This is a genomic window from Agromyces sp. Y575 (assembly GCF_059445445.1).
In genome coordinates this window covers 569952-624682 of the sequence record NZ_JCAIUI010000002.1, presented here as the reverse complement: position 1 = coordinate 624682, position 54731 = coordinate 569952, and the positions used below count along the sequence as shown (strand labels likewise).

General features: G+C 69.2%; 56 protein-coding genes (2 of these 56 cut by a window edge). 29 read left to right on the top strand and 27 right to left on the bottom strand.

Annotation, left to right across the window (positions count from 1 at the left end; all coding sequences use genetic code 11):
* The 5 genes from AC1C2U_RS08985 to AC1C2U_RS08965 all read left to right on the top strand — a co-directional run.
* Nucleotides 1-477, top strand: partial view of an MmgE/PrpD family protein gene (locus tag AC1C2U_RS08985; RefSeq protein ID WP_495361397.1) — the final stretch only. It extends 1062 nt beyond the left edge of the window; only the last 477 of its 1539 coding nucleotides appear in the window; the start codon falls outside the window, past its left edge; the stop codon is at nt 475-477.
* Nucleotides 477-1376 (top strand): methylisocitrate lyase, encoded by a 900-nt coding sequence (gene prpB / locus AC1C2U_RS08980; RefSeq protein ID WP_495361396.1) that lies wholly within the window; start codon nt 477-479, stop codon nt 1374-1376. Before AC1C2U_RS08985 ends, prpB begins: the two co-directional genes overlap by 1 nt.
* An 82-nt stretch (nt 1377-1458) precedes the next feature.
* Nucleotides 1459-2580, top strand: coding sequence for a bifunctional 2-methylcitrate synthase/citrate synthase (locus AC1C2U_RS08975; RefSeq protein WP_495361395.1), 1122 nt, complete (start codon nt 1459-1461; stop codon nt 2578-2580).
* A 4-nt stretch (nt 2581-2584) separates the two neighbouring features.
* A complete protein-coding gene (locus AC1C2U_RS08970) occupies nt 2585-3235 on the top strand; it encodes a dihydrofolate reductase family protein (protein WP_495361394.1) in 651 nt (216 codons plus the stop codon).
* Nucleotides 3236-3409: 174 nt separating this feature from the next.
* On the top strand, nt 3410-3982 hold the full coding sequence (locus AC1C2U_RS08965) for an acyl-CoA thioesterase (protein ID WP_495361393.1): 573 nt from the start codon (nt 3410-3412) through the stop codon (nt 3980-3982).
* A 7-nt stretch (nt 3983-3989) separates the two neighbouring features.
* On the opposite strand, the gene AC1C2U_RS08960 is transcribed toward AC1C2U_RS08965, so the two are convergent.
* Complete coding sequence (locus tag AC1C2U_RS08960) at nt 3990-5099, bottom strand: AI-2E family transporter (RefSeq protein WP_495361392.1); 1110 nt, start codon at nt 5097-5099, stop codon at nt 3990-3992.
* 53 nt (nt 5100-5152) lie between these two features.
* Nucleotides 5153-5665, bottom strand: coding sequence for an SRPBCC domain-containing protein (locus AC1C2U_RS08955; protein ID WP_495361391.1), 513 nt, complete (start codon nt 5663-5665; stop codon nt 5153-5155).
* A gap of 87 nt (nt 5666-5752) precedes the next feature.
* Here AC1C2U_RS08955 and AC1C2U_RS08950 point away from each other — a divergent pair, with 87 nt between their 5' ends.
* Together AC1C2U_RS08950 and AC1C2U_RS08945 are read left to right on the top strand one after the other, a co-directional pair.
* Nucleotides 5753-6184 carry a hypothetical protein gene (locus tag AC1C2U_RS08950; protein WP_495361390.1) on the top strand — a complete coding sequence of 144 codons (432 nt, stop codon included), beginning with the start codon at nt 5753-5755 and terminating at the stop codon, nt 6182-6184.
* A gap of 202 nt (nt 6185-6386) precedes the next feature.
* Nucleotides 6387-6746, top strand: coding sequence for a DoxX family protein (locus AC1C2U_RS08945; protein WP_495361389.1), 360 nt, complete (start codon nt 6387-6389; stop codon nt 6744-6746).
* Nucleotides 6747-6765: 19 nt separating this feature from the next.
* Here AC1C2U_RS08945 and AC1C2U_RS08940 read toward each other — a convergent pair whose 3' ends face one another.
* Together AC1C2U_RS08940 and AC1C2U_RS08935 are read right to left on the bottom strand one after the other, a co-directional pair.
* Entirely contained in the window at nt 6766-7329 is a 564-nt protein-coding gene (locus tag AC1C2U_RS08940; RefSeq protein ID WP_495361388.1) for a TetR family transcriptional regulator, read from the bottom strand.
* A gap of 57 nt (nt 7330-7386) precedes the next feature.
* Nucleotides 7387-9120, bottom strand: coding sequence for a phytoene desaturase family protein (locus AC1C2U_RS08935; protein ID WP_495361387.1), 1734 nt, complete (start codon nt 9118-9120; stop codon nt 7387-7389).
* Nucleotides 9121-9212: 92 nt separating this feature from the next.
* Here AC1C2U_RS08935 and AC1C2U_RS08930 point away from each other — a divergent pair, with 92 nt between their 5' ends.
* Nucleotides 9213-9404, top strand: coding sequence for a hypothetical protein (locus AC1C2U_RS08930; RefSeq protein WP_495361386.1), 192 nt, complete (start codon nt 9213-9215; stop codon nt 9402-9404).
* A 67-nt stretch (nt 9405-9471) separates the two neighbouring features.
* On the opposite strand, the gene AC1C2U_RS08925 is transcribed toward AC1C2U_RS08930, so the two are convergent.
* Nucleotides 9472-10254 carry an ABC transporter permease gene (locus tag AC1C2U_RS08925; protein WP_495361385.1) on the bottom strand — a complete coding sequence of 261 codons (783 nt, stop codon included), beginning with the start codon at nt 10252-10254 and terminating at the stop codon, nt 9472-9474.
* Between the two features lie 183 nt (nt 10255-10437).
* Nucleotides 10438-11415: an ATP-binding cassette domain-containing protein gene (locus tag AC1C2U_RS08920; RefSeq protein WP_495361384.1), complete on the bottom strand. Its 978-nt coding sequence runs from the start codon at nt 11413-11415 to the stop codon at nt 10438-10440.
* Between the two features lie 60 nt (nt 11416-11475).
* On the opposite strand from AC1C2U_RS08920, the gene AC1C2U_RS08915 reads away from it, so the two are divergent.
* Nucleotides 11476-12468, top strand: a complete 993-nt coding sequence (locus AC1C2U_RS08915; RefSeq protein WP_495361383.1) for a helix-turn-helix transcriptional regulator — start codon at nt 11476-11478, stop codon at nt 12466-12468.
* A 108-nt stretch (nt 12469-12576) separates the two neighbouring features.
* Here AC1C2U_RS08915 and AC1C2U_RS08910 read toward each other — a convergent pair whose 3' ends face one another.
* A complete protein-coding gene (locus AC1C2U_RS08910) occupies nt 12577-13311 on the bottom strand; it encodes an META domain-containing protein (protein ID WP_495361382.1) in 735 nt (244 codons plus the stop codon).
* 25 nt (nt 13312-13336) lie between these two features.
* Nucleotides 13337-14401 (bottom strand): LysR family transcriptional regulator, encoded by a 1065-nt coding sequence (locus AC1C2U_RS08905; RefSeq protein ID WP_495361381.1) that lies wholly within the window; start codon nt 14399-14401, stop codon nt 13337-13339.
* Nucleotides 14402-14680: 279 nt separating this feature from the next.
* Between AC1C2U_RS08905 and AC1C2U_RS08900 the strand changes: the two genes are divergently transcribed.
* Entirely contained in the window at nt 14681-18430 is a 3750-nt protein-coding gene (locus AC1C2U_RS08900; protein ID WP_495361967.1) for a proline dehydrogenase family protein, read from the top strand.
* A 260-nt stretch (nt 18431-18690) separates the two neighbouring features.
* Nucleotides 18691-19086: a hypothetical protein gene (locus AC1C2U_RS08895; protein ID WP_495361380.1), complete on the top strand. Its 396-nt coding sequence runs from the start codon at nt 18691-18693 to the stop codon at nt 19084-19086.
* 16 nt (nt 19087-19102) lie between these two features.
* Here the strand turns inward: AC1C2U_RS08895 and AC1C2U_RS08890 are convergent, their stop codons facing one another.
* Nucleotides 19103-19603 (bottom strand): ATP-dependent zinc protease family protein, encoded by a 501-nt coding sequence (locus AC1C2U_RS08890; protein WP_495361379.1) that lies wholly within the window; start codon nt 19601-19603, stop codon nt 19103-19105.
* A 25-nt stretch (nt 19604-19628) separates the two neighbouring features.
* Between AC1C2U_RS08890 and AC1C2U_RS08885 the strand changes: the two genes are divergently transcribed.
* Nucleotides 19629-20819, top strand: coding sequence for a RimK family alpha-L-glutamate ligase (locus AC1C2U_RS08885; RefSeq protein ID WP_495361378.1), 1191 nt, complete (start codon nt 19629-19631; stop codon nt 20817-20819).
* A 96-nt stretch (nt 20820-20915) separates the two neighbouring features.
* Here the strand turns inward: AC1C2U_RS08885 and AC1C2U_RS08880 are convergent, their stop codons facing one another.
* The 3 genes from AC1C2U_RS08880 to AC1C2U_RS08870 are packed head-to-tail and all read right to left on the bottom strand — an operon-like array spanning nt 20916 to nt 22722.
* Nucleotides 20916-21272, bottom strand: coding sequence for a GntR family transcriptional regulator (locus tag AC1C2U_RS08880; protein ID WP_495361377.1), 357 nt, complete (start codon nt 21270-21272; stop codon nt 20916-20918).
* Nucleotides 21272-22225, bottom strand: coding sequence for a hypothetical protein (locus AC1C2U_RS08875; RefSeq protein ID WP_495361376.1), 954 nt, complete (start codon nt 22223-22225; stop codon nt 21272-21274). Before AC1C2U_RS08875 ends, AC1C2U_RS08880 begins: the two co-directional genes overlap by 1 nt.
* Nucleotides 22226-22284: 59 nt before the next feature.
* Entirely contained in the window at nt 22285-22722 is a 438-nt protein-coding gene (locus tag AC1C2U_RS08870; RefSeq protein WP_495361375.1) for an Lrp/AsnC family transcriptional regulator, read from the bottom strand.
* A gap of 154 nt (nt 22723-22876) precedes the next feature.
* On the opposite strand from AC1C2U_RS08870, the gene AC1C2U_RS08865 reads away from it, so the two are divergent.
* The 3 genes from AC1C2U_RS08865 (at nt 22877) to AC1C2U_RS08855 (ending at nt 24603) form a co-directional block, all read left to right on the top strand.
* A complete protein-coding gene (locus tag AC1C2U_RS08865) occupies nt 22877-23317 on the top strand; it encodes a helix-turn-helix transcriptional regulator (RefSeq protein WP_495361374.1) in 441 nt (146 codons plus the stop codon).
* A 10-nt stretch (nt 23318-23327) separates the two neighbouring features.
* Nucleotides 23328-23738 carry a VOC family protein gene (locus AC1C2U_RS08860; RefSeq protein ID WP_495361373.1) on the top strand — a complete coding sequence of 137 codons (411 nt, stop codon included), beginning with the start codon at nt 23328-23330 and terminating at the stop codon, nt 23736-23738.
* A gap of 64 nt (nt 23739-23802) precedes the next feature.
* Nucleotides 23803-24603 (top strand): LLM class F420-dependent oxidoreductase, encoded by an 801-nt coding sequence (locus AC1C2U_RS08855; RefSeq protein WP_495361372.1) that lies wholly within the window; start codon nt 23803-23805, stop codon nt 24601-24603.
* Nucleotides 24604-24610: 7 nt separating this feature from the next.
* Here AC1C2U_RS08855 and AC1C2U_RS08850 read toward each other — a convergent pair whose 3' ends face one another.
* The 3 genes from AC1C2U_RS08850 to AC1C2U_RS08840 all read right to left on the bottom strand — a co-directional run bounded on the left by AC1C2U_RS08850 (nt 24611) and on the right by AC1C2U_RS08840 (nt 26966).
* Complete coding sequence (locus tag AC1C2U_RS08850; RefSeq protein ID WP_495361371.1) at nt 24611-25366, bottom strand: hypothetical protein; 756 nt, start codon at nt 25364-25366, stop codon at nt 24611-24613.
* The gene (locus AC1C2U_RS08845) at nt 25363-26220 is read right to left on the bottom strand and encodes a hypothetical protein (protein ID WP_495361370.1); all 858 of its coding nucleotides are present in this window, start codon (nt 26218-26220) and stop codon (nt 25363-25365) included. Before AC1C2U_RS08845 ends, AC1C2U_RS08850 begins: the two co-directional genes overlap by 4 nt.
* Before the next feature lie 188 nt (nt 26221-26408).
* Nucleotides 26409-26966, bottom strand: a complete 558-nt coding sequence (locus AC1C2U_RS08840) for a TetR/AcrR family transcriptional regulator (protein WP_495361369.1) — start codon at nt 26964-26966, stop codon at nt 26409-26411.
* A gap of 37 nt (nt 26967-27003) precedes the next feature.
* Here AC1C2U_RS08840 and AC1C2U_RS08835 point away from each other — a divergent pair, with 37 nt between their 5' ends.
* The 3 genes from AC1C2U_RS08835 (at nt 27004) to rocD (ending at nt 30787) form a co-directional block, all read left to right on the top strand.
* Complete coding sequence (locus AC1C2U_RS08835; protein ID WP_495361368.1) at nt 27004-28284, top strand: FAD-dependent oxidoreductase; 1281 nt, start codon at nt 27004-27006, stop codon at nt 28282-28284.
* Nucleotides 28285-28535: 251 nt separating this feature from the next.
* The gene (gene ddaH, locus AC1C2U_RS08830) at nt 28536-29408 is read left to right on the top strand and encodes a dimethylargininase (RefSeq protein WP_495361367.1); all 873 of its coding nucleotides are present in this window, start codon (nt 28536-28538) and stop codon (nt 29406-29408) included.
* A gap of 104 nt (nt 29409-29512) precedes the next feature.
* Complete coding sequence (gene rocD / locus AC1C2U_RS08825; RefSeq protein ID WP_495361366.1) at nt 29513-30787, top strand: ornithine--oxo-acid transaminase; 1275 nt, start codon at nt 29513-29515, stop codon at nt 30785-30787.
* A gap of 29 nt (nt 30788-30816) precedes the next feature.
* Here the strand turns inward: rocD and AC1C2U_RS08820 are convergent, their stop codons facing one another.
* Entirely contained in the window at nt 30817-31563 is a 747-nt protein-coding gene (locus AC1C2U_RS08820; protein WP_495361365.1) for a DUF4097 family beta strand repeat-containing protein, read from the bottom strand.
* Nucleotides 31564-31770: 207 nt separating this feature from the next.
* Between AC1C2U_RS08820 and AC1C2U_RS08815 the strand changes: the two genes are divergently transcribed.
* Entirely contained in the window at nt 31771-32379 is a 609-nt protein-coding gene (locus AC1C2U_RS08815) for a Rho termination factor N-terminal domain-containing protein (protein WP_495361364.1), read from the top strand.
* A 67-nt stretch (nt 32380-32446) separates the two neighbouring features.
* Here AC1C2U_RS08815 and AC1C2U_RS08810 read toward each other — a convergent pair whose 3' ends face one another.
* Nucleotides 32447-33109 (bottom strand): TetR/AcrR family transcriptional regulator, encoded by a 663-nt coding sequence (locus tag AC1C2U_RS08810; protein WP_495361363.1) that lies wholly within the window; start codon nt 33107-33109, stop codon nt 32447-32449.
* Nucleotides 33110-33484: 375 nt separating this feature from the next.
* Here AC1C2U_RS08810 and AC1C2U_RS08805 point away from each other — a divergent pair, with 375 nt between their 5' ends.
* Together AC1C2U_RS08805 and AC1C2U_RS08800 are read left to right on the top strand one after the other, a co-directional pair.
* Nucleotides 33485-35008: a peptide MFS transporter gene (locus AC1C2U_RS08805; RefSeq protein ID WP_495361362.1), complete on the top strand. Its 1524-nt coding sequence runs from the start codon at nt 33485-33487 to the stop codon at nt 35006-35008.
* Nucleotides 35009-35058: 50 nt separating this feature from the next.
* Nucleotides 35059-35874 (top strand): polyprenol monophosphomannose synthase, encoded by an 816-nt coding sequence (locus AC1C2U_RS08800; protein WP_495361361.1) that lies wholly within the window; start codon nt 35059-35061, stop codon nt 35872-35874.
* Here AC1C2U_RS08800 and AC1C2U_RS08795 read toward each other — a convergent pair.
* Nucleotides 35826-37097, bottom strand: a complete 1272-nt coding sequence (locus AC1C2U_RS08795; RefSeq protein ID WP_495361360.1) for an ROK family protein — start codon at nt 37095-37097, stop codon at nt 35826-35828. The two genes, AC1C2U_RS08800 and AC1C2U_RS08795, sit on opposite strands and share 49 nt — an antisense overlap.
* 168 nt (nt 37098-37265) lie before the next feature.
* Here AC1C2U_RS08795 and AC1C2U_RS08790 point away from each other — a divergent pair, with 168 nt between their 5' ends.
* A complete protein-coding gene (locus tag AC1C2U_RS08790; RefSeq protein ID WP_495361359.1) occupies nt 37266-38495 on the top strand; it encodes an MFS transporter in 1230 nt (409 codons plus the stop codon).
* Between the two features lie 2 nt (nt 38496-38497).
* On the opposite strand, the gene AC1C2U_RS08785 is transcribed toward AC1C2U_RS08790, so the two are convergent.
* From AC1C2U_RS08785 to AC1C2U_RS08775, 3 genes are all read right to left on the bottom strand, one after another.
* Nucleotides 38498-39406 (bottom strand): helix-turn-helix domain-containing protein, encoded by a 909-nt coding sequence (locus tag AC1C2U_RS08785; RefSeq protein ID WP_495361358.1) that lies wholly within the window; start codon nt 39404-39406, stop codon nt 38498-38500.
* A gap of 212 nt (nt 39407-39618) precedes the next feature.
* Nucleotides 39619-41124 carry a carboxylesterase/lipase family protein gene (locus tag AC1C2U_RS08780; protein ID WP_495361357.1) on the bottom strand — a complete coding sequence of 502 codons (1506 nt, stop codon included), beginning with the start codon at nt 41122-41124 and terminating at the stop codon, nt 39619-39621.
* Between the two features lie 118 nt (nt 41125-41242).
* Nucleotides 41243-41857, bottom strand: a complete 615-nt coding sequence (locus AC1C2U_RS08775; RefSeq protein ID WP_495361356.1) for a TetR/AcrR family transcriptional regulator — start codon at nt 41855-41857, stop codon at nt 41243-41245.
* Nucleotides 41858-41956: 99 nt separating this feature from the next.
* Here AC1C2U_RS08775 and AC1C2U_RS08770 point away from each other — a divergent pair, with 99 nt between their 5' ends.
* Together AC1C2U_RS08770 and AC1C2U_RS08765 are read left to right on the top strand one after the other, a co-directional pair.
* Nucleotides 41957-43231 (top strand): MFS transporter, encoded by a 1275-nt coding sequence (locus AC1C2U_RS08770; protein ID WP_495361355.1) that lies wholly within the window; start codon nt 41957-41959, stop codon nt 43229-43231.
* A gap of 195 nt (nt 43232-43426) precedes the next feature.
* Nucleotides 43427-45769: a glycoside hydrolase family 3 C-terminal domain-containing protein gene (locus tag AC1C2U_RS08765; protein WP_495361354.1), complete on the top strand. Its 2343-nt coding sequence runs from the start codon at nt 43427-43429 to the stop codon at nt 45767-45769.
* An 88-nt stretch (nt 45770-45857) separates the two neighbouring features.
* Here the strand turns inward: AC1C2U_RS08765 and AC1C2U_RS08760 are convergent, their stop codons facing one another.
* The gene (locus AC1C2U_RS08760; protein WP_495361353.1) at nt 45858-46529 is read right to left on the bottom strand and encodes a TetR/AcrR family transcriptional regulator; all 672 of its coding nucleotides are present in this window, start codon (nt 46527-46529) and stop codon (nt 45858-45860) included.
* 71 nt (nt 46530-46600) lie between these two features.
* Between AC1C2U_RS08760 and AC1C2U_RS08755 the strand changes: the two genes are divergently transcribed.
* From AC1C2U_RS08755 to AC1C2U_RS08735, 5 genes are read left to right on the top strand one after another with little or no spacing between them, the layout of a single operon-like run.
* On the top strand, nt 46601-46948 hold the full coding sequence (locus AC1C2U_RS08755) for a hypothetical protein (protein WP_495361352.1): 348 nt from the start codon (nt 46601-46603) through the stop codon (nt 46946-46948).
* Between the two features lie 3 nt (nt 46949-46951).
* Nucleotides 46952-47425 (top strand): hypothetical protein, encoded by a 474-nt coding sequence (locus tag AC1C2U_RS08750; protein WP_495361351.1) that lies wholly within the window; start codon nt 46952-46954, stop codon nt 47423-47425.
* A gap of 10 nt (nt 47426-47435) precedes the next feature.
* Nucleotides 47436-47585 carry a hypothetical protein gene (locus AC1C2U_RS08745; RefSeq protein ID WP_495361350.1) on the top strand — a complete coding sequence of 50 codons (150 nt, stop codon included), beginning with the start codon at nt 47436-47438 and terminating at the stop codon, nt 47583-47585.
* Nucleotides 47586-47603: 18 nt separating this feature from the next.
* A complete protein-coding gene (locus AC1C2U_RS08740) occupies nt 47604-47987 on the top strand; it encodes a methyltransferase family protein (protein ID WP_495361966.1) in 384 nt (127 codons plus the stop codon).
* 33 nt (nt 47988-48020) lie between these two features.
* Entirely contained in the window at nt 48021-48950 is a 930-nt protein-coding gene (locus tag AC1C2U_RS08735; protein ID WP_495361349.1) for a transglutaminase-like domain-containing protein, read from the top strand.
* Nucleotides 48951-48957: 7 nt separating this feature from the next.
* On the opposite strand, the gene AC1C2U_RS08730 is transcribed toward AC1C2U_RS08735, so the two are convergent.
* The 5 genes from AC1C2U_RS08730 to AC1C2U_RS08710 form a co-directional block, all read right to left on the bottom strand.
* Nucleotides 48958-50127 carry a calcium:cation antiporter gene (locus AC1C2U_RS08730; protein ID WP_495361348.1) on the bottom strand — a complete coding sequence of 390 codons (1170 nt, stop codon included), beginning with the start codon at nt 50125-50127 and terminating at the stop codon, nt 48958-48960.
* A 232-nt stretch (nt 50128-50359) separates the two neighbouring features.
* Nucleotides 50360-51721: an alpha-hydroxy acid oxidase gene (locus AC1C2U_RS08725; protein ID WP_495361347.1), complete on the bottom strand. Its 1362-nt coding sequence runs from the start codon at nt 51719-51721 to the stop codon at nt 50360-50362.
* Nucleotides 51722-51771: 50 nt separating this feature from the next.
* Nucleotides 51772-52608 (bottom strand): FadR/GntR family transcriptional regulator, encoded by an 837-nt coding sequence (locus tag AC1C2U_RS08720; RefSeq protein WP_495361346.1) that lies wholly within the window; start codon nt 52606-52608, stop codon nt 51772-51774.
* 97 nt (nt 52609-52705) lie between these two features.
* Entirely contained in the window at nt 52706-53740 is a 1035-nt protein-coding gene (locus AC1C2U_RS08715) for an NAD(P)-dependent alcohol dehydrogenase (protein WP_495361345.1), read from the bottom strand.
* Between the two features lie 98 nt (nt 53741-53838).
* Nucleotides 53839-54731, bottom strand: partial view of an NYN domain-containing protein gene (locus AC1C2U_RS08710; protein ID WP_495361344.1) — the 3' portion only. 241 nt of this gene lie beyond the right edge of the window; 893 of the gene's 1134 nt are visible here — the last part of the coding sequence; its start codon lies off the right edge, out of view — the gene reads right to left on this strand; it ends in the stop codon at nt 53839-53841.

The following is a 54731-nucleotide window of genomic DNA, read 5'->3' as shown; positions in this document are numbered from 1 at the left end:
GAGACGCTCGACCACTCGATCCCGTACATCTTCGCCGTCGCGCTGCAAGACGGCACGTGGGATCACGCGGAGTCATACTCGCCCGAGCGTGCGCACCGCGCCGACACCGTCGCACTCTGGAAGAAGGTCTCGACCGTCGAAGACGAGGAGTGGACGCGGCGCTACCACTCGAACGACATCGACGAGAAGGCGTTCGGCGGCCGAGTGGTCATCAAGCTCGCCGATGGCGGCGAGATCGTCGACGAGATCGCCGTGGCCGACGCGCATCCGCTCGGCGCCCGGCCGTTCGCCCGAGAGCAGTACGTGCAGAAGTTCCGCACGCTCGCCGAGTGGGCGCTCACGCCCGATGAGATCGAGCGGTTCCTCGACGTCGCGCAGCGTCTGCCCGAGCTCGGTCCCGACGAACTCGGCGGCCTCACCTTCACCGTCGCGCCGGGGGCGCTCGTGGGCGTCGACATCCCCGAGGGGCTGTTCTGATGCTGTACGCCACGACGACCCCGGCCGAGAAGCGCCGGCTCTTCCGCGAGCGGCTCGCAACCGGCGAGCTGCTGCGCTTCCCGGGCGCATTCAACCCGCTCTCGGCGCGGCTCATCGAGCAGAAGGGCTTCGACGGGGTCTACATCTCGGGCGCCGTGCTGTCGGCCGACCTCGGCCTGCCCGACATCGGCCTCACCACCCTCACCGAAGTCGCCGGCCGTGGCAAACAGATCACACGCATGACCGAGCTGCCCGCGATCATCGACGCAGACACCGGGTTCGGCGAACCGATGAACGTCGCGCGCACCGTGCAGGAGATGGAAGACGCTGGGCTCGCCGGCCTCCACATCGAAGACCAGGTGAACCCGAAGCGCTGCGGTCACCTCGACGGCAAGCAGGTGGTCGACGAGGCCACCGCGCTGCAGCGCATCCGTGCCGCCGTCGATGCCCGGCGCGATGCGAACTTCCTCATCATGGCGCGCACCGACATCGCCGCGGTCGACGGCCTCGACGCCGCGGTCGACCGCGCGAAGGCGCTCGTCGACGCGGGCGCCGACGCGATCTTCCCCGAGGCGATGCGCTCGCTCGCGGAGTTCGAGGCGGTCCGCAAGGCCGTCGACGTCCCGCTCCTCGCGAACATGACCGAGTTCGGCAAGAGCGAGCTCTTCACCGCGGCGCAGCTCGAAGGCGTCGGCATGAACATCGTCATCTGGCCCGTTTCACTGTTGCGCCTCGCGATGGGCGCCGCGGCGCGCGGCCTCGACGAATTGACGGATGCCGGTGCGCTCACCGGCAAGCTCGACGAGATGCAGCACCGCGCCGACCTCTACGAGCTCATCGACTACGAGGGCTACAACCACTTCGACACGAGTATCTTCAACTTCACCGTCACCAGCTGAGAACCGTTCCCCGAGCTCGTCGAAGGGACTCGCCCTTTGCTCGCTTCGACAGGCTCAGAGAGCGAAACCGAAAGGACATCACATGGCAGAGCAGGAGATCTACAAGGGCTTGGCCGGAGTGCCGGTCGACTATACGGCGGTTTCGAAGGTGAGCCCCGAGTCGAACTCGCTGCTGTACCGCGGTTATCCGGTGCAGGAGCTCGCGGCATCCGTCACGTTCGAAGAGGTCGCCTACCTGCTCTGGTACGGCGAGCTGCCGGACGATGCGCAGCTGGCCGCGTTCGAAGAACGCGAGCGTTCCCTTCGCGGTCTCGATCACGACGTCAAGCGCGTCATCGACGAGCTGCCGCTGACCGCCCACCCGATGGACGTCGTGCGCACGGCCGTCTCGGTCATCGGCGCGAGCGACCCGGCGACGCCCGACGACAGCGTCGAGGCGAACCTCGACAAGTCGATCCGGCTGTTCGCGAAGCTGCCCTCGATCGTCGCCTACGACCAGCGCCGCCGGCACGAGCTCGAGTTCGTCGAGCCCCGCGACGACCTCGGCTTCTCGGCGAACTTCCTCTGGCAGACCTTCGGCGAGGCGCCAGAGCTCGCGGTCGTCAACGCCTTCGATGTGTCGATGATCCTCTACGCCGAGCACTCGTTCAACGCCTCGACATTCACGGCCCGGGTGATCACGAGCACCCTCTCGGACCTCTACTCGGCGGTCACCGGCGCGATCGGCGCCTTGAAGGGCCCCTTGCACGGCGGCGCCAACGAGGCCGTCATGCACGCCTTCGACGAGATCAAGACGGCGGATGCCGCGGCCGCCTGGCTCGACGACGCGCTCGCCGAGAAGCGCAAGATCATGGGCTTCGGTCACCGCGTCTACAAGAACGGCGACTCGCGGGTGCCGACGATGCGCGACGCGCTCGAGCGCATGGTCGAGCACTACGACCGGCCCGACCTGTTCGAGCTCTACCTCGCCCTCGAGACCGCAATGGGCGAGCGCAAGGGCATCAAGCCGAACCTCGACTACCCGGCCGGTCCCGTCTACCACCTCATGGGGTTCGACACCCTCACGTTCACGCCGCTGTTCGTCGCGAGTCGCATCACCGGCTGGACCGCCCACATCATGGAGCAGGCCGCGTCGAACGCTCTCATCCGTCCGCTGTCGGTCTACAACGGCGTCGACGAACGGCACGTTCCCGCGAAGGGATGATCCCGTGACCCACGTCTTCCTCGAGATGACGATGACGCTCGACGGCTTCACTGCCGCGCCGGGCGTGAGTCTGGAGCATCCGCTCGGCCTCGACGGCGAGCGTGTGCACGAGTGGAGGCGCGTCCCGATCTTCGATGGTGCTGTTCCGGTCGACGACAGCAACGGCCTCACGAGTGTCGCGCCAGACCAGATCGACCGCAATGCCGCATCGCGCATGTTCGAGACGACGGGCGCGTTCGTGCTCGGGCGTCGCACGTTCGACGTGGGCGAGTGGCCGTGGGGCGATGAGCCGGTGTTCGGGCGGCGCCCCTGCTTCGTCGTCACGAGCCGCGAGCGCGAGCCGTTCGAACGCGGCGGCTCGCGCTTCGAGTTCGTCACCGGCGGGGTCACCGAGGCGGTCGCACGGGCGAGCGAGGTCGCGAGCGCTGCATCCGTCTGCATCGTGGGAGGCGCGGAGGTCGCGAGGCAGGCGCTCGCCGCAGGGCTCGTCGACGAGGCGCGGCTCCACCTCGTGCCGGTGCTGCTCGGCGGCGGCAGCCGGCTCTTTCCCGACGCCGCTTCGCACCGGGTGGAGCTCGAGCCGATCAGTGTCGAGCAGGGCGTGCGGGCCACGCACCTGCGGTATCGGCTCTTGCGGCCCCCGCTGGTCGAGTAGCGCCCGACGAAGGAGGACGTGTATCGAGACCACGCACCAGGTCTCGATACGCTCGATACGCTCGCTTCGGTTGCTACTCGACCAGCGGGAGCGGGAGATCGTGCTTCTCATTGTGGCTTCCACCAACGATGGATGATCGACCACGATTCGGGCATACAGTCGTGGATTATGCACATGTTCTTCCGCACCCTGCTCCACGTGCTGTTCCTCTCGCGGCGCAAGCCCGATCTCGGGCACTTCGAGGTCGCCCGCACGAAATTCATCACGCTGCCGACCGACCTCGACATCAATCGGCACATGAACAACGGCGTGTACTTCTCGATCATGGACGTCGCCCGCTTCGACATGCTCGTGCGAAGCGGCGTCTGGGACATGATGCGCGAGAAGGGCTGGTACCCGGTCGTCGCGAGCGAGACGATCACGTTCCGCAAGTCTTTGCAGCTCTGGGATCGGTTCACGATCGAGTCGCGACTCGTCGGGCACGACGACAAGGCCGTCTACGTGGAGCAGCGCTACGTGCGCCCTTCGAAGGGCGCAGGGGGCAAGCCTGGCGAGCCCGAGGTGTACGCGCAGGGCTTCATCCGCGCGCGGTTCCTCAAGAAGGCCGGCGGCACGGTGCCGATGTCCGAGATCGTCGAGGCGCTCGGCGTCTCGGGCGCCGATGAGATTCCCGACTGGATCGAGCGGTGGGGTGCGGATGTCGCGCTGCCGTCCACTCGCGCTGCTGCGCCGTCGGTCTGGCGCTGACGAAGCCCTAGCTCAGCGCCTTTCTGGGCACCACGACCTCCTTGATGATGAGCAGGATGCCCGCGGCGACGGGAATCGCGACGAGCGCGCCGGGCAGCCCGGCGAGCGTCCCGCCGGCGAGCGCTGCAATCAGCACGATCGAGCCGGGCACCTGCACGGCCTTGCTCATCACCCGAGGCGTCAGGATGTACGCCTCGACCTGCATGTAGACGAGCATCGCGATGAGCACGATGAGGGCAGCGACCGGCGACACGAAGAGCGTGAGCACCGTCATCACGGCCGTGGTCAGCACGGTTCCGATCAGTGGGATGAGCGTGATGAAGAACGCCGCGACCGAGATGACGAGCGCGAACGGCTGACCGACGAGGAGCAGCAGGATGAAGCTGTACACGGCGTTGAAGAATGCGAGCACAACCATGCCGCTGAGGTAGCGGCCGACGTTCTGCATGATGCGCTCGGCGTAGTCGACGACGCGCTCCCGGTGCGACGCGGAGATGAGCGTGTAGATCGCCCGCTTCGACGGATCGAGGGTCGCGGTGAAGTAGATGGTGAGGATGAAGATGAAGAACGCGCTTGAGATGCCGCCGAGGACCGCGATGCCCACGTTCAGCGCTCCGCCGCCGATGGTCGCCCAGAACGTCGGGTCGCTGATGGTGTCGACGACCCATTTGTAGGCCGACCCGAGCAGTCCGTCGGAGCCGGCCTGCACGTCTTTGAACCAGTCTTCGGTCTGCAGCTGCTGGTACATCGCAGGGAGACCCTTGACGAAGGCCGAGGCCTGGGTGATGACGATCGGCAGTACCAGCCACAGCATCCCGGCGATCACGAGGATGAACAGGACGATGACGGTGACGATCGCGACTCCGCGCTTCATGCCGTGACGTTCGAACCACCGCACGAGCGGATCGAGGCCGAGCGTGATGAACGCCGCCGCGAGCACCGAGAAGACGACGCTCGAGATGCTGGCGAAGGCGGCGGCGATGGCGAGGGCGACGAGCACGCCGAGGGTCGCGACGAACGCCCACTGGAACGGCTTGTTCGCCATGAGGTTCGACTGGCGCTCGCGCCAGCTCGGTGCGGCCGTGGTCTCTCGCGCTCGACGCTCGATGCTCTTCACGGCGTCAGTCTAGGGCTGGGTCCGCCTATCGCCTCGGAGCGCGCCGCGCAAGATCAATGCCGCGCCGCGCTGGGGACGGCGAGTTCACGGTAATGCGGCGAGAACGACGGGTAGTACGTCTCCCATGCGGGCAGCGGTGCCCTGGCACGCGTCGCGGCGAGCCGGTCGAGGTAGTAGTCCCAGCTGGGGCCGATGCTCGGGGCATCCGCTGCACTGTGCAGTCGCTGGCCGAGTGTGAGGGTCGTCATGCCGCCGCCCTCGACGAGGTGGCAGAAGACCCGGAAGCCGGTCGGGCCGGGGCCGGAGTCGGCCAGGAACCGATGGGGGGCAGCGCATTCGAGAATGCTGACGTTCTGCCACTCGGCCTCTTCGCCCTCGGCGCCCATGCGGAAGCGCACCCCGCCGGTCGCGGGGCTGCCTGTGTACGTGCCGATCCAGGCGCGCATGGCGGTCGGATTCGTGAGACTGAACCAGACGTCTTCGATTGGGGCGTAGAAGAGACGGTCGAACTGCAGGTACAGGCCGTCGTCTTTCAGCACGTAGTGCCCGGTCGGTTTCGCGGTCATCTTCGGCCCCCGTTCGCTCGTTCCCTCAGGCTAATGCCGTCGGTGTCGATCTACCAGTGCGCGCACGCCCGACACTAGAGTGTGGCCATGGGATCGAGCGGCGGACGCAAGCGGGCGTCGAATGGGCATGCATCAGCGGGCGCGAAGACGTCATCGTACGGGCAATCGGCGAGCAGTGAACGAACGCTCGACATCGACCCGGAGAACAACAAGTCGGGGCTCTGGGGTTCGCTCGCGGGCCTCATCGTGTTCGCGTTCATCGCCATTCCGCTGTCGGCTGCGTTCTCGTTCGCGACGAACCCGGGCGCGCAGCAGCTCTTCGCTGGGCGACTCTCCGAGGCGACGACGGGCGGTTACCAGGCGTTCTGGTGGATCGTGACGATCTTCCTCCTCGCATTGCCCTTCCTCGTGGGCTACGGCGTCGCGAAGCTCTCGGTGAAGTCGCTGACGATCGTGGGCGCGGTCATCGCGCTCTTCATCATCGCGATCATGGTGCTCGGGCAGCTCTTCGTCTTCTAGCGGTCTGCTCGTTGAGCCTGTCGAAACCAGCACAGCGACACGTGTTGGTTGAGCCCGTCGAAACCAGTCCGTCGACACGTGTTGGTTGAGCCCGTCGAAACCAGTCCGTCGACACGTGTTGGTTGAGCCCGTCGAAACCAGTCCGTCGAAACTTCGCCGGCCGGCCGGCCGTACGTACCGTACCATGCGGTATGGTATGGGCATGAGCATCGTTCCCGACCCGGTGTGGCCCGTCGTCGTGCTGGCGCTGATCCAGCTTGCCGACGGAGTGATGAGCGCGAAGCCGCTGCCGTTCATCGCGAAGTGCTTCGATGACGTCGGCTTTCCGCGGCGATGGTGGTGGGTGCTCGCGCCGATCAAGTTCGCCGCCGCGGCCGGCCTCATCGCCGGCATCTGGATCCCGTATCTCGGCGTCGTCACGAGTGTCGCGCTCGTCGCCTACTTCTTGGTCGCGATCGGCATGCACATCGCCGCGCGGGACTTCGGACGCAACCTGTTCCTGAACGCAACGGGAATGCTCGTCATCTGCGTCGCCACGTTGCTGTACAGCTTCGTGCTCTGAGACTCGTGCTGAGGCCCGGTCAGTCGGAGCGAGCCCCGGGCACCGCGTCGAGCAGCAACTCGTACACCGCGCGCAGTTCGGTCGCCGAGATCGGCGGCACAGTGGCCGCGGCCCCGAGTGACACGAGGTACGGCACGAGCGCAGCGGTACGCGCCGCGGCATCGGTCTCCGCGGCCGGTCGCCAGGCCGCCTGCAACGCGTCGATCACCCGAGCGTCGATACGCGCCTGCGTCGCTCGGGCCTCGGGGTCGGTCGAGGCCCACGCCCGCACCGCCCGATCGAGCTCGGCGCGGCGGATCGAGGTGTCGTCGGAAGTGGCGAGGTCGGTGAGCCAGGCGAGGGTCGCGCGGGTGCCATCGCCGCGCCGCGCGTCGATCGCCGCGTCGAGCGCGGCCAGGGTCGACTGCTCGTAGTGCTCGAGCAGCGCGGTGCGGTAGCCGGGCGCACCCGCGAAGTGGTGGTGGAACGACCCCTTGGTGACCCCGAGTCGTGCAGCGAGCCTGTCGATGCGTAAGCCGTCGGCGCCCTCGTGCGCGAGCACGTCGAGGCCCTCGTCGAGCCAGTCGGTGCGTGAAGTCGCCATGCGGTCACCATACCGGAGAGTATGGTGCGGCTCTGGCGGAAGGCGCGGTCACGACGGTCAGGCGACGGCGTTCCCTGAGCCTGCCGAAGGGGTCTCGAGCACCGCCATCGCCGCATTGTGGCCGCCGATGCCGCTGACCGCGCCGCCGCGCACCGCTCCCGAACCGCACAGCAGGATCTGCGGATACGCCGTGGCGACGCCCCAACGCTCGGCAGCGCTGGTGAGCGCGGCGCCCGGCTCCGCCCATGGCCACGACAGCGGCCCGTGGAAGATGTTGCCACCGGGCATCGCGAGCGCCTCCTCGATGTCGCGCGTCGTCTTCGTCTCGATGCACGGGCGGCCCGCGGCATCCGTGGCGATGACGCCCTCGATGGGCTCTGCGAGCACTGAGTTCAGGGAGGCGAGCACCCCGTGTTGCAGCCGCTCACGCAACTCGTCGGTGCCGAAACGTTCGAGCAGTCGGTGCGGCACATGCAGGCCGAAGATGGTCAGGGTGTGGGCGCCGGATGCCGCGAGCTCGGGGGAGAGGATCGACGGATCGCTGAGCGTGTGGCAGTAGACCTCGCAGGGCAGTAGCGCGGGGATGCGGCCGCGGGCGGCCTCGCCGTACGCCGTCGCGAGCTGTGACTCGAGCTCGTTGATGTGGAAGGTGCCCGCGAAGGCCGTCTCGGGCGAGACCTCGGTGTCGCGCAGTCGCGGCAGTCGCGTGAGCAACAGGTTCACCTTGACCTGTGCGCCCTCGGGGGCGGTGAGGTGGCGCAGGCGCTCCCGCACGACCGGGGGCACGTCGAGCCGCTCCTGCGGCGAAAACGGGCGTTGGTCGCGCGGTGCGACCGGCGCACCCGGTGCAGCCGCCGCGGCATCCCGTCGGGTGCGGGCGATCGCGGACCCGGTCGCGATGAGGCGATCGAGCACCGCCGGCGCGACATTGGCGAGCATCGTGGGTGCGGAGACCTCGTGCTCCGCGCCGTCGAGCCGGTACCGCACGCTGCCGCTCGGATCGACCGCGAGCACTTCGGCACCCGTGGCGAGTTCGGCGCCCGCCTCACGCGCAGCGCGCGCGAGCTCGTCTGTGATGGCGCCCATGCCGCCGACGGGCACATCCCAGTCGCCCGTGCCGCCACCGATCACGTGGTACAGGAAGCACCGGTTCGCATCGAGAGCGGGGTCGTCGAGGTCGGTGAAGGTGCCGATGAGGCCGTCGGTCGCGACGACCCCGCGCACGAGGTCGCTCGTGAAGCGGGCATCGATCGTGCCGCCGAGGGGCTGCTCGATGAACTCGTGCCAGACGCGGTCGTCACCGACGAGCGCTCGCGCCTCGTCACGGGTGGGCAGTGGCTCGGTGAGGCTCCGGAAGAGGGCCTGCGCGAGGCGGCCGGTATCGGCGGAGAAGGCGTTCCATGCGTCGGCGTCGGCCGCGGCGTCGACTCGCGCGAAGGCGGCGGCAGCGCTCCCTGAGCCCGTCGAAGGGGTGCCGAGCCCGGCCTCATTGTCGATGAGCAAGCCGCGCTCGGGGTTGCCGGGGTCGGGCGTGTACGACGAGTAGCGCCGCCGCACGAGGCGCACATCGAGGCCGAGTTCGTCGATGATGCGCTGGGGCAGCAGGCTCACGAGGTACGAGTAGCGCGAGAGGCGCGCGTCGACGCCGTCGAACACTTGGGCCGAGACCGCCGCTCCGCCGAGGTGGTCGTCGCGTTCGAGGAGCAGCACCCGCTTGCCGGCGCGCGCGAGGTAGGCGGCTGCGGTGAGGCCGTTGTGGCCACCGCCGAGAATCACGACGTCGTGGGGCATCCCTCGAGCGTAGGCGACGTGAACCTGAGTGGAGGGGGCATCCGCTCGTCACCGTCACCGTCGACGCCGGCACCGTCGAATCGGAGGTGCTCGTGAAGATCGGGCCCGACGCGGCCATGGACGGCGACCGGCTCGGCTGCGCCTCCTACCGGGTCGCCGATGACGTCACCGAGCACCTCGCGCAAGGACTGGGCGTGTACTCGTTCTTCGATCCGACGATGAACGGCAGGCGAGTACTCCACCACAAGGTGCCGTACACCGGAACGAGCTGCGGCAAGAAGTAGCGGTCCGGCGACACGACGAGGGGCGAGCGGATGTCGCATCCGCTCGCCCCTCGTCTGGTGCCCGTGATCAGTGAGCGCGACGCATCGCACGCACGCCGACCACGATGCCGATCGCGCACGTCACGACCGCGGCGATGATGCCGCCGACGACCGCCGGCGCACCGAAGTCGCCCGAGAGCAGCGCGCGCTCGGCACCGACGAGGTAGCTCAGCGGGTTGATCGCGGCGGCGACCTGCATCCACGCGGGGCCGTCGTCGAGCGGCAGCAGCATGCCCGAGAGGATCATGAGGGGGAACAGCAGTGTCTGGTGCACCATCCAGAACATCCAGTCCCGGTTGCGGCAGGCGAGGGCGAGCGAGTAGCTCAGGGCGCCGAACCCGATGCCGAAGACGGCGAGCACCGCGAGGCCCGCGATGAGCCCCGGCACGTCGAGCGTGAACCCGAACGGCACCGCGACGAGCACGACGATCGTGCCCTGGATGACGAGCGGCACGACCTCCTTGAGCGCGCGACCGACGAGCAGTGCGCTGCGCGAGAGCGGCGCCACGAGCGTGCGCTCGTGCGAGCCGGTCTGCATCTCGAAGAGCAGGTTCGCGCCCGTCGAGGCGGTGCCGAAGAGCGCGACCATCACGAGGATGCCGGGCACGAACCACTGCAGCGTGCCCGCGACGTCACCGCCGGCGGCGCCGACGAGCAGCGGGCCGAACAGGCCCAGGAAGACGAGTGGCTGCACGAGCGAGAACATGACGCTGAACGGGTCGCGTACGAGGGGCCGGGATTCGCGGACGAAGACCGCGGCGGTGTCGTGGAAGAAGCCGGTGGGGCGGGCGGTGGTGTCGATGGTGGTCATGGGGTTCTCCTTCAGTTGGTGGTCTGTGGGTTGAGGAGGCCCGCCAGGGCCGTCTCGAAACCGGGGTCGATCGGTGGGGGGTTTCGAGACGCTCGCTTCGCTCGCTCCTCAACCCGCGGGGTTCGCTCGCTCCTCAACCCGCGGGGTTCGCTCGCTCCTCAACCCGCGGGGTTCGCTTGCTCCTCAACCCGCGAGCGCGGGCTCGGCCTCGGGGCGCGCCGCCTCCTCGCGGAGCGTGCGGCCAGTGAGGGCGAGGAACACGTCGTCGAGGGTCGGCTGGCGGTGCGTCGCCGCGACGACGTCGAGGCCGGCGTCACCGAGCGAGCGGATGTAGTGGGGGAGCGCTCGATCGCCCCCGGGAGCGGTGACCGTGACGACCGGCCCCGAGACCTCGCCGCCGATGCGGGCTGCGGCTGCCGCAGCATCCGTCGCCGAATCGAAGGTGAGGCTCACGCGGTCGCCCGCGAGCGATTCCTTGAGCGCCCATGCCGTGTCATCGGCGATGACCTGGCCGTGATCCATCACCATGACGCGCTCGGCGAGCTGGTCGGCCTCGTCGAGATAGTGCGTCGTGAGGAAGATCGTCGTGCCCGTCTCGCGGCGGAGCTCGACGATGTGCTCCCACAGGTTCGCCCGGCTGTGCGGGTCGAGGCCCGTCGACGGCTCGTCGAGGAAGAGCAGCTCGGGCCGGTGGATGAGCCCGAGCGCGATGTCGAGCCGGCGCTTCTGGCCGCCCGAGAGCGACTGCACCTGGCGACCGGCGACCTGCCCGAGTTCGAGCGACTCGATGAGTTCGGCGGCCCGGGCACGGGTCTCGCGGCGGCCCATGCCGTAGAAGGCGCCCTGGGCGTGCAGCTCGTCGCGTACACGCTGGGTGTGCCCGCCCGAATTGCCCTGCCCGACGTAGCCGATGCGGCGGCGCACGCCTGCGGGGTCGCGGCGGATGTCGCTGCCGGCGACGATCGCGTCGCCGCTCGTCGGCGGGAGCAGGGTGGTGAGCATGCGAAGCGTCGTCGACTTGCCGGCGCCGTTCGGGCCGAGGAAGGCGACGAGCTCGCCGGCGTCGACCGCGAGGTCGACGGAACGGACGGCCTCGACGGTCTTTCCCTTGACTGGGAACGTCTTCGTGAGGCCCTGAGCGGAGATCATCTGGTTCGTCATATCCACAGTATTTCGAGGCATCCGGACAGTTTCTGTCCTGATGGGTGAGAAACTTGGAACATGGCCGCAACGACCACGAGAACCCTCGAACTCCTCTCCCTGCTGCAGAGTCACCGGCACTGGTCGGCGCACGAACTCGTCGACCGGCTCGGCGTCTCCGACCGTACGCTGCGCCGCGACGTCGATCGGCTGCGCGAGCTCGGCTACGGCATCGAGTCGGCGCGCGGCAGCACCGGGGGCTATCGGCTCGAGGCCGGCACCGGGCTGCCGCCGCTGCTCCTCACCGACGACGAGGGTGTCGCGATCGCCGTCGGCCTGCGCTCCCAGGCCACCGCCGGGTTGCGCGGCGCCGAGCACACGACGATCAGCGCGCTCGCGAAGATCGAGCAGGTGCTGCCGCCCGCGCTGCGTCGGCGCATCGAAGCCCTGCAGTCGCACGCCGCCGTCGGCACGGGCGGGCCCGGTTCGACCGGCTCAGGCCGACCGGCCCCCGAGATCGACGCCGAACTGCTGGGCCTCCTCGCGCTCGGATGCCGCGACTCCGAACGACTGCGATTCACGTACACGGATGCCGCGGGCACGGCGTCCGCCCGCGTCATCGAGCCGTACCGGCTCGTGCCAGTCGCCCGCCGCTGGTACCTCCTTGCCTGGGACCGCCAGCGTGAGGACTGGCGCACCTTCCGCCTCGACCGCATCAGCGAAGTCTTCCCGACGCGGGTGCATTTCGAACCGCGGCCCATGACCGATGAGGCCGCGCGTGCGCGAGTCGAGGCCGCGGTGCGCTGGCGCGACCGCACGGTGAAGGCCAGGGTCGTCGTCGAGTTGCCGCAGCGCGTGCTCGCAGAGCACCTCGGCTGGTACGGGCGCGATGTCGTCGCGATCGACGCCGATCACTGCGAATGGCCACTCGAGGCCGACGCCGTGCAGAACCTGCTGATGGCGCTCATGTGGATCCCGAGCGGTGTGGGCTACCGCGTCGATGGGCCGCCCGAGGTGATGGAGTTCCTCGCCGCCCAGGCCGACCGGTTCGCCGCGGCATCCGCTCGACAGTGAGGTGCGTGCGTGCGTGCGTGCACGCGCTGCAGGCTGCAGGCTGCGATCATCGGCGAATGTCGGTCGCACTTCGAACGTCGCGCGCGGCTTGCGCATTGGCACTGGGGCCTACGCCGTACGCGGCAGGGTTCCGATCTCGACGCCCGACTCGTCGAAGAAGGTCATCGTGTCGCCGTCCACCGTCGCGGTCGCGTTCGTGTTCAGCCACTGATCGACCCCCTCGCAGGCCATGAGCGTCTGCGCACCGCCGGTGAACTCGATCGTGTCTCCGGTCATGACCCAGGTGGCACCGGCGAACGAGTTGCAGCCGTCGTTGCCGCTCGCCGAGCCGTCGGCGGCGATGATGATGAACGGCTGGCCGAGCGCGCCATCAGCGGACTCCGTGCCCCAGGTGCCCACGAACGCAGCCTGGTCGACGCCGGCAGGGTCGACCGAGGCTTCAGGGGTCGGCTCGTCGTGGCTCGATCGTTCGAGGGTGCCGATCTCGGCGCCGTCTGCATCGAGAACGGTGAGCGTCTCGCCCGAGATCGTGCCGGTCGCGAGAGCTGAGAGCCAGGTGTCGACGCCTTCGCACAGCATGCGCGTCGAGGCGACGTCGGTGAAGGTGATCGTGTCGTCGTCGGCGCTCCAGCTGCCGATGAGGCGGTTGCAACCGTCGGTGCCGGTCAGCTTGCCGTCGCCGGCGAGGACGAGCGACGGTTCCGTGGTCGAGGTGGCGTCGCCCCACGTGCCTTCGGGATCGGTGGGTGACCCCGTGCCGGCATTGCCGGCGCAGGCGGTCAGTGCCGCTGCCGCGAGCAGGATCGTTCCGGACAGTGCCCAACGCTGCATCGTTCGTGACATGGCCACAGCGTATCGAGGGTGCTCTTCAGCGTGCTGCAGGCGTCGCCGTTGCGCGCGCAGCGCGCGCGAGCGCATCGCGGCAGGCAACGACCGCGGGCCGGGCGGCGGCGGCGTGCCGGGTCGAGGTGAAGACCTCGCGTTCGGGATGCCCCGGCAGGTCGATGAGCGTCACGCTCGGCGTCTCCCCGGCCCACACGAGGTCGGGGAGCAGGCCCACCGCAATGCCCGAGCGGATCAGCCGGATGTGCGCCATCAGGTCGGCCGTCTCGAAGCGCACGTCGGGTTCGAACCCGGCCTCGCGGCAGAGCTGCTCGGCCCAGTCGCGCGACGCCGTGCCCACGGGTTCGAGCACCCAGGGCATGTCGGATGCCGCGGCGAGCGCCGATGGCGCCCCCATCTCCCGTCCCTCCCGTTCCCCTCGCCCTCCACGGCGCCGAGAGTGCGCGTCGTGTCCCTTCGGCCCGTCGTTTCCAACGTTTCGCGCCCTCTCGATGATCGTGGTCGCCGCAGCGGTGGCGGCGGCCGCAGTGGTGGGGCGGGCACGTCGCGACGACGGTTGCGGCGGCAACGCCAAGCGGATCGTGTCGGCGACGAGGTGCACGCGGTCGAGCTCCTCGCGGTGCACGCGGGTGTGCCCTGGGTACTGCTCGGCGATGACGAGGTCGAAATCGCGGGCCGACACTTCGAAGAGGCCGACGTCGGGCTCGCGTTCGGTGACCTCGACCCGAAGCGCGGGATGTTCGGCGCGCAGGAGGGTGAGGGCTTGCGGCACCACGGCGTGCGCGGCCGACTGGAACACGGCGATCCGCACCGTGCCGCCGACGGCGGTGAGCGAGCGGGCGACATCCGATTCGGCCTCTTCGAGTCGGTCGAGCACGGCGCGCGCGTGGCCGACGAGCACTTCGGCCTGAGGGGTCAGCTGCACGCGTCGACCGACCTGCACGAGCAACTGCACGCCCGCCTCGCGTTCGAGCTGACTGAGTTGTTGCGACACGGAAGACGGGCTGTACGAGAGGGCGTCGGCGACCGCCGAGAGGGTGCCGCGGTCGGCGAGCTCCACGAGTAGTCGTAGGCGCCGCACGTCGAGCATGGGTTCTTCCCTCCCGCTCCCCGAGCTTTCCGTTGCCTGAGCTCTTCGTTCCCTGAGTTTTTCGTTCCCTGAGCTCGTCGAAGGGAACTCATCGATGGTGCGTCGGTTCGCTTCGACAGGCGCACCGAACCTATCGGTTCTACTGAACAGTATCGTTCAGATTCATTCGCTTTACCGAACGGATGCCTCGGCGCATACTGAACCCGACAGGCGCGCGACCCCGGCGCGCCCGCCCTTCGACCCGCTCAGGATCCAGAAAAGGACACTACCCTCGTGACCATGTCGAACGCCGCAACAGACGCACGGCCGAGCACCGATCACGTCGTCGCAGTCGTGCGCCGCTGGCTCGCCGAGAGCGCCGAGCACCCCGTCGATCCTGCCGCCGAGCGCCTCGCCGGCGTGCTGAAGGATCCCCGCGGCCTCGACTTCACCGTCGGCTTCGTCGACGGCGTCATGCGGCCCGAAGATCTCGGCGTCGCCGGCCGCAACCTCGAGCAGGTCGCGAAGCTCACGCCGAAGTTCCTGCCGTGGTACCTCAAGGCCGCGATCCGTGTCGGCGGCATCGTCGCCCCCGTGCTGCCCTGGATCGTCATCCCGATCGCGCGCCGGGTGCTGCGTGCCATGGTCGGCCACCTCGTGCTCGACGCGACTCCCGACAAGCTCGGCCCGGCCATCGCGACGCTGCGCGAGTCGGGCAACGGCCTGAACCTCAACCTCCTCGGCGAGGCCGTGCTCGGTGAAGAGGAGGCCGATCGGCGCCTCGCCGGCACCTTCGAGTTCCTCGCGCGCGACGATGTCGACTACGTGTCGATCAAGGTCTCGAGTGTCGTCAGCCAGCTCTCGATGTGGTCGTTCGACGAGGCCGTCGCGAAGGTCGTCGCGAAGCTCACCCCCCTCTACGAGCTCGCCGCGAAAGCTTCGACCGGCTCGGTTTCGGCGGGCTCAACAGGCAGAAGGAAGTTCATCAACCTCGACATGGAGGAGTACCGCGACCTCGACCTGACGATCGCGGTCTTCACGACCCTGCTCGACCAGCCGCAGCTGCGAGGCCTCGAGGCCGGCATCGTGCTGCAGACCTACCTGCCCGACGCGCTCGGCGCGATGCAGGAACTGACCGCGTGGGCGAAGCACCGCCGCGCTGCGGGCGGCGCTCCCATCAAGGTGCGCGTCGTGAAGGGCGCGAATCTCGCGATGGAGCACGTCGACGCCGCCGTGCACGGCTGGCCTGTCGCCACCTACAGCACGAAGCAGGACTCCGACACCAACTACAAGCGCGTGCTCGACTGGTCGATGACGCCCGAGCGCACCGACGCCGTGAAGCTCGGCGTCGCCGGCCACAACCTCTTCGACGTCGCCCACGCCTGGCTCACCGCCCGCGAGCGCGGCGTCGACTCGCGCGTCGACTTCGAGATGCTCCTCGGCATGGCGACCGGACAGGCCGAGGCCGTTCGACGCGACGTCGGCAACCTGCTGCTCTACACACCCGTCGTGAACCCGAGCGAGTTCGACGTCGCGATCGCCTACCTGATCCGCCGGCTCGATGAGAATGCGAGCCAGGACAACTTCATGTCGGCCGTCTTCGAACTCGCCGGCGACCACCGGCTCTTCGAACGAGAGCAGGCGCGCTACCTCGCCTCGCTTGCGGCGCTCGAGACCGCGGTCGCCACCGCACCCGCCCCGAACCGCATCCAGAATCGGCGCACTGAGTGGACCGACGAGACCCTCGCCGCAGCGATGACCGTTCCCGATGCCCCGGCTCCGGGCACCGAGCACGAGCACGACCTGTCGCTCACGAGTGTCGTGCTCGGCATCACGCGCGGGTCCGACGGGGTGTTCCCTGAGCTTGTCGAAGGGAGCGACGGGCTCAGCGGGTTCGCTTCGACAAGCTCAGCGAACGGGTTCGCTTCGACAAGCTCAGCGAACGGGTTCGCTTCGACAGGCTCAGCGAGCGGGTTCGGGTCAGCGACCGGTCTGCCCGCCGGCCCCGGGGCCACGCCGGGCTTCCGCAACGAACCCGACACCGATCCGGCCCTCGCGCCGAACCGCGCGTGGGGCCGCCGCATCCTCGATCGGGTGCCCGTCTCCACGCTCGGAGTGAAGACGATCGCCGCAGGCCGTGTCGATGACGCCGCAACCCTCGAGCGGGTCATCCAGACCGTCGCCGCCCGCGGCCGCGCCTGGGGCGAGCTGCCCGGCGTCGAGCGCGCAGCGGTGCTGCACCGTGCAGGCTACGCGCTCGCCGCGAACCGCGACCGCCTCATCGAGATCATGGCCGCCGAGACGGGCAAGACCATCGCCGAGTCCGACCCCGAGATCAGCGAGGCGATCGACTTCGCGCACTACTACGCCGAGCGCGCCCGCGAGCTCGACCACGTGCAGGGCGCGATCTTCGTGCCGTCGCGCCTGACGGTCATCACGCCACCGTGGAACTTCCCGGTCGCGATCCCCGCGGGCGGCGTGCTCGCCGCGCTCGCCGCGGGCTCCGGCGTCATCATCAAACCTGCGAAGCTCGCGCAGCGCTCTGGTGCGGTCATGGTCGAGGCGCTGTGGGAGGCCGGCATCCCGCGGGAGCTGCTCACCCTCGTCGACATCGGCGAGCGGGAGCTCGGCAAGGCGCTCATCTCCCACGCGGCCGTCGACCGGGTCATCCTCACGGGAGCGTACGAGACGGCGCAGTTGTTCCGGTCGTTCCGCGCCGATCTGCCGCTGCTCGCCGAGACGAGCGGCAAGAACGCGATCATCGTGACGCCGTCGGCCGACCTCGACCTCGCGGCATCCGATGTCGTGAAGAGCGCCTTCGGACATGCGGGCCAGAAGTGCTCGGCCGCCTCGCTCGTGATCCTCGTCGGCTCGGTCGCGAAGTCCGAACGATTCCGCCGTCAGCTCGTCGACGCGACGAAGTCGCTGCGCGTCGGGTGGCCCGAGCAGGCGACGAGCCAGATGGGCCCCATCGTCGAGCCCGCGAACGGCAAGCTGCTCCACGCGCTCACCCAGCTCGGCATCGGCGAAGAGTGGCTCGTCGAGCCGGAGCAGCTCGACGCCACCGGGCGCCTCTGGTCGCCCGGCATCCGCACGGGCGTTGCCGGCGGCTCCTACTTCCACCTCACCGAGTTCTTCGGCCCCGTGCTCGGCATCATGCACGCGAAGGACCTCGACGAGGCGATCCGCCTGCAGAATGCCGTCGACTACGGCCTGACCGCCGGCCTGCAATCGCTCGACCCGAGCGAGCTCGCAACCTGGTTCGACCGGGTCGAGGCGGGCAACCTCTACGTCAACCGCGGCATCACCGGTGCGATCGTCGAGCGCCAGCCGTTCGGCGGCTGGAAGCGGTCGGCGGTCGGTGCCGGGGCGAAGGCCGGGGGACCGAACTACCTGTTCGGCCTCGGCGAGTGGCTGCCGCAGCACGGCACGTCATCGAGCACGCTGCACCTGCGGGGGCTCGAGAAGCGCGTCGCCGAGCTCATCGAAGCATCGCAGTCGGCGCTCGACTACGACGCGTTCGATCTGCTGCGGCGCTCGGCGCTCTCCGACGAGCTCGCGTGGGCCGAGGAGTACGGCATCGTGAAGGATGTCTCGGGCGTCGGCGTCGAGCGCAACCTCTTCCGCTATCGGCCGCTGCCCGTGACGATCCGCGTCGGCGAGCAGGCGACGCTCGCCGAGGGGCTCCGCGTCATCGCCTCGGGCCTGCTCGCGAACTCGAAGCTCTCGGTGTCGACCGCGGCCGAGCTGCCGAAGGGCGTGCGCACCCTGCTCGCGGCGCGCGAGGTGAAGATCGTGCGCGAGAGCGACGCGTCCTGGCTCGGGCGGGCGGCGAAGCGCGGCATCACGACCCCCCGCGTGCGACTCGTCGGCGGCGGGGCATCCGCTCTCGCCGAAGCGCTCGGTGGCACTCCGGATGTCGCGGTGTGGGCACATCCCGTGACCCCCTCGGGTCGCGTCGAACTGCTGCCGTTCCTGCACGAGCAGGCGATCTCGATCACGAACCACCGGTTCGGCAACCCGACGACCCTTTCGCAGGGCGTGATCTGAGCTCGGCCGGCATGACCCCGAAGCAACTCTTTTCAGGAGTTCTTCGGCCGCCGGTGGCTGAAACGCCCGAAATCTCCTGAAAAGGGGTTGTTTCGGCGGGGGTGTTCCTGAGAAAGGAATTCCCCGGCACGGCGGTCGCCGGGCACGCTCGCGGTGATGAGCATCCTGCTCGGGTTGGTGACGCATGCCGCGGTGCTGTGGATGCTCCCCGAAGAGACGCCGGGCCGTCTCACGATCGTGGCGGGGCTCGTCGCGGGCTCGTGTGGTCGCTCGCTGTCGACGCCCACAACGCCCAGTTGCGCCGGGCGGGGCGCGAGTGGGTCGTGGCCGGAGATGACGTTCGGCGGGAGCGTGGCCTCGCAGCCCCGTTCCACGCCGCAATGGCCGACGGTTCGAGTCGCGCGATCTTGTACGGCGCATTCACCGGACTCGTCGTCGCGTTGTCGGGGGTGCTCGGCGGCATCGTGGCGTTCAGCGAAGAACCCGACCTCGTCGTCGCAACGGTCGTGGCGCTCGTCGTCGGGCTCGCGATCGGTGCGCTCTCGATCTGGGGCTGGATCGTCGCGCGCGGACGCAAGGTCGCGGCTGCACGCGAGTTCGTCGAGCTCGCCGCGCTCCGCGCCGACCCGCCTGTGCTCGTGGCAGACCCGGCCTGACGAGCGCGCTCGGCGCTCAGGCGCGTGGAGCGGATGCGGCGTCGCGGCCGCGATTGCGGCGACGGATGCGTCGTGGCGCGCGTCCGCCGACGAACGAACGTGCCGAGTCGACGACGAAGCCCTGCCGCAGTGCTTCGCGGCCGATGAGCATGCGGAAGCCCATCTCATCGCGATTGGTGAGCGTCACCTCGGTGGTGATGGTTCGATCGAGGAGCACCACGTCCATGAGCACGACGATGCGCTCTTCGGTGTGACCCGACGAGCTTCGCACCGAGCGTCGGTCGTGCACCGGGCACTCCACGACGACGGCGTCTGCATCGGTGTTCTGCCACGGATGCACCCCGAACCGCACGATCGCCGTCTCGCCGCGTCGAACCTCTTCGACGTCGAAGGCGTGCAGCGAAGAGGTGCGCGCACCCGTGTCGAGCTTCGCCTTGATCCACGGCACTTCGGCGCCCGGCAGGCGCACCCATTCGCGCCATCCCGCGATGGTGTTTGAATAGACGGGCCCTCCCACCCGAACATCTTCGCAGGGGTACACGATGAAACTGGCGATCCTCTCGCGCGCCCCGCAGGCGTACTCGACCCAGCGCCTCCGCACGGCCGCGCAGCAGCGTGGGCACGAGGTCAAGGTGCTCGACACACTGCGGTTCGCGATCGACCTCGCGGGGCCCGAACCCGACCTGCAGTACCGCGGGCGGCGCCTCTCTTACTACGACGCCGTGCTGCCGCGCATCGGCAACTCGGTCACGTACTTCGGCACCGCGGTGGTGCGCCAGTTCGAGCAGATGGACGTCTACACGCCGAACACGGCCAACGGCATCACGAACTCGCGTGACAAGCTTCGGGCCAACCAGATCCTCTCCCGGCACAACATCGGCATGCCCGCGACGGCGTTCGTGCGTAACCGCGCCGACGTGCGCCCTGCGATCGAGCGGGTCGGCGGCGCGCCGGTCGTCATCAAGCTGCTCGAGGGCACGCAGGGCATCGGCGTCATCCTCGCCCCCGAAGTGAAGGTCGCCGAAGCGATCATCGAGACCCTGCACTCGACGAAGCAGAACGTGCTGATCCAGCGGTTCATCAAAGAGAGCCGGGGCCGCGACATCCGTGCCCTCGTCGTCGGCGACCGGGTGGTCGCGGCGATGCGACGCAGCGCGAGCGGCGACGAGTTCCGCTCGAACGTGCACCGCGGCGGCACCGTCGAAGCCGTCGAGCTGACGCCGGAGTATGAGCTGGCGGCCGTGCGTTCGGCCCAGATCATGGGCCTGCGGGTGGCGGGCGTCGACATGCTCGAGGGTGATGAGGGGCCGCTCGTGATGGAGGTCAACTCCTCGCCCGGCCTCGAGGGCATCGAGTCGGCCACGAAGCTCGACGTCGCCGGCGCTATCATCGACCACATCGCGAACCAGGTCGGATTTCCCGAGGTCGACGTGCGGCAACGCCTCACCGTCTCGACCGGCTACGGAGTCGCCGAGCTCGTCGTGCGCGGCGGCGCCGATCTCGTCGGCACCACCCTCGGCGATTCCGGACTCTGGGAGCGCGACATCACCGTGCTCACCCTGCACCGTGGCACGAACGTCATCCCGAACCCGCGCAAGGGCGTCGAGCTGCAGGCCGAAGACCGGCTGCTCTGCTTCGGCAAGCTCGAGGAGATGCGCTCGATGATCCCCGAGCGTCGTCGCCGCGGCGCGAAGGTGCGGAAGCTCCCGAAGCGGCCGATTCCCGAAGGGTGAGTCCTCGCGTTCAGCGGAATCTGGCGGGTCTGGCGGAATCGAATGGGCGCAGACGGATGCCTCGGTGTGCGGGCGGTGAGCACGCGCGGGTCGCGCTCAGTGCTGGAGGGCGGCGCGCACGATCGCCAGCGCATGCTCGGCATCGAGGCCGAGTTGCGCGATGCGATCGGCATACGCGGATGCCGCGAGCTGCGCCTGTTGCTCGGTCGGGTCTCCCGTCGCCGAGACGAACGAGCCGTTGCGACCGCGCGTCTCGATTACGCTGTCGCGCTCGAGCTCCCGATATGCGCGGGCCACGGTGTTCGCCGCGAGGCCGAGTTCGGTGGCGAGTGTGCGCACCGGCGGCAGCCGCATGCCGGCGACGAGAGTGCCGTCGCGCACACCGTCGATGACCGCTCGGCGCAATTGCTCGTATGGCGGAACGGATGACTCGGGATCGATTTCGAGCAGCATCAACGGTTCTCGAGGGTCGGCGTCGGTGATCCGTACGCGCGGGGCTGCGTCTCGGCGAATTGCGTGGGCCAGAGCCGCTTGAGGTAGTAGCGAGCCGGGCTGAGCGCGATCGAGATCGCGCCGACGACCAGCAGCGTGAGCAGCAATACATACGTGATGACGCTGCCGACGACCTGGCCGGTCGCCGCCGCGGACCCGGTCCACTCGGGCCAGGCGGTGATCGAGGCGAGGATGACAACCCCGCCTGCCATCAGGGGTACCGACACGATGTCCCGGAGCGTCTGCGCGCGGAGCGCATCGTCCCAGCGCAGCAACTCTTCGTTCACTGCCGGCTGCGGTCGCGAGACGAGTGCCGCGGAGGCCCACTCGGCCACGGCGAGCGCCGCGATCGCGGCGAGCGCGGTGGCGCCGGCGAGCAGTCGAGATTCGACAGGAGTCGGCAGGATGGAGACGGCGACAGCCATCAGACTGCCGACCGCCACGTGGAGGTGAGCCCCGACGCGCTCGATCGGAGCGACGTAGTCGGCAACCGAGGGGCGGGGGACTCGTGCAACTCTTGGGCCGTAGCGGCGAACCTCGGGCGGCGCGGGCAGGATCGAGATCGCCGTGCCGATTCCGCGCCCGGTGAGGACGAGACCGGCGAGCACGAGCCCGGCGACCGGCGAGAGGCCCGCCCCCCACTGGTCGTGCGTGGTCAGCACACCGCTCACGACGACGAGCGCTCCGACGGCCGTTCCGGCCACAGTGCCGACCGCGCCCCAGCGTGCACGGAACCGGAGTCGTTCGCCGACGGTGCGCTCGAGCTCGACGTCTCCGTCGAGTGGAAGCCCGACGGTTCGGGCGAATCGTCCGATCGCCGGTGGCCGCGACACCCACATCGGCGAGATCGCCGCCATCACCGCGACGAGCGCGAGAACGCTGAGCATGAACCATTCGGGCGAGTCGAGAGACATGCCGTCAATGTATTACTACAATCTGCATCCGTCAAGGTGCACGGTCGCGACGAGCCGCGTCACTCCCGATTGCGGTTGACCAATCGTGACAGCACGATCGCGCTGCGCGTGTGGTCGACGTTCGGGGCGATGCGCACTCGCTCGAGCGCGTCTTCGAGCGAGGTGATGTCGCGAGCGCGCATGTGCACGATCGCGTCGGCGCTGCCGGTGACGGTGCCCGCATAGACGATCTCGGGCACCCCCTGCAGAATGCGCTGCAGTTCGTCGGGCCCCACGGTGCCGCGGCAGAAGAGCTCGACGTACGCTTCGGTCGACATGCCGTCGACGGCGGGGTCGACCTGGATCGTGAACGAGCGGATGACTCCGTCGGCGACGAGCCGGTCGACTCGTCGCTTCACGGCCGACGCCGAGAGGCCCACTGACGACCCGATGTCGCCGTACCCAGCCCGGGAGTTCTGCCGGAGCAGGTCGAGGATGGCGCGATCGAGGTTGTCCATGCTCGGATTGTACGTCGATCCGTTGCGTTCTCCCAGCATCTGGCGCACTTTTCCTGCGCCTCGCGCGGATTCGCGCTCCAAGCTCGCGCAAGTGCTGCTGACCAAGCAGCGCAGCGGCATCCGTCGTGCGGGGCGCCGGTGCTACCGTCGAATCATGACCCCGCAGGAGCTGCAGAATTTCGCTCACCTGCGTCGTGCCCGCGATCTGATCGACCGCGAGTACGCGAAACCGCTCGATGTTCCGACCATGGCCGGCCGGGCGCTCATGTCGCCCGCGCACTTCTCGCGCCGGTTCCGCGCGGCATACGGTGAGACGCCGTACAGCTACCTGATGACCCGCAGGATCGAGCGGGCGATGGCGTTGCTGCGGGCGGGCGTGAGCGTCACCGACGCGTGCATGGCCGTCGGCTGCACCTCCCTCGGCTCGTTCAGTTCGCGGTTCACCGAGATCGTCGGCGAGACCCCGACGACGTACCGGAGCCAGGAGCACGACGCCGTCAAGGCCATGCCCGCCTGTGTCGCGAAAACGTACACGCGCCCGGTGCGGCACGCACCGAGCAGAAACGAAGAAGCGACCACGGCAGACGCAGCGTAATGTCACCGTCATGACCATCGCACTCCAGTACACGAACATCACCGTCAACGATGTCGACGAGTCGCTTCCCTTCTACCGGGACGCGCTCGGTCTCGATGTGCAGAACGACGTGGCCTCCGGCGAGTTCAGGTGGGTCACGCTCGGCAGCGACGCGCAGCCCGGCCTCGGCATCGTGCTCTCGGTGCCTCACGCCGGTCGCTCGGAGGCCGATGGTGACGCGATTCAGGAGCTCCTCGTCAAGGGCCAATTGCCGATGCTGGTGTTCCGCTCGGATGACGTCGATGCGACCTTCGAGACGCTGCGGGCATCCGGCGCCGAGGTGCTCCAGGAGCCCATCGACCAGGGGTGGGGTCCGCGCGACTGCGCGTTCCGCGACCCGTCGGGCAACACCGTGCGCATCTTGCAGGCGCCCGCGGCCTGACGGCTCAGGCGAAATCTCGCGACACGCTCGGTGAGAGCGCGATGTTCGGTCGTAGGCTTGCGGGATGCCTCTGAATTCCCCCGTGCGTCTCGCTGTGCAGGTGCAGCCGCAGCACGCCCAGTACACCGCCATCCGCGACACCGTGCTGCGCCTCGAAGACCTCGGCGTCGACATCGTCTTCAACTGGGATCACTTCTTCCCGCTCACGGGTGACCGCGATGGGCTGCACTTCGAGGCGTGGTCGATGCTCGGTGCGTGGGCCGAGCAGACCGAGCGCATCGAATTCGGTTCGCTCGTGAACTGCAACTCCTACCGGAACGCCGACCTGCAGGCGGACATGGCCCGCACCCTCGACCACATCAGTGCGAAGGGCGGCACGGGCCGGTTCATCTTCGGCACCGGTTCCGGCTGGTTCGAGCGCGACTTCGACGAATACGGTTACGAGTTCGGGTCTCGTGGTTCTCGGCTGAACGCACTCTCCGAGGCGATGCCGCGCATCGAGGCGCGCTGGGCGAAACTCAACCCGCCGCCGACCCGAGACATCCCGGTCATGATCGGAGGCAAGGGTGAGCAGAAGACGCTCCGCATCGTGGCGCAGCACGCCGACATCTGGCACTCGTTCGTCGCGCCCGAAGAATTGCCGCACAAGCTCGACGTGCTCGCCCGTTGGGGCGACGAGGTCGGGCGGGATGTCTCGGAGATCACCGTCTCGAACGAACTCGATCGATCGGGCGTCGACGTCGAGCACGCCGACGCTCTCTTCGCGGCGGGGGTCCGGCTCTTCACGCTCGGCATCACCGGCCCCGACTACGAGCTCGGCCCCGTGCGGCACTGGTTGGCCTGGCGCGACGCGAAGAACGGCTGAGGCTGCGTTAGCCGGCGAGCACCTGCATCGTCAGGGAGCCATCGGGGTGCCAGGTCACGTCGACGCTCGGAGTCGAGGTGCCGTAGAGGGACCCGCTGAGCCGGAGGCCGTCAGGAGGAAAGCGACCATCGGTTGTACACGTCCCCGCGCCGCCGTCGCTCCCGAACGGGACGAACAGGCAAAACTCCGAGTCGTCGCGTGCGCCGTAGACCGGTAGACCGTCGGCCCTGGTGGCGAGGAGCCGATACTCGAGTGGTCCATTGCCGTAGCTCATCAGCGCGCTCGTGCTCGGTGAATCGGCGGCGGTCGCGGGTCGCAGGAACACGTCTGCTGCGGGAGAGTCCGCGGCGACCGGCAGCGACTCGAGGAACTCGGCCTGCGTGCGCGGACCAAGGAACACCGTCGGGGTAGCGCCGGCTGCGGCCGCGTCGGATGCATCGCGCTCCCCGAGCTGCCACCCGGCCAGGAGGCCGATGACGAGCGCTGCGGTCCCGGCGATGACGGCTGTGCGATACCTGCGTTGTCGCGAGGGCCAACTGCGTGTGTCGATCGCGTCGGCCGCTGTGCCGGTTCCCTCATTGGTGTCGGATGCCGCGTCGGCGGCTTGAACCGGTGACGGGACGGATTCGGTGATTTCCGCCGAGGCCGAACGCAGGGCGTCGAGCTCACGGGCGGCATTCGCCCGTTCCTCGTCACTCGCCCCGGCACCGTACGCGAGCTGTTGCAGCCTGGCGATCTGCTCATCGTGCTCACGGGTGTTCACGGCGCACCTTCCACCACATCGTCGGTGACGGGCATCACGCGCAGCGGGGCCGCCGTGCCGATCTCGACAGCGCCGTCGGGATGCCAGCGCACGGTGACCGGTTCGGGTGCGCCTGCGTAGCCGATGACGACAGCGAGTCCGTCGTTGCTCATCGAGCCGTAGGTGGTGCAAGCGGCACCGGTGCCGGTCGCAGCGGGAGCCACCGAGACGAGGCAGATGTCCCCGCCTCGCCTCGCCCCGTACACCGTGAGCCCATCGGATCGGGTGAGCAGCAGCCGCAGGCTCGTCGGATCGAGCTCGTGCCCCGCCACCCAGTCGGCGTCCGTTGCGTCGGCCTCCGTCGGCTCTCGGTCGAGCGCTGCCGGCAATTGCGTGTCGCCGACGGGAATCGTCGTCTCGGCCATTGGCCCACCGGTGGGCATGCCTGTCGGCGGAGCTTGACTCGACAGCGTCACCGATGCCAGGTCCGACGTCGCGCGGCCGCCGAGCTGCCACCCGGCCATGAGCCCGATGGCGAGCGCAGCGACGCCAGCGACGCCCACCCAGCGGAGACCGCGGGCATCAGCGCCCCACCACGGAGCCGCCGTCGTCGAAGTCGCATCGTCGACGAGCGTCGGCGTCGGCGGCTCCGGAGCGGGCGCGATCGGTCCCCCAGCCGACTCGGCGTCCGTTCCCGCGGGCACCAGGGCGTGGAGTTCGGCGGTCGCCGCCGAACGCTCTTCCTGGGTCGAGTCGGCGTCGTAGACGAGCCGTTGCAGCCGCGCGACGTGCTGGGCGTGGGTGTCATCGACGAGGGAAGCCCGGTCGGCATCGAGGCGGGAATCGCCTTCGGAGTCGTGGTCGGGTTCCACCATGCCGGCCTCCGTCGCTGCGCCGGCGGAACCGCTGTCGAACAGCACGGGCCGGATCGGTCTCCAGAATGCCGCAGTGACCGACCGTCGGCAAACCGGCCCGAGACGCGTGAGTGGAGACATCCGGCCCCCAGTCTCTGCGCGGCGTCGACGTCGAGCACGCCGACGCGCTGTTCGGAGCGGTGTCGGCGCTACCGCAGCATCGACAGCAGGTGCGTCGCGACCTGCGTCGGCGTGAGAGCGGTCATGGCTGGCAGGTGCAGCACGTAGCGCGCGAAGATCACCCCGATGATGGCGGTCGCCATGCGGCGTGCGCGCTCCTGCCCGAATTCCGCGACCAGTGCGCCGAATACCGTGTGCTGCAGATATGACATCAGCGTCGGCGAGCGTTCATCGCCGGTCGCGAGGCGGTGCGCGAATTCCACCAGTCGCGCACCGTTCTCCGGGTCCTCCCACACCGTGACGAGTCCGCGCACGAGCAGGGCGAGGTCGATGTGCCCATCCTCATCGGTAGATGCGGCGACCACATGATGCGGGGCTGCGCGAAGTGAGACGGCTGCTGCGATCAGGGCGTCACGCGAACCGAAGTGATAATTGACCAGTGTGTGACTCACGCCCACTTCTTCGGCGAGCTTTCGCGCCGAAACCGAGGCCAGGTCGCCCGATTCGAAGTGCTGGTGGGCAGCATTCAGCAGGCGTTGACGCGCCGTGGCATCACCTCGTGGCCGCCCGGCTTTCTTATTGACCATGCTCGCATCATCACACGGGCGAGGCAATCGTGAGCACATGAGCACTCACATCGATACGGACTGCGTGATCGTCGGCGGCGGTCCCGCCGGACTCATGATGGCATTGCTCCTGCTACGCCAAGGACTCGAGGTCACGGTCGTCGAGAAGCATGCCGATTTCCTGCGCGACTTCCGCGGCGACACGATCCATCCCTCTACCCAACAGCTGCTCGGTGAGCTCGGCCTTCTCGACGAGTTCCTCACTCGGCCGCACGCAGACATGCCCCGTGTCGGCCTGAGCTGGCACGGCACGGAGCTCACTCTCGCCGACTTCACCCGGCTACCCACCCGACGCAAGGTCATGACGTTCATGCCGCAGTGGGACTTCCTCGATCTCCTGGCCGACACCGCGGCGAAGCATCCGGGATTCCGCCTGCTCCGCTCGACTCGGATCGACGGACTCATCAGGGAAGGCGGTCGCATCAGCGGCGTCACGGGCGCAGGGCCGGATGGTGCGGTGAGCGTGAGCGCGCGCCTTGTGGTCGACGCATCCGGCCGGGACTCGGAGGTCCGTGCGGCCGCCGGTCTCACCCCGGTCGGCACTGCTGCAGCGATGGACGTGCTGTGGTTTCGACTGACGAAGCGCGCAGGCGAGACCTACCCGTTCGTCCAAGCCGGCGCCGGAATGATCATCACGATCGACCGCGGCGACTTCTTCCAGATCGCGCACGTGATCCCGGCGGGAACCTGGGCTGGCACCGAAGACGACCTTGCACGCATGAGGTCGCGCATCGCGCTCATCTCGCCACACATGACGGAAGCCGTCGCCTCGATCACGAGCGACGACGTGCACCTTCTGCGGGTGAAACTCGAGCGGCTGCGCCGCTGGCACGCCGACGGGATGCTGTGCATCGGCGACTCCGCGCACGCGATGTCGCCGGCCGGGGGTGTCGGCATCAACCTCGCGATCCAGGATGCCGTGGCGGCCGCGCGCATCCTCGGACCGGTGCTGTGCGTGCGCGTGCCGCGAGGAGCCGACCTGCACCGGGTGCAGCGCCGTCGTGTCTGGCCGGTACGGATCACCCAGTTCGTGCAGCGGCGGATGCAGGGCGCGATCCTCTCCTCGCGTGAACCTGGTTCGCCGATGCCCTTGCCGCTGCGGATGCTGCGCGATCATCCACGGCTGACATTTCTGACGGGGCGGTTCATCGGTCTGGGGGCACGGCCTGAATCGGCCGGGATCCAGCCCGGTCCACGATCGAGGCTCCTGGGTCGCGTTGGCGCCGGAGACGAGCCGTTGCAGCGACCGACGGTCGGCAAACCGGACGGAGACGCGTGAGTCGCGGCATCCGACCCCCAGACTCTGCATGGAAGCTGCGCGCCAGCATCGAACGAGCACGAATGTTGCGCACCACGCCACCAACCACGCCGCATTACCCTTCACACTTGGAGTGGCGTCTCGACGGCGGCGCAATCCGAACGCGTCGTCGAGGCTCGCGAGAGTGACCTGGTCCGCCGGCAGTGCACGACCAAGCGGATGCCGCGAGCCCACGGGGCCCGCAGCATCCGCTCACCTCTCGAAGGAGTGAGATGTCGACCGTGATCGAGACCGGCGAGCAACCCGGCGAACGGCGCCGAACCAGGCCTGAGCGCCGCGCCACGGGGCGCACCGTGCTCATGTGCCGCCCCGAGCATTTCACCGTGGTCTACCGCATCAACCCGTGGATGAACCCGGCCCAGCCGACGAACACGAGCCTTGCGCTCGCGCAGTGGCAGGTGCTCTACGACACGTACCTCGAACTCGGGTACGAGGTGGCGCTGATCGATCCGATCGCGGGGCTGCCCGACATGGTCTACGCGGCCAATGGCGGCTTCGTCATCGACGGCATCGCGTACGGCGCGAAGTTCGCACACGCCGAACGGCAGCCCGAGGGGCCGGCGTACATGCGGTGGTTCCGTGAGGCGGGCCTCGAGGTGCGGGTGCCCGAGGAGGTCAACGAGGGCGAGGGCGACTTCCTGCTCGTCGGCGATGCGATCCTCGCGGGCACGGGATTCCGCAGCGATTCGCGTTCGCACGACGAACTCGCCGCGATCTTCGGCCGCGAGGTCGTCACCCTCCGACTCGTGGACCCGAACTTCTACCACCTCGACACGGCGATCGCGGTGCTCGATCCAGCGCCCGGCCAGGAGCACATCGCGTACCTGCCGAGCGCGTTCGACGAGGCATCCGTCGCCCTGCTGCGAGCGCGCTTCCCCGACGCCATCATCGTGAACGAGACGGATGCCGCGGTGCTCGGCCTCAACTCGTTCAGCGACGGGTACAACGTGGTCATCGCTTCGCGCGCGACGGACTTCGAGCGGCAATTGCGTGAACACGGATACCACCCGATCGGCGTCGACCTCTCCGAGCTGCTGCTCGGCGGCGGCGGCGTCAAGTGCGCCACCCTGGAGCTGCGCCGATGAATCCCACCGGGAACGACTTCGTAGGACAATCGCCTCTTCGTAGGACGGACGGCCCTGAGAACGTCCTACAAAGCCCCAAGAGTCCTACGAACGTGGAGGGCGGTGTGAGTGAGCGACGCGAGATCGCGCCCACCTCCCAGCTGACCGCCCAGTCGACCGCCGAGGCGATCGGGCTCGAAGAGGAGCACGCCGCCCACAACTACCACCCGCTGCCGGTGGTCGTCGCATCGGGTGACGGCGCCTGGGTGACGGATGTCGAGGGGCGTCGCTACCTCGATTGCCTCGCCGCATACTCGGCCGTGAACTTCGGGCACGGCAACCCGCGGCTCGTCGAGGCCGCGCGTGCACAGCTCGGGCGCATCACGCTCACGAGCCGCGCTTTCCACAACGACCGGCTCGGGCCGTTCGTCACCGAGCTCGCTGCGCTCTGCGGCAAAGACATGGTGCTGCCCATGAATACGGGCGCCGAGGCAGTCGAGTCGGGCATCAAGGTCGCGCGCGCGTGGGGCTACCGGGTGAAGGGCGTGGCAGCGGATGCCGCGAACATCATCGTGATGGCCGGCAACTTCCACGGCCGCACGACGACGATCATCTCGTTCAGCGACGACCCCGACGCTCGGGCGGATTTCGGCCCGTACACGCCGGGCTTCCGAATGGTGCCCTACGGCGACGCCGACGCGATCGCAGCGGCCATCGACGAGAACACCGTCGCGGTGCTCGTCGAGCCCATCCAGGGCGAGGCCGGCATCATCGTGCCGCCCGCGGGTTTCCTGCCGGCGGTACGCGCGATCTGCTCCGAGCACAACGTGCTCATGATCGCCGATGAGATCCAGTCGGGGCTCGGCCGAGTCGGGGCAACCTTCGCCTGTGACCTCGTCGGCGTCGTGCCCGACCTGTACCTGCTCGGCAAGGCGCTCGGCGGTGGCATCGTGCCCGTGTCGGCCGTTGTCGGCGACCGGAATGTGCTCGGGGTGCTCCGGCCTGGCGAGCACGGGTCGACGTTCGGCGGCAATCCGCTCGCGGCAGCCGTAGGGCTCGAAGTCGTGCGCATGCTCGCGACCGGGGAGCCGCAGGAGCGTGCCCGGATGCTCGGCGCCCACCTGCAGAAGCGGCTGCTCGCACTCATGGGGCGCGGCGTCGTGGCGGTGCGCGGCGCCGGATTGTGGGCGGGCATCGACATCGACCCGGCGCTCGCCACCGGTCGCGAGGTGTGCGAGGAGCTCATGCGCCGCGGCGTGCTCGCGAAAGACACCCACGGCTCGACGATTCGGCTCGCCCCGCCGATCGTCGTGGACGAGGTCGACCTCGACTGGGCCGTCGACCAATTCGCGGTCGTGCTCGACGAGCTCACCGCACGGGCGGGCCTCGTGCGTCCCTAGCTAGCCAGCCGGCTCCAGCAGGGTCGTCGTCAGCGGCCGGTGATCGTGATCGACCCGTTCGAGGTGGTGAGGTCGAGCAGGAACTCGCCGTCGGAGTCGTCGTCGATGCCGACGTCGATCGACCCGTTCGACGAATCGGTCGTCACTCGGTATGTGGCCGCACCCGTCGGCACAGTGACGTCGATGGCTCCATTCGAGCTGCGGGCCTCGACATCCTGCGGCACCCCGAGCCGCAGGTCGATCGCACCGTTCGAGGTCGCCGCGCGCACTCCGGCGCCGGCCAGGGCGCGCCCCTCGATGCGCCCGTTGCTCGTCTCGGCGTCGATGGCGCCCGTGACATCGTCGAGCTCGACCTTGCCGTTGCTCGTCTTGACATCGACGTCGTTCACTCCGCTGAGCTCGATCGCGCCGTTCGAGGTGGAGCCGCGCACATCGACACCTGCGGGGAGTTCGATCGTGTAGTCGACAGTGCAGTTCCGTCCGCAGCCATCGAGCACGAGCACGCCATCGCGCACCTCGTAGGTCAGCCCGATCGTCTGCTCGCCTCGATACGACACCGTGCGCGAGAGCGCCACATCGGTGGCACCTTCGATGCCCTCCACGGTGACGCTGCCCTCCGGGTCATCGATCTCGATCGCGTGCACCTGCTCGGCCAAGGTGGCGTCATCGCTGAATCGCTCCGGTGGGGCGAGGAACGCGCATCCGCTCAGCAGCAGGGCCGAGGCCGTGACGGCGCCGATCGCGAGCGTGCGTGTCATCCGTGCGGTTGCGGTCATCGATCTCCCCTTTGCGGGCGCGGCCGATGCCCGCCTCTGCGTTCGACTCTAACGATGGCTGCGTGCCGCCGGCACGGGGGCTTTCCCCCGACTCTGGAGCGGGCACCGGGGATCGCCCCAACGCGCGCTCGGAGCGCTGAGAGCTGCCCGAGGTAGGATGCCCCCAACCGCTGATCACCGGGCGGGCGTCTGAATCGGGGGATGACGATGGCAAAGAACAAAGTGGAGAAGGCCGCCGCGAAAGCGCTCGACAACGCACGCGATGCGGTATCCGACGCGAAACGGCTGGCGAAGAAGGCCGACAAGGCCGCGAGGAAGCGGGCCGCTGAGGTGGATGCGAGGCTCGACGCCGTCGCCGCCGACCTCCGCAAGTCCGGGAAGAAGCGAGCAGCCGGCGTGGACGCGAAGCTCGAAGCCGTCGCCGCCGACCTCCGCAAGTCCGGGAAGAAGCGGGCAGACGAGGTGACGCGGCTGGCGAAGAAGGTCGACAAGGCCGCGAGGAAGCGGGCCGCTGAGGTGGATGCGAGGCTCGAGGCGGTCGCCTCCGACCTCCGCACGTCTGTGAAGGCAGGCGCGGCGAAACCTGTCGCGAACAACTCGACGAAGTCCGCGAAGACCGCTGCGAAGCCGGCGCGGCCGTCAGCGAAGCCCGCGAGACCCGCTGCGAAGGCAGCCGTCCGTGCGCCTCGAGCGGCGGCTGCTGCCGACCTCGACTCGCAGACCGTCGCGCAACTGCGGCAGCTCGCGAAGCAGCGCGGGATCCGCGGCTACTCGCGATCCACGAAGGCGCAACTGGTTGCATCCCTCCGCGGCTGACGCGTGACGCGTGACGGGTGAGCCGTGAGGCGTCAAGGCCGGCGCTGGCGTCGGCAGTGTCCGGGCGTCACGATTCCACCGGGGGTTCGAGCAGGTAACCCCGTACGAACTCGTCGAAGATCGCGGTCATATCGACGGATTCGTCGAGCAGCCACTGCTGCTGCAGTCCGTCCATGACGGCGGAGATCAGCCGTGCGGCGTGCGCCGTGTCGATGTCGGCGCGGATGAGTCCGTCGCGTTGTGCATCGTCGAGTACGTCTCTCGTCGACGCGGCGCTCTCCGCATATCGATGCGAGAACTCCGCGTGGGCTGGGTGCCCGCTGTCGGTCGCCTCGGCCGAGATGACGGTGTAGAGCGAGGTCAGGCCGCGCGTGGTCTGGTTGTAGGCGACGACCTTGCGCACCTGTTCGAGCAGGGTGAATTCCGACACGTCGCCGGCGGCGCCCTGCACGCGGGCGTCGCGCTGGCGCAGCACCTCGGTGAAGAGCTCCTCTTTGCCGGCGAAGTGGTGCATGAGGCCGGCGGGGGTGAGGTTCACGCGCTTGGCGATCTCGCGCAGCGAACCGCTGTGGAAGCCGCTGCGGCCGAACACGACGAGCGCCGCATCCACGATCTCCTGGCGTTTGGCCTGCCCCTTCGCGTAGCTGCCCCGCGCCCCGCGCACGGGATGGGAGGCGGATGGTTCGCCCCCTGGCGGGGGCCCCCCGGCATCCGTCTCTGCATGTTCCATAGCGGGAATCTATCGCACCCGAGGATGAAAACTTATCTGATGTAAGGTTTCTGGTTGCCGCGCGCCGGGGTCGTCAGTTGAGGAGGCGCGCCAGCGCCGTCTCGAGGCAAACACGTACGTTGAACCAGGTTTCGAGACGCTCGCTGCGCTCGCTCCTCAACCAGCGGAAGGAGACGCTCGCTGCGCTCGCTCCTCAACCAGCGGAAGGTGTCGCTCGTTGTGCTCGCTCCTCAACCAGCGGAAGGTGTCGCTCGCTGCGCTCGCTCCTCAACCCGCGGAAGGTGACGCTCGCTGCGCTCGCTCCTACCAGCGGAAGGAGACGCTCGCTGCGCTCGCTCCTCAACCAGCGGAAGGTGGGGGAGTAGGGTAACCCCCATGGGCAGAGTCACCGAACCTGCCCCGGGGGAGTACGGACCGCCCGAGCCGAGGGGAACCGGTGAAGGCGATCCGTCGCGCGACGCTCGGGGCGACCACGGCTTCTTCGGGCAGCCACGATCGCTCGCGAACATCTTCGGCGTCGAGATGTGGGAGCGGTTCAGCTTCTACGGTATGCAGGGCATCCTGCTCATCTACCTCTACTACTCGGCGGTCGACGGCGGACTCGGCATGGAGGAGACCGCTGCCGCCGGCATCGTCGGGGCCTACGGCGGCGGAGTGTACCTCTCCACGATCCTCGGTGCCTGGCTCGCCGACCGCGTGCTCGGCAGCGAGAAGGTGCTGTTCTTCAGCGCCATGGTCATCATGGTGGGCCACATCGCGCTCGCGCTCCTGCCCGGATTCTTCGGTGTCGGGGTCGGCCTGATCCTCGTGGCATTCGGCTCGGGCGGCCTCAAGGCGAACGCCACGAGCGTCGTCGGCACGCTCTACTCCGAGCACGATCCGCGGAGAGACGCCGGATTCTCGATCTTCTACCTCGGCATCAACCTCGGCGCCTTCCTCGGCCCCATTCTCACGGGGCTGCTCGCGTCGACGGTCGGCTTCCACTGGGGCTTCGCTCTCGCTGCGGTCGGCATGGCGATCGGCCTGATCCAGTACTCGTTCGGGCGCAAGAACCTCCCGCCAGAGGCATCCGTGGTGCCGAACCCGCTGCACCGCGACCGCATCGGCCTTGTCATCGGTGTCGCCGTGGCATCCGTCATCGTGGTCGTCGTGCTCGTGCTCACCGGTCTCGTGAACCCGACCAACCTCGTCACGTGGGTCATCGGCGCGACCATCGTCGCCGCTATCTCGTACTTCGCGGTGATTCTCTCGAGCCGGCGCATCTCGGGCATCGAACGCAGCCGGGTGTACGGGTTCATCCCGTTGTTCGTTGCGAGCGTCGCATTCTGGTCGCTCTACCAGCAGCAGTTCACGGTGCTCACGATCTACTCCGACAAGCAGTTGAACCGCGACCTCTTCGGCTGGGAGATGCCGGTGTCGTGGGTGCAGTCGATCAACCCGATCTTCATCATCATCCTGTCGGGAGTGTTCGCCGCGATCTGGACGAAGCTCGGCGACCGTCAGCCGTCGACGCCGATCAAGTTCGCACTGGGCACGGCGATCATGGGCGTCGCCTTCCTGCTGTTCATTCCGTTCGCAGGCGGGGCAGCGAACTCGACCCCGCTGCTGGCGATCGTCGGCATCCTCTTCATCTTCACTGTGGCCGAACTCCTGCTCTCACCGGTCGGCCTGTCGGTGACGACGAAGCTCGCCCCGAAGGTGTTCCACACGCAGATGGTGGCCCTGTTCTTCCTCTCCGTCGCACTCGGCTCGGCGATCTCGGGCCAGCTCGCCACGTTCTACACGGCAGAGACCGAGGTGGCCTACTTCGGTGTGCTCGGCGGCATCGCGATCGTGCTCGGCGCAGCACTCGCGATCGGCAGCCGCGGTGTGCTGAAACTCATGGCCGGCGTGCGCTGAGGCGCATACCACTTCCGCGTGCCGCCGCCCGGGCAGCTACGATTCGATGGATGACCCGAGCCCTGGTGGTGATTCCCACCTACAACGAGCGCGAGAACCTCGCCTCGGTCGTCGCACGTGTGCGCGCGGCGGTGCCTGGGGCGACCGTGCTCGTCGTCGATGACTCCTCGCCCGATGGCACGGGCGTGCTGGCCGACGAGCTGGCGGCGCGGGATGCCTCGGTGCAGGTGCTGCACCGCACCGTCAAGAACGGCCTGGGCTCCGCCTACCTCGATGCGTTCGCGTGGGCGCTCGCCGAGGGCTTCGACCCGATCGTGCAGATGGATGCCGACGGCTCGCACCAGCCCGAGCAGCTTCCGCGACTGCTCGAGCGGTTGAGCACTGCGGATGCCGCGGGACACCCGGTCGACCTCGTCATCGGTTCTCGGTGGATCCCCGACGGGTCCATCGAGAACTGGCCCCGCCACCGCGAGCTGCTCTCACGCGCCGGCAGCGCGTACGCCCGCACCGTGCTCGGCCTCGACACGCGTGATGCGACCGCTGGGTACCGGGCGTTCCGTGCCGACGCGCTCCGGCGCATCCGGCTCGACGACGTGCACACGCGCGGCTACGGGTTCCAGGTCGACATGCTCTGGCATGCACGGGAGGCAGGCCTCTCGGTCGTGGAGGTGCCGGTGACCTTCGTCGAACGGGTGCGCGGCCGGTCGAAGATGAGCGTCGGCATCGTGTTCGAGGCGATGGTGCGCATCACAGGATGGGGTATTCGCAGCGGGTTCGGGCGAGCGGCGCGGGCCCGGCGTGCCAAGCGCGCATCGGCTCAGCCGACGAACAGCGACGGGTCGGCGACGAGGCGTTCCCGCGCCTGACGGCGGGCCCCCACGAGCACACCGTCGTCGCCGTGTCGCGCTAGTGCGAGTGTGGGGATCGCCCCGAGCGCCCCGCTGCCGATGGTCGGCCGGTTGTCGCGGAACGCCGACTCGATATCGCCCGCGAGGCGTGCCCAATAGCCGCCGACGACCACGGTGGCCGGATCGACCGTCGGCACCACGACCTGCAGCGCGCGCCCGATCCAGAGGGCCGCGTCGAGCCATGCCCAGCGGGCGCGATCTTCGCCGTCTTCGACCAGCTGCACGAGTTCATCGAGGGCTGCGAGGCGCCCGTGCTGAGCGGCGAAGGTGTCGAGTCGTGCTCGCTCGAGCACGACCTCGGCCGAGGCGACGGTGGCGAGGCATCCGCGTTGTCCGCAATCGCAGCGCACGCCGCCCTGCACGATCGGCAGGTGCCCGAACGTCGCGGCCAGCCCGTGCGCACCCCTGAGTGGCCGGCCCTCGCTGATGACAGCGGCCGACACCCCGTCGTCGCCCGAGATGAAGAGCAGGTCGTCGATGCCCGGCAGGTCGATGCGCTCGGCCGCCGCCGCGACGACGGCCGTCGGCACGAGCGCGACGGGCAATGGGAGCGTGGCTTCGACGTCGCGGAGTCCGGGGGTGCGTTCGCGGAGTTCGCCGAGCAGGTCGAGGGGTTCGGTGCCGAGTCGTGAGTCGGCGATGACCACCTCGGGGCTGCCGACGACGATGCCGTCGACGAGCACGGTGACGTCGGCGACCGGATGCTCCGCGCGAACGGCGCGCGCCAGGGCGCGCCCCAGCACGGCCGCGAGCGACTCGAGCGGGGTCGGCCAGCGCTCGGAACCTGGCGTCTCGACGTCGAACTCGGTGCCCCACGGCGGCGTGAGGGGGGCGGCGAAGCGGGCGACCTCGCCGCCACCGAGCGTCGCGAGCGTGGCGATCGCGTCGTCGTGCCCGAGGCGTGCGGTGACAAGCACATGGTGGGCGGCCGCGAGTGAGAGCGGCGCGGCGCGGCCATCGCCCGCGGCATCCGCCAACCCGGTGCGCAGCACTCCGGCGTCGAGGAGTCGCGACGTGAGGCCCGCAATCGTGCCCCTGCCGAGCCCGGTGACCGCGGCCAGTTCGCTGCGCGTCGCTGGGCCGTGCGTCATGAGGTGGTCGAGCACGAGCGCCGAGTGCTCGCGCTGCAGATCGATCGGTGCGGTGGTGGTGGGAACGGATGTCTCGCCGACCTGCGTCATGGCCCAAGCATGCTGCCCGCAGCCCTTCCGGTCACGTACCCCATTCGGGGGTCAAGACTGCACGGCGGTGCGCTGACCCTTCCGGGGGTTCGGTCGCATGGCGGCGACGAACGGTCAGGTGAGCCGTGCGGCCGCGCGCAAAGCTGGGACTCCACCTGAAGGAGACCAATGTCGACGACGAACACGCTGTCCACTCCGGCGATCACGGCCGATGCTGCGCCGGGGCGATCGGCATCGGTGCGGCCGGGTGCGTGGCTCGCCGTCGTCTCGCTCGGCCTCGGCATCTTCACCCTCGTGGCGAGCGAGTTCCTACCTGCGAGCCTGCTGTCTCCGATCGCGGCCGAACTCGGAATCACCGAGGGTGCCGCGGGTCAGCTCGTCACGGCGACGAGCGTGATCGGCATCATCGGCGGACCCCTCATCGTCTCGGGCCTTCCGCGGCTGGATCGCCGATGGGTGATGACGGGGCTCACGACGCTCGCGATCGTGTCGAACGTGCTCGTCGCCATCTCGCCGGTCTTCGGGCTCATGCTTGCTTCGCGGCTCCTGCTCGGCATCGCGATCTCGGGCTTCTGGGCGATGTCCCTGGCGGTCACGGCTCAGCTCGTGCCGGCCGACCGGCTCGGACGCGCCATGACGATCGTGAACGCGGGGGTCTCGCTCGCGACGATCGCGGCCGTGCCGGCCGGCGCCTTCCTCGGCGAGATGCTCGGCTGGCGTGCGGTGTTCCTGATCGCTGCGGCGGCGGGCGTGCTGACGCTCGCCGCGCAACTCGCGACGCTGCCTTCGATCCCGCCGAGCGGAGCGCCGGGGTTCCGCACCCTGCTGCAGACGGCTCGTACGCCGGTCGTCGCTCTCGGCATCCTCGCGATCACGCTGATCGCCGGTGGGCACTTCATGGGCTTCACCTACCTGCGCCCCGCCTTCGAGATGATCGACGGTTTGAACGGCGCGCTGCTCGCGCTCCTCCTCCTCGTCTACGGCGTCGCCAACTTCACCGGCAACATGCTCGCGGGTCTGCTGGCCGATCGTCGCCTCTCGGTGCTGGTGATCGCGGCTCCCGTCGCGATCGGCGTGGCCACCGTGACCTTCGCGGTGGCAGGTGCCAACGTCGCACTCGCCGCGGTGACGGTGTTCGTCTGGGGCGTCGGCTTCGGTGCAGTGCCGACGATGGTGCAGACCTGGATCGCCCGCGTCGCCCCCGACCGGCTGGAAAGCGCCGGTGGGCTCGTGGTCGCCGCGTTCCAGGTCGCGATCACGATCGGCGCGGCGGTCGGAGGGCTGCTCATCGATTCGGTCGGCGTGCAGGCCGCACTCATCGCCGGCGGTATCGCAGCGGTGCTCGGTGGCGGGGTGCTGAGTTCCGCGTCGACTGTCGCCCGCGGCGAGCGCGCGTAGGATCAGGCGCCGGGGCGCACCGGCTGGCGGGCACCCGCAGAGGCGCGGCGCCAGAGACTCGGTGAAACACCGGCATGGCGGCGGAACGCGCGGCTGAAGCCCGCGTCGCTCTCATAGCCGAGCTGATACGCGATGTCGCCGACCTGGGCGCCGGCTCGGAGCATCCGCTCGGCTCGTTCCATGCGCACCCGCGCGACGTATCTGGCCGGGGTGTCGCCGACCGCATCCCTGAACTGCTCGGCGAACTGCGAGCGCGACGCCCGCGCGAGGCGCGCGAGCGATTCGACGGTCCACGGCGAACCGGGATCGTCATGGATCGCCTCGAGCGCCCGGCCGAGGTGCGGGTCGCTGACCGCGGTGAGCCATTCGCGTGCTGGGCCGCATCCGCGTTCGAGCCAGATGCGCACGGCGGCGGATGCCACGACGTCGGCGAGCCGCTCGATCACGGAGCCGCTGCCCGGGCGAGCGCTCGCCGACTCGCGGTGCATCGCCTCGAGCAGCGAAGCGAAGACCGGTTCGTGCATGCGGAATCCGCACGTGAACAGCACCGGCGCCATGACGCTGGATGAGATCGCATCGGTGCCGTCGAGTGCGAGCGAGCCGCTCAGGAGCAGTGTGTCGCGCGCGACGTGCAGGTCGAGCCGGCCGCCCCGCGGCAGCATGACGAAGTCGCCCGCCTGCATCGACAGAGGCTCGTCGGTGCCGCGCCGCAGTTCGAGAGCACCGCTCGCGAGGTAGTGGAAACGGATGCCTCGCCCCTCGTCGCGCACCACCGCGCCGGCCGAGAGCTCGCGGTGTCCGAACTCGAGCACTCGCCAGTGCAGGCGCTCGAGCACGGCGTCGATGCTCGGCTCGGAGTCGACGGCCACGGCGCGGAGCGGTCGAGCCTCGATCACGTTGATCGCGTTCATGTGTGAAGCAAGCGCGCCGGGCGGCGATCCATTCCCGGGCGTCAGGCCGCCTGCGTGTCGTGCACGCCGAACGCACGGGCGTTCACGCGTGCCCAGTCGGCGAACGAACCGGGTGCGCGCCCGAGGAGGGCCTCGATGAGCGGAGCACGACGCGTGTGATCCCTGCTGCGACCGCGGCGTGCCGTGCGATCGCCGTCACCTGGTGCCGTAACTCAGAGCAGCGGGCGCACGCTCGCGTAGCCGTCGGTGACCACGGCCGACGGAGTGTCGTAGACGCGGGTCTCGCCCGCGGCATCCGTGAATCGCGGCCACGCCGCTGCGCCGTCGCGCACGAAGACGACGGCGCCGCCGTGCACGTCGTCGGCGAGCGCCTGCGACGGGTGATCGCCCGCGAGCACGTCGATGCGCTCGGCACCGAGGCAGTCGAAGAAGAACGGCACATCGAGGCAGTGCACGGCGCGGCCGAACTTCGGTGACCGCCACGAGAAGCGGTAGAGCCACGTCGGAGCATCGCCGCGCGCCTCGGCGACGCGCAGCGCGAGGGTGCGGAACATGCGGTCGGTGATGTACCGGCCGAGGACGGCCGCGGTGCCGAGCCGCCGCACATCACGATTCGCCGCGAGGTAGGCCGTGCGGGCTGCGCCGCGCAGACCCACCTTGCCGAGCACGAACCCGGCCGGCACCCAGCGCAGCTTGCCCTTCGCCCCGTCGAGGATCATCGAGAACTCGTCGTCGACGGTGCCGAGCACGAGCGGCTTGTCGGCGCCGATGCCCGCGGCGATGGCGTCGACCGTTCGGTGCGGGATCAGCTCGCCGTCGATCACCGGGCCGAGTGAGAGGCCGTCGTCGATGAAGCCGCGCAGCAGGTCCATCGGGTTGCCACCCGGTGCCGGGTCGGTGAGTTGCTTCTGCAGCTCGAACACTCGTGCCTCGCTGAGTGATGCGAGGCCTGCACGGGTCGGCTCGACGCCGCCGAGCGCGGCGAGCTTGCGACCGAACGCCTCTGCCCGCTCTGGCGCGATGTCGGCCGCCGCGCCCGAGATGCTGTACGCACCGGCGATGAGCGGCTGCGCCCGAGGCATCCCCAACAGGGTCAGCACCGCCCCGCCGCCCGCCGACTGCCCGGCGACGGTGACGCGTGAGGGGTCGCCGCCGAATGCCGCGATATTGTCGCGCACCCACTCGAGGGCGAGCAGCCAGTCGAGCACGCCGCGGTTCGGCGGGGCATCCGCGATCCAGCCGAAGCCGTCGAAGCCGAGTCGGTACGAGATCGACACGGTGACGACGCCGTCGCGGTTGAACGCCGCCCCGTCGTACCAGGGGCTCGCCGGCGAGCCCGCGAAGTAGCCGCCGCCGTGGATGTAGACGAGCACCGGCAGTGCGGCCCCTTCGACGGGTTCAGGGAACGCCGGCGCGGGGGTGAAGACGTTGACGTTGAGCGTCGACTCGCCCGGAATCGCGGGCTCGGGGATGAGTGTGGGGTCGGCGTCGTCGCGGTGCGCGGTTGCGCCGTACTCGAGTGCGTCGCGCACGCCCTTCCACGGCGCGTGCGGCACGGGGGCGCCGAAGCGCCGTTCACCGACGGGTGCCTCGGCGAAGGGGATGCCGAGGAACGCCGCGGATGCCGCCGGGTCGCCCGGCTCGCCGCGCCATGCGCCGCGGACGCGACCCGCTCGGGTGTCGACCTCGATGAGGGTTCCGGTCGTGATGGATGACATGGATGCTCCGAACGAACGCTCTTGATGGAATGAGTACTAGCGCCACGGCGGTGACGGGGAGGAGGCGTTCATCGTCGAGTGGGGTGCAGATGACGATGTGCGGTCCACGTCGGCCGATTCACGTCGCCAGATGAGGGAGGGCCGAGGCATCCGCTCGGACCCGACGTGTGACGATGTGCCAGAGGTACGTGATGCTCTCAGCCATGTCGATCGAAGGGTCGAGCATCCACTGGGTCTGCAGGCCGTCGGCCGCGGCCAGGAACAGGTTGGCGGTGCGATCGGCGTCGATGTCGTCGTCGACGTTGCCGGCCGCCTGCTCGTCGCGGATGAGCTCGGAGAAGGTGGTGCGGAACTGGCGGTAGCGCTCCACGAAGAAATCGTGTGCGGGATGCTCGGTATCCCCCGCCTCGGTCGAGAGCTGGGCGTAGAGCTGCACGAGGCCCGGCACATCGGCGTTGTGCCGGATGACGGCGAAGAATCCATCGATCGGATGCGTCGGCACCGTGTCGAAAGCATGGAGGTCGACCTCGTCGCGCTTGCGGAGGATCTCTTGGAAGAGCTCCTCCTTCGAGCTGAAGTAGTGCAGGAGGCCCGCTTGGCTGAGCCCGACGGCGTCGGCCAGCTCGCGCACACTCGTGCGGCGGTAGCCGTTGCGGGCGATGACGTCGAGCGCGGCCGTGAGGATCTCCTCGCGCTTCGCGACGCCCTTCGCGTATGAACCCCTGCGTGCCATACCTGCATGCTACGGAAGTCTTCTTGCGAATGAAAACCGAGCGATGTACAGTTTTGCCACTGCCTCACCGTCGAGGCCTCGAAAGGACCACTCATGACAATGGCGTCTGCCCCCGCGCCCACCGTCGAACCCGATGGCACGGACGAACCCCGACCGCTCGTGACCGGTACAGTCAAGCGGCTGCTCGGCTGGATCATTCCGGCGAACTTCGGGATCTTCATCCTCTGGGGAGCCATCCCCGCCGTGCTCCTGCCGCTGCAAGTCACCGGCATCGACCCCGACAACAAGGTCGCGAACCTCGCCATCATCACGACGATCGGCGCCTTCGCCGCCATGATCGCGCAGCCGCTCGCGGGCATGATCTCGGATCGCACGCGCTCGAAGTTCGGTCGTCGTGCGCCATGGATGGTCGCCGGCGTGCTCATCGGCGGACTCGCGCTCGTCGGCATGGCACTCGCCAACGGCCTCGTGCAGATCGCCATCGCGTGGACCATCGTGCAGATCGCCTACAACTTCACCCAGGGTCCGCTCAGCGCGATCCTGCCCGATCGCGTGCCCCGCGCCGCTCGTGGCACGTTCGCCGCGCTCGCCGGCATGGGCGCCATGATCGGCGCGCTCGGTGGCCAGGTCGCCGGCTCCGCGCTGAGCTCGAACATCCCAACGGCCTACCTGCTCCTCGCCGGTCTCGCGCTCATCGTCACGGTGCTCTTCGTCGTCTTCAACCCCGATCACTCGAGCCGCGAACAGCAGAACCCGCCGTTCTCGTTCACGGCGTTCCTGCACACGTTCTGGGTGAACCCCGTCAAGCACCCCGACTTCTTCTGGGCATTCACCGGCCGTCTGCTGCTCTACACCGGCTACTTCTCGGTGACCGGCTTCCAGTTCTTCATCCTCGCCGACTACATCGGCCTCGGAGATGAGGGCGCGACGGCGTCCATCCCGATCTTCGGCCTGCTGGGACTCGTCGGCATGATCGCCGCAATGCTCGTCGGGGGACCGCTCTCCGACAAGCTCGGGCGTCGCAAGGTGTTCATCTTCGCGTCGTCGGTATTCGTCGGGCTCGCGATGCTCGTGCCGCTCCTGATGCCGACGTACACGGGCTGGCTCATCTTCACCGTCATCGCGGGCCTCGGCTTCGGCATGTTCCAGTCGGTCGACCAGGCGCTCATGAGCGAAGTGCTGCCCTCGAAGGAGTCGTTCGGCAAGGACCTCGGCGTCGTGAACATCGCGGCGACCCTGCCGCAGACCCTCGCGCCCGCCGTCGGCGGTGCCATCGTGCTGGCATTCGGCGGCTACGCGGCACTCTTCCCGGTCGGCGTCCTGCTGGCAATCCTCGGTGCGTGCGCGGTCTGGCCGATCAAGGCGGTGAAGTGATGGCGGTGCTCCCCGAGTCCGTCGAAGGGGTCGCCCCGCACCCGCCCCGGCGGGCATGATCGCGCCCGTCGCAGGCGGGCCCGGGGCATCCGCGACGCTCGTACTCTGGTGGGCGTTCTCGACGTTCATCGCGAAGGACTTTCGCAAACCCCTCTTCCGGCGGAGGATCGAATCACCGGTACACGAAGGAGCATCATGACCGACTCACTGAACACCGAGGCCGTTGCATCGGCAGCCGACCTCGTCGCCTCGCTGACGCTCGAGGAGAAGGCCTCGCTCACGAGCGGCGCCGACTTCTGGACGACGAAGTCCATCGATCGCGTCGGCCTGCCGTCGATCATGCTCACCGACGGCCCGCACGGCGTGCGCAAGCAGCGCGAGGGCAGCGACCACCTCGGCATCGGCGACAGCGTGCCGGCCACGTGCTTCCCGCCGGCCGTCGCGCTCGGCTCGTCGTTCGACCCCGGCCTGCTCGAACGCGTCGGCATCGCCCTCGGCGAGGAAGCGAAGGCCGAGGGCGTCGGCGTGCTGCTCGGGCCCGGCATCAACATCAAGCGCTCGCCGCTCTGCGGTCGCAACTTCGAGTACCTCTCGGAAGACCCGATCGTCTCGGGTGTGCTCGGTTCGGCGCTCGTGCGCGGCCTGCAGTCGCAGGGCGTCGGCGCTTCGCTCAAGCACTTCGCCGCCAACAACCAGGAGACCGACCGCATGCGCGTGTCGGCCGACATCGACCCGCGGCCGCTGCGCGAGATCTACCTTCGCGGCTTCCAGCGCGTCGTCGAGGGCGAGCAGCCGTGGACGGTCATGTGCTCGTACAACCGCCTGAACGGTGTGTACACCTCAGAAGACCCGTGGCTGCTGAACTCGGTGCTGCGCGACGACTGGGGCTTCGAGGGTCTCGTCGTCTCCGACTGGGGCGCGGTGAACGATCGCGTCACGGGTGTGGCCGCCGGTCTCGATCTCGAGATGCCTGCTTCGCAAGGGCGAACCGACGCCGAACTCGTCGCGGCGGTGAAGAGCGGATCGCTCGCCGAGTCGGTGCTCGACCTCGCTGCGCAGCGAGCGGTCGAGCTCGTGCAGAAGGCGGTCGCCGGCCGGCGCCCTTCGACCCTTCGACAAGCTCAGGGCGGCGCGGGCTCAGGGAGCGAGGAGGGGTACGACGTCGACGCCCACCACGCGCTCGCCCGCGAGGTCGCCGGTGCGTCGATCGTGCTGCTGAAGAACGACGATGCTGTGCTGCCGCTCGATGCAGGTGCATCCGTCGCGGTGATCGGCGAACTCGCCCGCACCCCGCGGTACCAGGGCGCCGGCTCCTCGCTCATCAACCCCACGAGGCTCGACAACGCGCTCGACGAGATCCGCGCGCTCGCCGGAGGCGCGGGCGAGGGTGACGAGGTGCCGTTCGCGGCCGGGTATGGCGACGACGGCGAAGCATCCGATGTGCTCACCGCCGAAGCGGTGGCCGCGGCATCCGCTGCCGACACCGTGCTGCTCTTCCTCGGCGTGCCCGCCGCACAGGAGTCGGAGGGCTTCGACCGCGACGACATCGAGCTGCCTGCGGCGCAGCTCGCGCTCGCCGACGCGGTCGTCGCCGCGAACCCGCGCACCGTCGTCGTGCTCTCCAACGGTGGCGTCGTGCGCCTCGCAGGGCTCGCCGAGCGGGTACCCGCGATCGTCGAGGGCTGGCTGCTCGGCCAGGCCGGCGGCGGCGCGGTCGCCGACGTGCTCTACGGCGTCGTGAACCCCTCGGGCCGTCTCGCCGAGACGATCCCCGTGCGGCTCGCAGACAGCCCCGCCTCTCTCGACTTCCCGGGCGAGCACGGCCACGTGCGGTACGGCGAGGGCCTGTTCGTGGGCTACCGCTGGTACGACGCCCGCGAGCTCGAGGTCTCGTATCCGTTCGGCCACGGGCTGTCGTACACGAGCTTCGGGTACTCGGATGCCTCGGTGACCGCGACTGCCGAAGGCTTCACGGTGCGCGTGACCGTGACGAACACCGGTGATCGCGACGGCGCAGAGGTCGTGCAGGTGTACACCTCGCTGCCGGGTTCGGCCGTCGTGCGCGCACCGCGCGAGCTCAAGGGCTTCGCGAAGGTCGCGCTCGCAGCGGGCGAGTCTCGTGAGGTCGAGGTGCACGTGCGCCGTGAGGATCTCGCGTACTGGGACATCCGCGTCGACCGCTGGCTCGTCGAGAGCGGCGACTACCGCGTCGAGGTCGGGGCGTCGAGCCGCGACATCCGCTCGGGCGTCTCGGTCGCCGTCGAGGGCGATGCGGCGCGCGTGCCGCTCACTCTGGAGTCGTCGATCGGCGAGCTGATGGCTCACCCCGTGGCCGGACCCATCGTGCAGCAGGCGTTCGCCTCAGGTGCGGGCGGCGACGAGGGTGACGGTGGTGCGGCGGGAGCCCTCATGGCCGACCCGTCGATGTTCAAGATGATGGCGTCGTTCCCGATCGGGCGCCTCGCGTCGTTCCCCGGCATGCCGGTCGGCCGCGAGCAGATCGAGCAGTTGCTCGCGGTGGCGAACGCGGCCGGCTGAGTCAGGCGAGAGTCGAGCGGCGGATGTCGCGGGTCGTGGTGGCTCGCGGCATCCGCCGTCGTCGTGGTGGGGCTCGACCGGCTCGACCTCAGGCGCCGGGCAGCAGCCTCGCGACGAGGGCGTCGACGATCTCGGCGGTCGGCGTCCCGGGGTCGAGAGGGGAGGTCAGTCGGTCGAAGAGCAACCCATCGATCGCGTAGTGGAAGAGCGCGATCTCGTGTGCACCCCCCGGGAGACCGGCGGCGCGGTTGAACTCGACGTCGGCTTCGAAGCCCGCGTGTTGCCAGGATGCGAGCATCTCGGCGATCTCGGGCCGACGTGCAGCCTCGAGCCGGAGCTCGAACAGCGCGAGCGTGACCTCACGGTTCTCGGTGAGGCGACGCACGATGTCGTGCAGGTACTCGGCGAAGAGCGCACGGGTCGGCGGCGCGCCCGTGCGCTGATCGAGGTCGGCCGGGGTCGGCGCGAGCCGCTCGCCGATGCGAGTGACGAGGCCGGCGATGAGCGCGTCGCGGCTGCGGAAGTAGTTGGAGGTCGTGCCGGCCGGAACGCCGGCCGCGGCGTCGACCGCGCGGTGCGTGAGCCCCCTGGCACCGTCGCCGGGTATCGCCCGCAGCCGTTCGAGGAGATCACGACCACTGCATTCGGCTCGGGCGTCGTGGTCTCGGAGTACGTTCGGCCGTCGTCCTGACGGGGCAGCGGGCCGCGGATGCGGGTACTGACTCGACCCGGCGCGATCCGCAACCCCTTGCCGGGGCATCCGCGGTCACGTAAACCGGGAGGTGCGCCGGCCGCGTCACCGCTGCGGCCGGGGAGGAGAGGAGTTCACCGATGGCGATTCGGCTCAACGAGACGGCGCTCCGGCACGCGCGTTCGCTCGTGCACGACGGCGACGTGGTACGCGACGAACGCGACGCCTGGAGCGAGGACGCACCGACCGCGAACGAGGAGAACGCATTCATCGATCGCGAGGGGTGGACCGAATTCCGGCACTGGCACCTCGGCATCGACGACGACGCGAACGAGGAGACGAAGGAGGCGTACTCCTTTCCGTACGGAGACTTCCGAAAGGTGCACCGGTGCGCCGTGATCTCGCTCGAGAGCCGCGCCGGCCAGCACGATCACGATGAGATCCGTGCCGCCGCGAAGAAACTCCTCGACCTGATCGACGAGGGCTGAGCCGTGGCCGCCACCACCCGAGCAGAGCGCGCCGAGGCCAAGCGCGCCATCGGGCAGATGAAGCGGGCCGAGTCCGAGGCCCGAAAGCTGGCGAAGGAGCTTCCGAAGGGGGCGTTTCGAACGAGGCTCGAGGGGATGGTCGCCGAGGCACGGGCCACCCGGAAGGCGGCCGAGTCCGAACGCAAGGTCGCACCGCGCAGGGCGGCACGTCGTGCGGGCCGTGCCGCGGCGAGACTCGAGCGAGCTTCGCTCCGGGTCGGTCCGAGCAGCGGGGGGCGCACGGCGCGAGCGATGCCGGGCAGTGACGCCGACCTCGACGAGCGGGCCAAGGCCAGGGCGAAGACGTTCAAGCGACGTCGCAAGCAGGCCAAGCAGGCGCAGAATATGACCAAGACCGCCGCGAAGCGCACGGGGAAGGCGACGACCCCGACGCCGACCGACCAGAGGCGAAGCGCCGACCTGAAGCGCGGGGCGTAGCGTCGCTGCCATGTGCTCGGCATCGACGCGTCACTCGGTCGTCCGCATGCTCGCCGACCTGTCGGCGAACCTCCCGCTGCCGCCGGGGCATTCGATCGGCATCGTGGTGGTCGGCGCGCTCGACAAGCTGCACCGGGTCGCGATCCCGGGCCCTCGGTGAGCGTATCGCTCGGCCGGGCTGGTCGCGATCGTCGCGGGCGTCGGGGTGAACGCATGGGCGCTGGCCGAGCGTCGCCGACGCTCCGGTGAAGCGTTCCGACTCGACCGGCCGCAGTCGCTCGTCACGTCCGGTCCGTATGCGCTCAGTCGACACCCGATGTACGTCGGATGGTGGCTCATCCACCTCGGCACGGGCGTGTTCCGCGGCTCCGCCTGGGTCGCGGCCACCCTGCCTGCTGCGACCCTCGCCGAGCACCTTGGCGTGCTCGCCGAGGAGCACACCCTCGACCACGCGTTCGGTGCCGGGTTCGCTGCCTACCGCGCCCGGGTGCCGCGCTACGTTCGGTGGTCGGCGTGGCCGCGCGGCTCGCGAACCGATGCATCGGCCGATGCTCGCAGTTGACGTGCTTCTGGGGTACCCGTGTAGACCTGAGGCATGCAATCCGTCGCCGACCTCGACATCTCCCGCGCCCAGACCGTCTGCAGCGACCCCGGTCGCATGGCCGAGTGGATCGGCGAGCCGCCGAGCGACCTCGCCGAGCTTCGCCGTCTCGTCTCGGGGCTCGTGTTCCATTACCGCGCGAGCGGCGACCCGACCGAGCACGGCTTCGCCGCCGACCGGCTCGGTGAGATCGACCTGCGTTACGCCGAGGAGCAGTTCGCGCGGCTCGCCGAACTGAAGCCCGGCACGCTCGACGCACCGCGCCGGCCGACCGAGCGCATCCTCGGCTGCTGCCGCGACTTCACGCTGCTGTTCGTCTCGCTCGCCCGCCGCGCCGGCATTCCCGCGCGCTCACGGGTGGGGTTCGCCGGCTACCTCATCGACGGCTGGTGGCTCGACCACGTCATCGCCGAGGTGTGGGACACGGATGCTGCGCGCTGGCGCCTCATCGAACCGCAGATGCCCGAGGGGTACGTCGACCCGGAGACGGGGGCACCGCTCGAGCTGCTCGACGTGCCGCGCGATCGCTTCCTCACCGGTGGCCCGGCCTGGATCGCCGCGCGCGCCGGACGGCTCGATCCCGAGCTGTGCGTCGTGATGCCCGAACTCGAGCTGCCCGCGCTGCGCTCCTGGCAGTACCTCGCGCACAACCTGGTGCTCGATCTCGTCTCCCTCGCCGGTCACGAGGCGCTGCTGTGGGAGACCTGGGGCGTGCTCGACGGCTTCGTCGACGAGGTGCCGGATGCCGCGCTCACCGCGGACCTCGATCGACTCGCCGCCCGGCTCGCCGACCCGGCGGTCACGCCCGACGAACTGCAGGCGCTCGCCGCGGATCCGCGATATGCGGTGCCCGACGTCGTGACGAATCATTCCCCGTTCGACGGCTCCACTCGTCGCGTGACCCTCCGTACCGCATCCCCTTGAGGACCGCTCAGGAGAAGACGGCGATGCCGTACGCCGCGAAGACCACGAGATGGGCTGCGCCGTGCATCGCCGTCACCTTCTTGGAGGCGAGCGTTGTCACCGACAGCATCAACGTGACGCCGAGGAGCACGAGGTTGGTGGGAGACTCGCCCAGTACGACGACCTGACCCGTGAGAGCACCGATGGCGAGGACGGCGGGAATGGTCAGGCCGAGCGTGGAGACCAGAGCGCCGTGACAGAGATTGCTGACTCGCTGGATCTCACCGCGCAGTGCTGCGCGCACCGATGTGATCGACTCGGGCAAGAAGACGATCATGGCGATCAGAATGCCGGAAAGCGCCACCGGTGCACCGACGCGCTCGAGGCCGTCGTCGAGGAGCGTGGCCATGTCGTGGGAGAGCAGCACGATGGGCAGGACCGTCGCGACGAGCAACGCGATCCTCACCAGAACCTCGGAACGATGCTCGGCGATGACCTGCCTGACGCTGCGGCGGTTCTGCTCGGTGGCGCCGCGACCTGAGACCTGGCCGGCCGTGAGACGAGGATCGACTTCCCGGAAGTCGTCGGCCTGGCTGCCGATCTGGCGGAAGAGGAAGAACGCATAGAGGGCGAGGGTCAGCACGATGATGGGGATCGCCTGCCCCGGCGTGTAGGAGCCGTTGCTCCCGATCAGGTCAGGGAGGGCGAAGGCCAGCGAGGTGAGCACGACCAGCAGGGCCAGGTACGAGGATGTCCCGGTGCGGTTGTGGCCCAGATTGCCATGCTTGATCGCCCCGACGAGCAGCGAGAGACCGATGACCGCGTTGAGGATGATCATCGAAACCGCCATCACCGAGTCTCGTGCGATGGTGGTGTGCTCGCCGGGGCCGAGCATGACGGCTGAAATGAGCACGACCTCGATCAGCACGATCGAGAGCGTGAGAACCAAGGAGCCGTATGGATCACCGAGTCGGTGGGCGAGATGCTCGGCCTCGTGGACGACCCCGAAGGCACAGACCAGAATGACGCCGACGATGAACACGAGTGCAGTCACCAGGAGCCATGCAGGCACGGGTGGCTCGAGCAGTGGCCCGGCGAGCATCAGTGCGAACACTGCGCCCCAGCCGATGCCGAGCCGCACGAAAGCGGTAGGTGTGAAGATCGATCGTGTCGGAGAGGAGAACACCGGTTGAGCCATTTCGCGAGGCCGTCCTCGTGCTGACCGAACGAACAGGTCGTCCCATCCGCTGCGTTGTTGTCACGCCGTGCCGCTCATGGTATCGCAGGGCAGATGAGCGAGGCGGAACGCTTCCCGTCACGCACCTGGGCAGCATGATCATCTGGGGCCTGCACCGGGATTCCGCGCAGTTGCGCGGCGGCGCCATCGAGGTGTGAGGCCGGGGTCGTGACCTTCTGGCGGCTCGCGCGAGCTACTTCTTGACTGAGGTGCGGCCCGCCGCCGACTTCGTCGCCGGCTTCGCGGCCGACCCGGCCGCACGCGGGACGCGTACCGTCTTCGGCTTCGCAGCGACGGCCTGCTCCGCGGCATCCGTCATCGGCTTCGGCAGGGCCGTGAAGCGCGAGAGCTGCGTGACGTGCTGCGGGCCGAGCTCGTCGAGCGTCGACACCTCGAGCAGCTTCATCGTGCGTGCGATCTGGGTCGACAGGATCGAGATCGTCTTGTCGACGCCCTCGCGACCGCCTGCCATGAGGCCGTAGAGGTAGGCGCGGCCGATGAGTGTGAAGCGTGCGCCGAGGGCGACGGATGCCACGATGTCGGCGCCCGACATGATGCCGGTGTCGAGGTGCACCTCCAGGTCGGAGCCGACTTCGCGCACGACGTGCGGCAGCAGGTGGAAGGGGATCGGCGCGCGGTCGAGCTGGCGCCCGCCGTGGTTGGAGAGCACGATGCCGTCGACGCCCTTGCCCGCGAGGATCTTCGCGTCTTGCACGGTCTGCACGCCCTTGACGACGATCTTGCCGGGCCACATGTCGCGGATCGTGGTGAGGTCGTCGAACGAGATCGTCGGGTCGAACATGCCGTCGATGAGCTCGCCGACGGTGCCGCCGGTCGTCGAGAGCGAGGCGAACTCGAGCTTCGGGGTGGTGAGGAAGTTGATCCACCACTCGGGCCGCGGGATCGCGTTGACGACGGTCGACGGCGTGAGCTGCGGCGGAATCGAGAAGCCGTTGCGCACATCGCGCAGGCGTGCGCCGGCGACGGGCGTGTCGACGGTGAAGAAGAGGGTGTCGAAGCCCGCGGCGGCAGCGCGGCGCACGAGCTCGTACGACTTCTCGCGATCGCGCATCACGTAGAGCTGGAACCAGTTGCGGCCCGTGGGGTTGGCGGCCTTCACGTCTTCGATCGACGTCGTACCCATCGTCGACAGGGTGAACGGGATGCCCGCTGCGCCCGCTGCGCCTGCACCGGCGGTCTCACCCTCGGTCTGCATCATGCGGGTGAAGCCCGTGGGGGCGATGCCGAACGGCAGGGCGGTCGGGCCGCCGAGCACCTCGCGGCTCATGTCGACCACGGGCACGTTCCGGAGGATCGCGGGGTGGAACTCGATGTCCTCGAACGCCTGACGGGCGCGCTTGAGCGAGATCTCGCCCTCGGCGGCGCCCTCGGTGTAGTCGAACGGCGCCTTCGGCGTACGGCGCTTCGCGATGTCGCGCAGGTCGGCGATCGTGAGCGCCTTGTCGAGTCGACGCTGCTTCGCGTTGAGCGTGGGCGCCTTGAAGCGCATGAGCTCGGCGAGCTCTTTGGGGTTCGGGAACTGGCGCTGGACCATGGTGCTGTGCTCTTTCGTTCGAAGGACGGGCGGTAGGGGTGCTCGATCCGTCACTCACGCCAGGTGACGCCGGCGGTGCTCGGCATTGGAGACGGGTCGATGGGGTCGATGGGCCTCGTGGCAACGATCGAGCCACCGGGCATGAACGTCTCGGCGTAGTAGCCCGAGATGTGGTCGTGGGTGCGCGTGCGTGCGGCCGGGGCATCCGCTGCCCTTATCGCCTCGACGATGCCGCGGTGTTCGGTGCGCAGGCGAGCGGATGTCGCGTGCCAGTCTGCGATCGCGGCGAGCCCCTCGAGGGCGTAACCCTCGATGCCGCTGCGGAGGCCCGCCATCGTCGCGGTGATGACCTGATTGCCGGATGCCTCAGCGAGCGCCAGGTGGAAGGCGGCGTCGAGCGCGAGGAACTCGGTGGGTGCGAGGTCGGGGGAGTCCATCGCATCGAGCAGGAGCTCGGCCGGGGCGAGGTCGGGAGCGTCTGCCCGAGCAGGCCCGGTCGTCGCGTCAGTCGCGGCTTGGCCGGCCTCGGCGAGGTCGCCGGCAACCGAGGTCTCGAGGATGAGCCGGGTGCGCACGATGTCGGCGACGGGGAACCCGCTCGCCGCGACCTGCAGTCGCATGAGGGCCGACATGCCGCCGCCGGGCGTCGCGATGATGATGGCGCCCGAGTTCGGGCCCGATCCGGCCGCGGTGCGGATCAGCCCGAGCACCTCGAGCACGCGCAATGCCTCGCGCACGCTCGAACGGCCGACGCCGAGCTCGGCAGAGAGCGCGCGCTCGCCGGGCAGGCGGTCGCCGGGCCGGAGGGTGCCCTCGAGCAGCTGGGTCTCGATGTGCTCGAGCACGGTGCGCCAGGCTCGCGGGGTGTCGGATGTCTCAGCGCCCATGCCGATCGTCCCCTCCGCGTTCCTGTGGTCTGACCACAGTAGCACGTGTGGTCAGACCACAGGCGGTGCGCGACGGGCTCGCGGTTCGCCGTGGCGGCTACGGCACGATGATCGCCCGGCCGCGTAGCGTGCCGTCGTGCAGGCGACGATAGGCCTCCGGCGCCTCGTCGATCGGGAACACCTCAGTCTCGACCGTCACGAGGCCGGCGCGGGCGAGGTCGAACACCTCGAAGAGCTCGGCGCGCGACCCCCAGTATGGCGCGCGAACCGTCGAGTCGTACGGTGCGCCGAGCATGCCGACCGGCAGCACACCGGTGCCGACGCCGACGATCACCTGGTCGCTCTCGACTCCGGCGACGCTTCGGCCGAGGTCGATCGTCGGCTGGATGGCGACGAAGTCGAACACCGCCGTCACGGGGCGCCCGCCGGTGACCTCGCGGATCCGTTCCGCGGCATCCGCATCGGAGGCGAAGGCGTGGTGAGCGCCCACCTCGCGGGCGAGGGCGAGCTTCTCCTCGCCGAGGTCGAGTGCGACGACCGTCGACGGCGTGATCGCACGCAGGATCTGGATCGCGACGTGGCCGAGGCCACCGGCGCCGATGACGACTGCCGTCGTGCCCGGCACGAGCTTCGACAGCGACATCTTGATCGCGTGATACGGCGTGAGGCCGGCGTCGGTGAGCGCGACGTTCCGCACGGGATCGAGGTCGCCGAGCGGCAGCAGGTGCCGGTCGCTGCGCACGATCATGTACTCGGCCATCGCCCCGGGTGCACCGAGGCCGGGAGGCGCGATGCCGAGCTCGGCCGCGCGCTCGCAGTAGTTCTCCTTGCCCTGGGCGCACTCGTAGCAGCGGCCGCATCCCTGGGGCCCGTAGACGGCGACGGAATCGCCGATCGCGACGCCAGTGACGCCGTCGCCGAGCTTGTCGACGATGCCGGCGCCCTCGTGGCCGAGCGTAAGCGGCAGGCCGTAGATGTACTGCTCCTCGGTGAGGCTCATCACGAAGCTGTCGGAGTGACAGGCGCCCGCGGCGGTCACCTTCAGCCGCACTTCTCCCGGCCCGGGTTCCGGTACGTCGATCTCGACGACCTCCGGCGATCCGCCGATGGTCCGATACTGCACCGCTTTCATGGCACCCTCCCCAATCGAGGCCGGCGTCTAGGACGCCGGACCATTCCAGTCTGGCCCCCGAGCCTGAACAGTGCCACCGAGCGAGCAGTTGGCGCCAGTCAGTCCTTCTTCGGCCTGATGCGCACCCGGCCCTGGCCCGTCTCGTCGAGCTCGACCACGCCGCCGCGGGACTTCAGGAACTCGGTGAACGAGGCGAAGCCGAGCCGGCGTTCCTGGAAGCTCGGGTCCATGCGCATCATCTGGTTCTTCACCGTGCTCGACGACTGCCATTCCTCGTCGTTCTTGGCATGCAGGAGTTCGAGTGCCTTCAGGAGCAGGCGACCCGGGTTCCGGGGACTTCCGGCGTCGATGTCGTCGGCCGCGGCCGGTGCGGGGTCGGTCGGCGCGACGAACTGCAGCGCGCGCGCCGAAGCGCGCTTCGCCGGCGGCTCCGCCGCCTCGGGCGCTTCGACGGGGGCGCCGTCTGCGGCCTCCGCGACCGACTTCGTCGTCGCACGACGGCGACGGGCGGGAGCGGGAGCGGCCTCCGGCTGGGCCTCGACCGCCGGCTCGACGTCGGCTGCGGCTTCGGGAGCGGCCTTCGCTCGCGTACGGCGGCTGCTCGTGGGGGCGGTCGCGGGTGCGGGCGCCTCCTGAGCCACCTCGGCTGCTTCGTCGTCGCCGACCGCTGCATCGGTCGCGAGCAGTGTGTCGTAGTCGGCGTACTCGTCGCACGCGGCGGTGAGCGCTCGGCTCGTGCCGCCCGCAACTCCGATGCCGACGACGTAGCGACCGAGTCGCTTGGCCTTCTGCGCGAGCGCCACGTAGTCGGAGTCGCCCGCGACGATGACGATGTGCGAGAGGTCGTCGATGCGGAACATGTCTTCCACCGCATCGACGGCGAGCCGGATGTCGGCGCCGTTCTTCGTCGCCGACAGGGGGAACAGCTGCACGAGGTCGACCGCGCGGTCGATGAGCTGGCCGCGATAGCTCGCGTTGATCGGTGTCGACC

What these genes read in the sequence shown, in the direction of transcription:
- prpB (WP_495361396.1), top strand. Translation starts at nt 477, where the DNA reads ATGCTGTACGCCACGACGACCCCGGCCGAGAAGCGCCGGCTCTTCCGC.
- AC1C2U_RS08975 (WP_495361395.1), top strand. Translation starts at nt 1,459, where the DNA reads ATGGCAGAGCAGGAGATCTACAAGGGCTTGGCCGGAGTGCCGGTCGAC.
- AC1C2U_RS08965 (WP_495361393.1), top strand. Translation starts at nt 3,410, where the DNA reads ATGTTCTTCCGCACCCTGCTCCACGTGCTGTTCCTCTCGCGGCGCAAG.
- AC1C2U_RS08955 (WP_495361391.1), bottom strand. Translation starts at nt 5,665, where the DNA reads ATGACCGCGAAACCGACCGGGCACTACGTGCTGAAAGACGACGGCCTG.
- AC1C2U_RS08950 (WP_495361390.1), top strand. Translation starts at nt 5,753, where the DNA reads ATGGGATCGAGCGGCGGACGCAAGCGGGCGTCGAATGGGCATGCATCA.
- AC1C2U_RS08945 (WP_495361389.1), top strand. Translation starts at nt 6,387, where the DNA reads ATGAGCATCGTTCCCGACCCGGTGTGGCCCGTCGTCGTGCTGGCGCTG.
- AC1C2U_RS08940 (WP_495361388.1), bottom strand. Translation starts at nt 7,329, where the DNA reads ATGGCGACTTCACGCACCGACTGGCTCGACGAGGGCCTCGACGTGCTC.
- AC1C2U_RS08935 (WP_495361387.1), bottom strand. Translation starts at nt 9,120, where the DNA reads ATGCCCCACGACGTCGTGATTCTCGGCGGTGGCCACAACGGCCTCACC.
- AC1C2U_RS08925 (WP_495361385.1), bottom strand. Translation starts at nt 10,254, where the DNA reads ATGACCACCATCGACACCACCGCCCGCCCCACCGGCTTCTTCCACGAC.
- AC1C2U_RS08920 (WP_495361384.1), bottom strand. Translation starts at nt 11,415, where the DNA reads ATGACGAACCAGATGATCTCCGCTCAGGGCCTCACGAAGACGTTCCCA.
- AC1C2U_RS08915 (WP_495361383.1), top strand. Translation starts at nt 11,476, where the DNA reads ATGGCCGCAACGACCACGAGAACCCTCGAACTCCTCTCCCTGCTGCAG.
- AC1C2U_RS08910 (WP_495361382.1), bottom strand. Translation starts at nt 13,311, where the DNA reads ATGTCACGAACGATGCAGCGTTGGGCACTGTCCGGAACGATCCTGCTC.
- AC1C2U_RS08905 (WP_495361381.1), bottom strand. Translation starts at nt 14,401, where the DNA reads ATGCTCGACGTGCGGCGCCTACGACTACTCGTGGAGCTCGCCGACCGC.
- AC1C2U_RS08900 (WP_495361967.1), top strand. Translation starts at nt 14,681, where the DNA reads ATGTCGAACGCCGCAACAGACGCACGGCCGAGCACCGATCACGTCGTC.
- AC1C2U_RS08885 (WP_495361378.1), top strand. Translation starts at nt 19,629, where the DNA reads ATGAAACTGGCGATCCTCTCGCGCGCCCCGCAGGCGTACTCGACCCAG.
- AC1C2U_RS08880 (WP_495361377.1), bottom strand. Translation starts at nt 21,272, where the DNA reads ATGCTGCTCGAAATCGATCCCGAGTCATCCGTTCCGCCATACGAGCAA.
- AC1C2U_RS08875 (WP_495361376.1), bottom strand. Translation starts at nt 22,225, where the DNA reads ATGTCTCTCGACTCGCCCGAATGGTTCATGCTCAGCGTTCTCGCGCTC.
- AC1C2U_RS08870 (WP_495361375.1), bottom strand. Translation starts at nt 22,722, where the DNA reads ATGGACAACCTCGATCGCGCCATCCTCGACCTGCTCCGGCAGAACTCC.
- AC1C2U_RS08865 (WP_495361374.1), top strand. Translation starts at nt 22,877, where the DNA reads ATGACCCCGCAGGAGCTGCAGAATTTCGCTCACCTGCGTCGTGCCCGC.
- AC1C2U_RS08860 (WP_495361373.1), top strand. Translation starts at nt 23,328, where the DNA reads ATGACCATCGCACTCCAGTACACGAACATCACCGTCAACGATGTCGAC.
- AC1C2U_RS08855 (WP_495361372.1), top strand. Translation starts at nt 23,803, where the DNA reads ATGCCTCTGAATTCCCCCGTGCGTCTCGCTGTGCAGGTGCAGCCGCAG.
- AC1C2U_RS08845 (WP_495361370.1), bottom strand. Translation starts at nt 26,220, where the DNA reads ATGGTGGAACCCGACCACGACTCCGAAGGCGATTCCCGCCTCGATGCC.
- AC1C2U_RS08840 (WP_495361369.1), bottom strand. Translation starts at nt 26,966, where the DNA reads ATGGTCAATAAGAAAGCCGGGCGGCCACGAGGTGATGCCACGGCGCGT.
- AC1C2U_RS08835 (WP_495361368.1), top strand. Translation starts at nt 27,004, where the DNA reads ATGAGCACTCACATCGATACGGACTGCGTGATCGTCGGCGGCGGTCCC.
- ddaH (WP_495361367.1), top strand. Translation starts at nt 28,536, where the DNA reads ATGTCGACCGTGATCGAGACCGGCGAGCAACCCGGCGAACGGCGCCGA.
- AC1C2U_RS08820 (WP_495361365.1), bottom strand. Translation starts at nt 31,563, where the DNA reads ATGACCGCAACCGCACGGATGACACGCACGCTCGCGATCGGCGCCGTC.
- AC1C2U_RS08815 (WP_495361364.1), top strand. Translation starts at nt 31,771, where the DNA reads ATGGCAAAGAACAAAGTGGAGAAGGCCGCCGCGAAAGCGCTCGACAAC.
- AC1C2U_RS08810 (WP_495361363.1), bottom strand. Translation starts at nt 33,109, where the DNA reads ATGGAACATGCAGAGACGGATGCCGGGGGGCCCCCGCCAGGGGGCGAA.
- AC1C2U_RS08805 (WP_495361362.1), top strand. Translation starts at nt 33,485, where the DNA reads ATGGGCAGAGTCACCGAACCTGCCCCGGGGGAGTACGGACCGCCCGAG.
- AC1C2U_RS08800 (WP_495361361.1), top strand. Translation starts at nt 35,059, where the DNA reads ATGACCCGAGCCCTGGTGGTGATTCCCACCTACAACGAGCGCGAGAAC.
- AC1C2U_RS08795 (WP_495361360.1), bottom strand. Translation starts at nt 37,097, where the DNA reads ATGACGCAGGTCGGCGAGACATCCGTTCCCACCACCACCGCACCGATC.
- AC1C2U_RS08790 (WP_495361359.1), top strand. Translation starts at nt 37,266, where the DNA reads ATGTCGACGACGAACACGCTGTCCACTCCGGCGATCACGGCCGATGCT.
- AC1C2U_RS08785 (WP_495361358.1), bottom strand. Translation starts at nt 39,406, where the DNA reads ATGAACGCGATCAACGTGATCGAGGCTCGACCGCTCCGCGCCGTGGCC.
- AC1C2U_RS08780 (WP_495361357.1), bottom strand. Translation starts at nt 41,124, where the DNA reads ATGTCATCCATCACGACCGGAACCCTCATCGAGGTCGACACCCGAGCG.
- AC1C2U_RS08775 (WP_495361356.1), bottom strand. Translation starts at nt 41,857, where the DNA reads ATGGCACGCAGGGGTTCATACGCGAAGGGCGTCGCGAAGCGCGAGGAG.
- AC1C2U_RS08770 (WP_495361355.1), top strand. Translation starts at nt 41,957, where the DNA reads ATGGCGTCTGCCCCCGCGCCCACCGTCGAACCCGATGGCACGGACGAA.
- AC1C2U_RS08765 (WP_495361354.1), top strand. Translation starts at nt 43,427, where the DNA reads ATGACCGACTCACTGAACACCGAGGCCGTTGCATCGGCAGCCGACCTC.
- AC1C2U_RS08760 (WP_495361353.1), bottom strand. Translation starts at nt 46,529, where the DNA reads ATGCCCCGGCAAGGGGTTGCGGATCGCGCCGGGTCGAGTCAGTACCCG.
- AC1C2U_RS08755 (WP_495361352.1), top strand. Translation starts at nt 46,601, where the DNA reads ATGGCGATTCGGCTCAACGAGACGGCGCTCCGGCACGCGCGTTCGCTC.
- AC1C2U_RS08745 (WP_495361350.1), top strand. Translation starts at nt 47,436, where the DNA reads ATGTGCTCGGCATCGACGCGTCACTCGGTCGTCCGCATGCTCGCCGAC.
- AC1C2U_RS08735 (WP_495361349.1), top strand. Translation starts at nt 48,021, where the DNA reads ATGCAATCCGTCGCCGACCTCGACATCTCCCGCGCCCAGACCGTCTGC.
- AC1C2U_RS08730 (WP_495361348.1), bottom strand. Translation starts at nt 50,127, where the DNA reads ATGGCTCAACCGGTGTTCTCCTCTCCGACACGATCGATCTTCACACCT.
- AC1C2U_RS08725 (WP_495361347.1), bottom strand. Translation starts at nt 51,721, where the DNA reads ATGGTCCAGCGCCAGTTCCCGAACCCCAAAGAGCTCGCCGAGCTCATG.
- AC1C2U_RS08720 (WP_495361346.1), bottom strand. Translation starts at nt 52,608, where the DNA reads ATGGGCGCTGAGACATCCGACACCCCGCGAGCCTGGCGCACCGTGCTC.
- AC1C2U_RS08715 (WP_495361345.1), bottom strand. Translation starts at nt 53,740, where the DNA reads ATGAAAGCGGTGCAGTATCGGACCATCGGCGGATCGCCGGAGGTCGTC.